At 46.8% G+C, this 57,671-nt stretch carries 48 protein-coding genes and 1 other annotated feature (2 of these 49 only partly in view); of the genes, 7 read left to right on the forward strand and 41 right to left on the reverse strand.

Annotation, left to right across the window (positions count from 1 at the left end):
- Window positions 1-1,128: the start of a transglycosylase domain-containing protein gene (locus ACUUJN_RS16640; protein WP_023989294.1), read on the reverse strand. Its footprint begins 1,398 nt before the window's first position; 1,128 of the gene's 2,526 nt are visible here — the first part of the coding sequence; it begins with the start codon at window positions 1,126-1,128; its stop codon lies beyond the left edge, outside the window.
- Window positions 1,129-1,344: 216 nt separating this feature from the next.
- Between ACUUJN_RS16640 and ACUUJN_RS16645 the strand changes: the two genes are divergently transcribed.
- Window positions 1,345-2,613, forward strand: a complete 1,269-nt coding sequence (locus ACUUJN_RS16645) for a DNA polymerase IV (protein WP_484668718.1) — start codon at window positions 1,345-1,347, stop codon at window positions 2,611-2,613.
- A gap of 149 nt (window positions 2,614-2,762) precedes the next feature.
- On the opposite strand, the gene ACUUJN_RS16650 is transcribed toward ACUUJN_RS16645, so the two are convergent.
- From ACUUJN_RS16650 to ACUUJN_RS16665, 4 genes are all read right to left on the reverse strand, one after another.
- On the reverse strand, window positions 2,763-3,050 hold the full coding sequence (locus ACUUJN_RS16650) for a stage VI sporulation protein F (RefSeq protein ID WP_013310877.1): 288 nt from the start codon (window positions 3,048-3,050) through the stop codon (window positions 2,763-2,765).
- Between the two features lie 110 nt (window positions 3,051-3,160).
- Window positions 3,161-5,209 carry an ATP-dependent DNA helicase RecG gene (gene recG / locus ACUUJN_RS16655; RefSeq protein WP_053325711.1) on the reverse strand — a complete coding sequence of 683 codons (2,049 nt, stop codon included), beginning with the start codon at window positions 5,207-5,209 and terminating at the stop codon, window positions 3,161-3,163.
- A 1-nt stretch (window position 5,210) separates the two neighbouring features.
- Window positions 5,211-6,080 (reverse strand): DegV family protein, encoded by an 870-nt coding sequence (locus ACUUJN_RS16660; RefSeq protein WP_023989297.1) that lies wholly within the window; start codon window positions 6,078-6,080, stop codon window positions 5,211-5,213.
- A 49-nt stretch (window positions 6,081-6,129) separates the two neighbouring features.
- Complete coding sequence (locus ACUUJN_RS16665) at window positions 6,130-7,914, reverse strand: DAK2 domain-containing protein (protein ID WP_076159465.1); 1,785 nt, start codon at window positions 7,912-7,914, stop codon at window positions 6,130-6,132.
- A gap of 509 nt (window positions 7,915-8,423) precedes the next feature.
- Between ACUUJN_RS16665 and rpmB the strand changes: the two genes are divergently transcribed.
- The gene (gene rpmB, locus ACUUJN_RS16670; RefSeq protein ID WP_013310881.1) at window positions 8,424-8,612 is read left to right on the forward strand and encodes a 50S ribosomal protein L28; all 189 of its coding nucleotides are present in this window, start codon (window positions 8,424-8,426) and stop codon (window positions 8,610-8,612) included.
- Between the two features lie 224 nt (window positions 8,613-8,836).
- On the opposite strand, the gene spoVM is transcribed toward rpmB, so the two are convergent.
- The 19 genes from spoVM to ACUUJN_RS16765 form a co-directional block, all read right to left on the reverse strand.
- Window positions 8,837-8,917, reverse strand: a complete 81-nt coding sequence (gene spoVM, locus ACUUJN_RS16675) for a stage V sporulation protein SpoVM (protein ID WP_010345573.1) — start codon at window positions 8,915-8,917, stop codon at window positions 8,837-8,839.
- Window positions 8,918-9,308: 391 nt separating this feature from the next.
- Complete coding sequence (rpe, locus tag ACUUJN_RS16680; RefSeq protein ID WP_023989299.1) at window positions 9,309-9,977, reverse strand: ribulose-phosphate 3-epimerase; 669 nt, start codon at window positions 9,975-9,977, stop codon at window positions 9,309-9,311.
- Between the two features lie 4 nt (window positions 9,978-9,981).
- Window positions 9,982-10,899 carry a ribosome small subunit-dependent GTPase A gene (gene rsgA / locus ACUUJN_RS16685; RefSeq protein WP_023989300.1) on the reverse strand — a complete coding sequence of 306 codons (918 nt, stop codon included), beginning with the start codon at window positions 10,897-10,899 and terminating at the stop codon, window positions 9,982-9,984.
- A 73-nt stretch (window positions 10,900-10,972) separates the two neighbouring features.
- Window positions 10,973-13,243, reverse strand: coding sequence for a Stk1 family PASTA domain-containing Ser/Thr kinase (gene pknB, locus ACUUJN_RS16690; protein WP_023989301.1), 2,271 nt, complete (start codon window positions 13,241-13,243; stop codon window positions 10,973-10,975).
- The gene (locus ACUUJN_RS16695) at window positions 13,240-14,016 is read right to left on the reverse strand and encodes a Stp1/IreP family PP2C-type Ser/Thr phosphatase (RefSeq protein ID WP_484668719.1); all 777 of its coding nucleotides are present in this window, start codon (window positions 14,014-14,016) and stop codon (window positions 13,240-13,242) included. The genes pknB and ACUUJN_RS16695 overlap by 4 nt, the downstream gene beginning before the upstream one ends.
- Before the next feature lie 6 nt (window positions 14,017-14,022).
- Entirely contained in the window at window positions 14,023-15,063 is a 1,041-nt protein-coding gene (gene rlmN, locus ACUUJN_RS16700) for a dual-specificity RNA methyltransferase RlmN (protein ID WP_013310887.1), read from the reverse strand.
- Window positions 15,064-15,250: 187 nt separating this feature from the next.
- Window positions 15,251-16,666: a 16S rRNA (cytosine(967)-C(5))-methyltransferase RsmB gene (gene rsmB, locus ACUUJN_RS16705; protein WP_484668720.1), complete on the reverse strand. Its 1,416-nt coding sequence runs from the start codon at window positions 16,664-16,666 to the stop codon at window positions 15,251-15,253.
- The gene (gene fmt, locus ACUUJN_RS16710) at window positions 16,663-17,622 is read right to left on the reverse strand and encodes a methionyl-tRNA formyltransferase (protein ID WP_339200327.1); all 960 of its coding nucleotides are present in this window, start codon (window positions 17,620-17,622) and stop codon (window positions 16,663-16,665) included. Before fmt ends, rsmB begins: the two co-directional genes overlap by 4 nt.
- 6 nt (window positions 17,623-17,628) lie before the next feature.
- On the reverse strand, window positions 17,629-18,126 hold the full coding sequence (gene def, locus ACUUJN_RS16715; protein ID WP_013310890.1) for a peptide deformylase: 498 nt from the start codon (window positions 18,124-18,126) through the stop codon (window positions 17,629-17,631).
- 132 nt (window positions 18,127-18,258) lie between these two features.
- A complete protein-coding gene (gene priA, locus ACUUJN_RS16720; RefSeq protein ID WP_028540561.1) occupies window positions 18,259-20,835 on the reverse strand; it encodes a primosomal protein N' in 2,577 nt (858 codons plus the stop codon).
- Complete coding sequence (gene coaBC, locus ACUUJN_RS16725) at window positions 20,835-22,139, reverse strand: bifunctional phosphopantothenoylcysteine decarboxylase/phosphopantothenate--cysteine ligase CoaBC (RefSeq protein WP_023989307.1); 1,305 nt, start codon at window positions 22,137-22,139, stop codon at window positions 20,835-20,837. Before coaBC ends, priA begins: the two co-directional genes overlap by 1 nt.
- A gap of 90 nt (window positions 22,140-22,229) precedes the next feature.
- A complete protein-coding gene (rpoZ, locus tag ACUUJN_RS16730) occupies window positions 22,230-22,433 on the reverse strand; it encodes a DNA-directed RNA polymerase subunit omega (RefSeq protein ID WP_013310893.1) in 204 nt (67 codons plus the stop codon).
- A gap of 122 nt (window positions 22,434-22,555) precedes the next feature.
- Window positions 22,556-23,128 carry a guanylate kinase gene (gmk, locus tag ACUUJN_RS16735; RefSeq protein ID WP_013310894.1) on the reverse strand — a complete coding sequence of 191 codons (573 nt, stop codon included), beginning with the start codon at window positions 23,126-23,128 and terminating at the stop codon, window positions 22,556-22,558.
- A gap of 14 nt (window positions 23,129-23,142) precedes the next feature.
- Window positions 23,143-23,403 carry an extracellular matrix/biofilm regulator RemA gene (remA, locus tag ACUUJN_RS16740; protein ID WP_005548256.1) on the reverse strand — a complete coding sequence of 87 codons (261 nt, stop codon included), beginning with the start codon at window positions 23,401-23,403 and terminating at the stop codon, window positions 23,143-23,145.
- A 56-nt stretch (window positions 23,404-23,459) separates the two neighbouring features.
- Entirely contained in the window at window positions 23,460-24,347 is an 888-nt protein-coding gene (locus ACUUJN_RS16745; protein WP_013310895.1) for a YicC/YloC family endoribonuclease, read from the reverse strand.
- A 35-nt stretch (window positions 24,348-24,382) separates the two neighbouring features.
- Window positions 24,383-26,269, reverse strand: coding sequence for a bifunctional homocysteine S-methyltransferase/methylenetetrahydrofolate reductase (locus ACUUJN_RS16750; protein ID WP_023989309.1), 1,887 nt, complete (start codon window positions 26,267-26,269; stop codon window positions 24,383-24,385).
- Between the two features lie 155 nt (window positions 26,270-26,424).
- Window positions 26,425-27,450, reverse strand: a complete 1,026-nt coding sequence (locus ACUUJN_RS16755) for a hypothetical protein (protein WP_023989310.1) — start codon at window positions 27,448-27,450, stop codon at window positions 26,425-26,427.
- 207 nt (window positions 27,451-27,657) lie between these two features.
- A complete protein-coding gene (gene dapF / locus ACUUJN_RS16760) occupies window positions 27,658-28,491 on the reverse strand; it encodes a diaminopimelate epimerase (protein ID WP_023989311.1) in 834 nt (277 codons plus the stop codon).
- A gap of 109 nt (window positions 28,492-28,600) precedes the next feature.
- Window positions 28,601-31,399, reverse strand: a complete 2,799-nt coding sequence (locus tag ACUUJN_RS16765) for a calcium-translocating P-type ATPase, SERCA-type (RefSeq protein ID WP_068941507.1) — start codon at window positions 31,397-31,399, stop codon at window positions 28,601-28,603.
- Between the two features lie 229 nt (window positions 31,400-31,628).
- On the opposite strand from ACUUJN_RS16765, the gene ACUUJN_RS16770 reads away from it, so the two are divergent.
- A complete protein-coding gene (locus ACUUJN_RS16770) occupies window positions 31,629-33,374 on the forward strand; it encodes an Rqc2 family fibronectin-binding protein (protein WP_068941505.1) in 1,746 nt (581 codons plus the stop codon).
- A 93-nt stretch (window positions 33,375-33,467) separates the two neighbouring features.
- Here the strand turns inward: ACUUJN_RS16770 and ACUUJN_RS16775 are convergent, their stop codons facing one another.
- From ACUUJN_RS16775 to ACUUJN_RS16815, 9 genes are all read right to left on the reverse strand, one after another.
- The gene (locus ACUUJN_RS16775) at window positions 33,468-34,337 is read right to left on the reverse strand and encodes a PHP domain-containing protein (RefSeq protein ID WP_053325719.1); all 870 of its coding nucleotides are present in this window, start codon (window positions 34,335-34,337) and stop codon (window positions 33,468-33,470) included.
- On the reverse strand, window positions 34,337-35,293 hold the full coding sequence (locus ACUUJN_RS16780) for a selenium metabolism-associated LysR family transcriptional regulator (RefSeq protein ID WP_049828338.1): 957 nt from the start codon (window positions 35,291-35,293) through the stop codon (window positions 34,337-34,339). The genes ACUUJN_RS16775 and ACUUJN_RS16780 overlap by 1 nt, the downstream gene beginning before the upstream one ends.
- A gap of 210 nt (window positions 35,294-35,503) precedes the next feature.
- Window positions 35,504-35,941: a hypothetical protein gene (locus ACUUJN_RS16785; protein WP_484668721.1), complete on the reverse strand. Its 438-nt coding sequence runs from the start codon at window positions 35,939-35,941 to the stop codon at window positions 35,504-35,506.
- A gap of 230 nt (window positions 35,942-36,171) precedes the next feature.
- Window positions 36,172-36,432: a YlbG family protein gene (locus tag ACUUJN_RS16790; protein WP_023989316.1), complete on the reverse strand. Its 261-nt coding sequence runs from the start codon at window positions 36,430-36,432 to the stop codon at window positions 36,172-36,174.
- A 39-nt stretch (window positions 36,433-36,471) separates the two neighbouring features.
- Complete coding sequence (locus ACUUJN_RS16795) at window positions 36,472-36,912, reverse strand: YlbF/YmcA family competence regulator (RefSeq protein WP_013310906.1); 441 nt, start codon at window positions 36,910-36,912, stop codon at window positions 36,472-36,474.
- Between the two features lie 108 nt (window positions 36,913-37,020).
- On the reverse strand, window positions 37,021-39,045 hold the full coding sequence (locus ACUUJN_RS16800) for a helicase-associated domain-containing protein (RefSeq protein ID WP_484668722.1): 2,025 nt from the start codon (window positions 39,043-39,045) through the stop codon (window positions 37,021-37,023).
- 6 nt (window positions 39,046-39,051) lie between these two features.
- Window positions 39,052-40,875 (reverse strand): DNA repair helicase XPB, encoded by a 1,824-nt coding sequence (locus ACUUJN_RS16805; protein WP_484668723.1) that lies wholly within the window; start codon window positions 40,873-40,875, stop codon window positions 39,052-39,054.
- A 176-nt stretch (window positions 40,876-41,051) separates the two neighbouring features.
- A complete protein-coding gene (locus tag ACUUJN_RS16810) occupies window positions 41,052-41,480 on the reverse strand; it encodes a CBS domain-containing protein (protein WP_023989320.1) in 429 nt (142 codons plus the stop codon).
- 84 nt (window positions 41,481-41,564) lie between these two features.
- The gene (locus ACUUJN_RS16815) at window positions 41,565-42,770 is read right to left on the reverse strand and encodes a M20 metallopeptidase family protein (RefSeq protein WP_340958820.1); all 1,206 of its coding nucleotides are present in this window, start codon (window positions 42,768-42,770) and stop codon (window positions 41,565-41,567) included.
- 251 nt (window positions 42,771-43,021) lie between these two features.
- Between ACUUJN_RS16815 and ftsW the strand changes: the two genes are divergently transcribed.
- A complete protein-coding gene (gene ftsW / locus ACUUJN_RS16820) occupies window positions 43,022-44,281 on the forward strand; it encodes a putative lipid II flippase FtsW (RefSeq protein ID WP_023989322.1) in 1,260 nt (419 codons plus the stop codon).
- A gap of 226 nt (window positions 44,282-44,507) precedes the next feature.
- Here the strand turns inward: ftsW and ACUUJN_RS16825 are convergent, their stop codons facing one another.
- Window positions 44,508-44,873 (reverse strand): Asp23/Gls24 family envelope stress response protein, encoded by a 366-nt coding sequence (locus tag ACUUJN_RS16825; protein ID WP_013310912.1) that lies wholly within the window; start codon window positions 44,871-44,873, stop codon window positions 44,508-44,510.
- Between the two features lie 192 nt (window positions 44,874-45,065).
- On the opposite strand from ACUUJN_RS16825, the gene cax reads away from it, so the two are divergent.
- Window positions 45,066-46,136, forward strand: coding sequence for a calcium/proton exchanger (cax, locus tag ACUUJN_RS16830; protein ID WP_484668724.1), 1,071 nt, complete (start codon window positions 45,066-45,068; stop codon window positions 46,134-46,136).
- Window positions 46,137-46,276: 140 nt separating this feature from the next.
- Here cax and ACUUJN_RS16835 read toward each other — a convergent pair whose 3' ends face one another.
- The 5 genes from ACUUJN_RS16835 to ACUUJN_RS16855 form a co-directional block, all read right to left on the reverse strand.
- Complete coding sequence (locus tag ACUUJN_RS16835) at window positions 46,277-46,567, reverse strand: Fpa/YlaN family protein (protein WP_007431028.1); 291 nt, start codon at window positions 46,565-46,567, stop codon at window positions 46,277-46,279.
- Window positions 46,568-46,708: 141 nt separating this feature from the next.
- A complete protein-coding gene (locus ACUUJN_RS16840; protein ID WP_013310915.1) occupies window positions 46,709-46,951 on the reverse strand; it encodes an HPr family phosphocarrier protein in 243 nt (80 codons plus the stop codon).
- A gap of 89 nt (window positions 46,952-47,040) precedes the next feature.
- Window positions 47,041-48,156, reverse strand: a complete 1,116-nt coding sequence (locus ACUUJN_RS16845) for an aminopeptidase (RefSeq protein ID WP_013310916.1) — start codon at window positions 48,154-48,156, stop codon at window positions 47,041-47,043.
- Between the two features lie 76 nt (window positions 48,157-48,232).
- A complete protein-coding gene (locus ACUUJN_RS16850) occupies window positions 48,233-49,084 on the reverse strand; it encodes a hypothetical protein (protein ID WP_023989325.1) in 852 nt (283 codons plus the stop codon).
- A gap of 195 nt (window positions 49,085-49,279) precedes the next feature.
- A complete protein-coding gene (locus ACUUJN_RS16855; protein WP_028540548.1) occupies window positions 49,280-51,265 on the reverse strand; it encodes a sensor domain-containing diguanylate cyclase in 1,986 nt (661 codons plus the stop codon).
- Between the two features lie 436 nt (window positions 51,266-51,701).
- On the opposite strand from ACUUJN_RS16855, the gene rpsD reads away from it, so the two are divergent.
- Complete coding sequence (gene rpsD, locus ACUUJN_RS16860; RefSeq protein ID WP_025723468.1) at window positions 51,702-52,301, forward strand: 30S ribosomal protein S4; 600 nt, start codon at window positions 51,702-51,704, stop codon at window positions 52,299-52,301.
- Window positions 52,302-52,381: 80 nt separating this feature from the next.
- Here the strand turns inward: rpsD and ACUUJN_RS16865 are convergent, their stop codons facing one another.
- Window positions 52,382-53,251, reverse strand: a complete 870-nt coding sequence (locus ACUUJN_RS16865; protein WP_023989328.1) for an AraC family transcriptional regulator — start codon at window positions 53,249-53,251, stop codon at window positions 52,382-52,384.
- A gap of 201 nt (window positions 53,252-53,452) precedes the next feature.
- Window positions 53,453-54,706, reverse strand: coding sequence for a tyrosine--tRNA ligase (gene tyrS / locus ACUUJN_RS16870; protein ID WP_013310921.1), 1,254 nt, complete (start codon window positions 54,704-54,706; stop codon window positions 53,453-53,455).
- Between the two features lie 66 nt (window positions 54,707-54,772).
- Window positions 54,773-55,039: a binding site (T-box leader), on the reverse strand.
- A 135-nt stretch (window positions 55,040-55,174) separates the two neighbouring features.
- Here tyrS and ACUUJN_RS16875 point away from each other — a divergent pair.
- Window positions 55,175-57,671, forward strand: partial view of a transglycosylase domain-containing protein gene (locus ACUUJN_RS16875; RefSeq protein ID WP_484668725.1) — the 5' portion only. It continues 527 nt past the right edge of the window; 2,497 of the gene's 3,024 nt are visible here — the first part of the coding sequence; its start codon is at window positions 55,175-55,177; the stop codon falls past the right edge of the window.

Here is a 57,671-nt window from a genome sequence, read left to right on the forward strand (position 1 = left end):
TTGTGGATTGGCTGCAATCTGCCGCATATTGTTATAAATTTTCTTATTTATCGTTGTATAAATTCGATAGCCGGACCGTTGCAACTCTTCTCGCGTATTTTGAAGAAGCTCGGCATGCTCAGGCTTGGAAATCTCGGCTGCCGTGATATCGGGATTTTGCTGGAGCGCTAACAATTGGGCTGCTTCCCGCTCTGTCTCCAGCATCAAATAAGGGAATGTGTTATAACTTTTTTCGCGATGTGGCGCAAGAGTGGCTTTCACATCAAATTGAAGCGCCTCGTTATATTCGGATAGCGTAAGTTTACCTGTTGCCAGCATTCTTCCCAACACGACACGTTGGCGCTCCATCGCTTTATTGAAGCCTTCTTCATCGAAGTTCCCTTTACCATCAAAAGCGGAATAAACAGATGGCAGTTGCGGGAGACCTGCCAAATAAGCCGCCTGAGCAATATGAAGCTTATGTAGATCACTTACATTGAAAATCCCTAACGAAGCAGACTTGATTCCATATAAATTGTAACCAGCGGAACCATTACCAAAAGGCATTTTGTTTAAGTAAGCCGTTAATATTTTATCCTTGCCCATAAACCGCTCCATACGCAGTGCCAGCAGCATTTCCTTCACCTTGCGACTGTCCGTCTTATCCAGACTGAGAAAAACCCTTCGGGCTACCTGCTGCGTCAGTGTGCTGCCGCCTGTTTGGCGGTTTTCATTCAAAAGCTTCTGCTTAACGGCACGAGCTGTTCCCTTTAAATCCACACCACGATGCTCATAAAATTGGCTGTCTTCCGTTGAAATGAGGGCGTCCACAATAGACTGAGGAACATCCTTCAGATCAACGAGCTGTCGATCCTCCTCCATGCGCATTCTTCCAACCGGAGTTACCTGATCATTAAAAAATACAAAGCTGGTCAGAGCGTTCTCATTTACCTTTTCATATATCAACTGACGTGATCGTACAGGTTCATCATGAACCAGTGCCGCCACATAACCGGATATAAGTCCTCCAGCAAACAGCACTCCAAGTACACCCGCAAACGAGAACCACTTGATATTAATCAGCAAAACTCTGCCAAAAATACGCCACCTACTGCGTTTTTGAGATGATGGTCGACGTTTTGGGTTCATAAAAATGGTTTTCTCCCCTCAATATTCATTCATTTCCACTTGTTTTTGCTCAAGATATTATGATACGCCATGTTAGGTTTTACGTAAACTGTAACGTTCCAAAAAATACATTTGTATTAGGAACACTTGTTCTGTATATAATACTACTATAAGAGTATACATTCAAGAATATTTTGGAAGGATGACCCACACATATCAGGAGAGGAGGTCGGATTTTTGAAGGAAAGCAGAAATAGAACCATATTCTTATCGGACTGCCAAAGTTTTTATACCAGCATCGAAAAAGCAGATGATCCCAAATACCAACATAAGCCACTCGTTGTGGCCGGTGACCCTGCACTTCGTTCAGGCATTATTTTAGCTGCGTGTCCGCTGGCCAAAAAATACGGTATATCTACAGCAGAACTCCTGGGAGAAGCGGTGAAAAAATGTCCTGACCTTATCATTGTACGCCCACGTATGCAGCATTATATCGATGTCTCATTAAAAATAACAGAAATCTATAATGAATATACGGATTTGGTTGAGGTTTTCAGCATTGATGAACAGTTTCTGGATATGAGCGGAAGCCTCTCCCTGTTCGGGGATCCGGTGAGTATTGCAAGTGAAATTCAGCAAAAGGTACTGGCACAAACAGGAGTATGGATTCGAATTGGCATCAGCTCCAACAAAATGCTGGCTAAAACCGCAACAGATATATGGGCTAAAAAAAATGACAGTGGCATTTTCTTGTTGCCTACATCCGATATTGCAGCGTTGCTGTGGCCTCAGCCAGTACGTCTTATGTTCGGCATCGGTTCGCGCATGGAACGGCATTTGGAGAAGCTTGGACTACACACCATTGGAGATATTGCACGTACTCCCTTACCCCGGCTACAGGACAGATTCCGGTCTCATTTCGGCAAGCAGTCCGATATTCAGGCAGAGGTGATATGGCGAACTGCTAACGGGATCGATCACAGCCCGGTCAAGCCGGAAACATTTAATACACCTCCCAAATCCATCGGTCATATGATGACTCTTCCCCGCGACTATCTCCAGCCTGCGGAAGTGGAAACCATCCTGCTTGAACTAACAGAGGAGGTGTGTCGGGACGCCCGCCGCAAAGGATATATGGGCTCGGTTGTGACTGTTCATTGTATATGCAGTCCCTACGAGGCACCAACCGGATTCTCCCGACAAATGAAGATACCCGATCCTACAAACCATACCCAAAAGGTATATGAAACCGTTAAAAAAATCTTTTATACTTTTTGGAATCATATGCCCGTGAAGCGCGCAGGGGTTACTTTAAGCGGATTGGTGGATGATCAACTGTATCAGCTGGATTTTTTTGAGGATCAGGAGCGATCCCGTGCTTTGGAAAAGGTGACGGACACTTTAAAGGATCGGTACGGTCAGTCCATCATCATGCGCGCATCGTCGTTAACAGATGCCGGACAGGCCATGGAACGGTCTATCAAAATTGGCGGTCATTACAAATAAAAGTCTCATGATAAGCACACACTAGCTATTGCCCGGGGAATGAACTAATACAAACCAAAAAGGATCGCCTGATATCAGGCAATCCTTTTTTCATCTGTGCTTCACAAAAAAACATGGAGAGCGCTTTGAAGCACCTCTTCAAATAGCAATCAACGGAACATTCCCCACAGCTTGATTAGATGGAATGTATTGGACGGATCAATTTTTTGTGCCAATACGAAGGCGGTCAATTGCTCCTCCTGCGCAGCTGTCAAACGCTCGTTTAAAATAGCAGAAGTGGACTTCACAAGATGACGCACCTTAGCTTTATTTTGCAGGTCCGCTTTAGTCACACCTTCAATCTGCTGCTTAACCCGCTCCTTGAGCGCACGATTCTTCATTTTCAACTTAATCCGCTCCACCAGTTGCGGACTGATTCCATATTGCTGATAGCTCAATGTTGCCACACCTCCCATATCATTTGGTCATTCCCAAATATATGACGGCCAGCCTGTCCATTGTGCCTATCTGTTTAAAACGTTTAGAACAACCTCATGATTCATGTGGATTAGTCGATGAGATCCCCCTGGAAAATCTGTTCTTTTTGCAAATAACCGCGCAGTCCTTCATACTGCGGAGATGTCCAAAAGGACGAATCCTTAATCAGATCGGTTGCATCCTCCCGCGCCTTTTCCAGCACCTCAAAATCCGCTACCATATCTGCTAAACGAAACTCGGGTAGCCCACTCTGCTTGGTGCCAAAAAAGTCACCCGGCCCTCTCAAATCCAGATCGCGTCTAGCCACCTCAAAACCATCGTCCGTATCGGTCATAACCTTCATCCGCTCCTGACCAACCTCCGACTTAGGATCAGCGATCAGTACACAATACGAGGCATGTGCTCCCCGTCCGACACGTCCACGTAATTGATGTAACTGGGACAGCCCAAAACGATCCGCGTCCATAATGATCATTAGCGTCGCATTGGGAACGTCTACCCCCACCTCCACAACCGTCGTTGAAACGAGTAACTGAACCTCATTCGCATAGAAAGAACGCATAACTTCTTCCTTTTCTGCGGGAGTCATTCGTCCATGTAATAGCCCAACGCGGTAATGTGGAAAAGCCTGTTGCATTTGAATATGCAAATCGATGGCATTCTGTACGTCCAGCTTCTCCGACTCTTCAATCAACGGGCAAATCAGATAAGCCTGCCGTCCCTGATCTACCTCGCGGGAAATAAAACCAAGTACCCGATCCATCAGTTCGTGCTTCACCCAATAGGTGGAAATTGGAATACGCCCCTTCGGCCGCTCTGACAACGTAGAAACATCCATATCGCCAAACGCAGTGATGGCCAGCGTACGGGGGATCGGTGTGGCCGTCATCGTCAGCACATCGGGATTATAGCCTTTGCGACGCAGTACACTACGCTGATTCACTCCGAATCTATGCTGCTCATCCGTTACAACAAGCCCAAGCTGGCGAAAATATACATCCTCCTGAATGAGAGCATGGGTGCCTACTACAATGTCCAGCAGACCCATTTGGAGAGCAGCTAGGAGCTCCTTACGCTTCTTCCCGGTTGTACTCCCAGTCAATAGGCCCACACTGATTCCAAAGGGCTCAAACAGCTTGTGAAGCGATCGCATATGCTGCTCGGCCAATATTTCGGTTGGCACCATCAGCGCTCCCTGAAAACCGGAACGTACTGTGGCAAATAAACCGATGGCAGCAACAACTGTTTTACCTGACCCAACATCTCCCTGAAGCAGACGGTTCATACAATAAGGTGAGCGTAGATCGTGCAGTATTTCAAGCTCTACCTTCTTCTGTGCATCCGTTAATTCAAAAGGCAAAGCCCTTACAAATTCACGAATCGTGGCGTTATCCACCGTATGTACCACCCCGTCCGCTCGACCACGATTTAACGCCCGGAATGCCTGCATTTTCAGCTGAAATAAAAATAGCTCCTCATACACCATCCGCCGACGAGCCTCTTGCCCCTCGCGGTTGTCCTGAGGCTGGTGTATACCCGCAATAGCCTGCTTGCGCGGCATCATACTATATTTACGCACAAGCAACTCAGGCAATATTTCGGGGATCATTTCACCAAACTGCTGGAGTGTCTGGCTCATTGTTTTTCGCATCCAGCTTTGCGTAATCTTACCGCCTATAGAGTACACCGGTTGAAGTGTCCCCGAGCGGGCTACTCCTTTATCAGGAAACTCAGAATCTGCAACAGTCATCTGCATCCGTTTGAGATCCCATTTACCAGTCACCACAATTTCACGACCTGAGGTTAGCTGCTCCTTCATGAAATGCCGATTAAACCACGTCGCGGTAAACATCCAATCCTCGGCCATCAATTTACAAGTCAACCTTGATTTGCGCCCGTAACGCTGAAGCACCGGAATGCCCATAATTTTGGCCTGTACTGTAATCTTATCTCCATCCTTCACTTCACTTAGCGAGCGCAGTCGGTAATCTTCATACCGAAACGGATAATATTCCAGCATGTCCTGTACGTTAGAAATACCAAAAGCGTGAAGCTCTCCCTCTTTGAGAGCACTCACGCCATGTATTTGTTTTAAAGGTATTTGATCCAATTGCAGCATATTACCTCTCATCTCCGGCCGGCCATACAAAAATGCCAATCGTACCTGGCCCTACATGGGTCCCAATCACAGCGCCAAGTTCAGTATATATTCGATCTCCCAGCTCAAAATGCTCTGCCAGCTGAGCCACGAACGCTTCTGCCGCTGAGCGATCTGCCGTATGACCCACAGCAATATTAATTTTTTGGCCTTTTAAATCCCGCTCCAGTAGTTCAATTATACGTGCTGTCGCTTTTTTATGCCCTCTCGCCTTATCAACCGAATAAATAGTGCCTTCTTTGTCAATCGAAAGAATCGGCTTAATGTTAAGTAACGTACCAACCATTGCCGCTGCCTTGCCAATACGTCCGCCTTTTTGTAAGTATTCCAGGGTATCCACCAGGAAATACAAACGACGGCGCTCCCCACGACGTTCCACAGCCCGAACGATATCAGCCGGGGAATGCCCGGCAGCCGCCAGCTCTGCCGCATAAACCACTAGCATGCCGTATCCGTATGAAGCTGATTTGGAATCCACCACAGTCACTCTATGTTCATGCTTCTCCAGCATGGATTTGCCCAGCAGAGCAGACTGATACGTTCCGCTCACACCCGAGGATAAATGGATAGAGATAACCTGGCTCTCGGGGTATTGCTCCAATAGCGTCGTGTATGTCTCCAAAAAACGGGCTGGTGAAGGCTGTGATGTCGTAGGTAGCTCATCAGCCCGTACTAGTTCGCTGTAAAACTGCGACGCTGACATCTCAATGCCGTCCAGGTAAGCTGTGCTGCCGAACATCACTGTCAATGGTACAACAACTATACCGAGACGGTCTGCTAATTCCGGTGGAATATCAGCCGTGCTATCCGTCAAAATGATGGTACTGCTCATCAGTCAGACCTCCTTTTGTTGTGGACTTCCATGGGCGTGCTAAAGCACATCAGGTTTCCACTGAGAACAAATAAGGATAAATCGGCTGACCACCTTCATGAACTTCCACTTCAGCATCCGCATAATTTTCTTTAAGCCATGCAACAAGCTGATCTGTGTCTTCTTGATTCGCGTCTGAGCCTGTGAGAATCGTAACAATTTCATCGCCATTCACCAGCATTTTCGCTAGCAAAAGACGGGACGTTGCCATTAAGTGTTCCTCGGTCGCTACAATTTTGGAATCCTGAATACCGATGTAATGCCCGGCTGTAATATGCAGGTCATCCAGTGTCGTATCCCGTACCGCGTAGGTCACTTGCCCAGACTTCACCCGGGTGACTGCGTCACGCATATTGTCCTGATTTACCTGAAAAGCCTCTTCCTCCTGGAAGGCAAATGCTGCCGCAATCCCCTGAGGAATTGTTTTGCTCGGAATAACCGACACCATACGTTCCATCTCTAGCAGTTCACGTGCTTGTTCTGCCGCCAAAATAATATTGGAATTATTCGGAAGAATAAAAATATGTTGAGCCGCAATCGAACGCGCCGCATTAACGAAGTCCTCTGTGCTCGGATTCATTGTCTGGCCGCCAGAAAGGACAACATCGACGCCTAAACTTCTGAAAATATCAGCAATTCCTTCACCGGAAGCCACAGCTATAAAACCAAAGGATGCCAGTTCATGAGCGGGGGGCTCAGACGGCTCTTCCTCACGTGCAGGCTCTGTTGGTATTTCAGCAAACCACTCAGGCTCAGGAGCAACATCCATACCCGCAGACAACAAATCACGATGCTGCTCGCGCATATTTAAAATACGAATCTGTGTAATTTCTCCGTAGCGCAGTGCCAAATTCAGCACTTCACCAGGAGCCTTAGAATGCACGTGAACCTTGATGACATCATCGTCCGAAATTACGATAATAGAATCACCATCTACTGCTAACGCTTTCCGGAAGGCTTCCTCATCAAAATCGGTACCTTGCGCTTCGCCCAATTGTCGATTAATAAAAAACTCCATATCATACAAAAATTCAATATTATCCGTTTCGAGCTTCGCTTGCGCAGAAATCGGCGCATCTGGGGAAGGAACAACTGCAGTAGCAGTAGGTCTCTCCGATACGTGAGGAGCAAAAACCGTGCGTACATTATCACTTTTTGCAGTTGAAGACGTCACCAAGCCGCTTCCAAGATGCTGCATAAAACCTTCATAAATGTACACAAGACCTTGCCCACCCGAATCTACAACTCCTACTTGCTTCAATACAGGGAGCATGTCCTGCGTCATGGCAAGCGTTTCCTTCGCTTTGGCAAGCACTTCTTCCATCAGTTCCGTGATGTCGTTCGTCCGGCGCGAGAAAAACACAGCATGCCTGGCCGCTTCCTTCGCCACGGTAAGAATTGTACCCTCCACCGGCTTAACAACCGCCTTGTAGGCCGCATCCACCCCGCTCTGCAATGCCGATGCGAACTGAAGGGTATTCAATTCCTCGTATGGGGCAGCGTAACGGCTGAAGCCACGAAACAACTGAGACAGGATAACCCCTGAATTGCCGCGGGCTCCCATCAGCAAACCTTTGGATAATATGCCGGACATGACACCGATGGAGGAAGAGTCCCCCCTCTTTAATTCCGTTACGCCCGCGCTCATCGTCAAATTCATGTTGGTTCCCGTATCACCGTCTGGCACTGGGAATACATTTAGTGAATTGACATGTTCCGCATGCTGCTGTAATTGTTCCGCCCCGGCTAAAACCATTGCGGTAAAATCTGTTCCATTCAAAGAACGATTACTCAAGAGAATTCCCCTTCCTAGCTTAATACACTTGTTTTACTATCAACCTTCACAACACCTTATTCAACTGTGCGTACAGGTTCAATTGAATTATACTAAAGCCAGACGACGAATACGAATATCACACTTTCGTAAGCTCTTGTACTCACGTCTGGTCGTTCTTCTACAGGTCATATAAAATGAAAAACCAGTCAACTGCCTAACAATAAATCATCGGCTGGAATGATGACTATAGTCCCGCCTCTGAACTGCCGGCATGACTGGAATAAGAATTCACATTCCATTTTAATACAAAATAATCGCAGCAATAACTATCCCATATTGTACTATAATGCGAAAGAGAAATAAATAAAGTTTTTGAATCAGTTGACGGAGCTTTTTTGACTATGATATTATATTTAAGTATTGTTTTGTTCAGGTTAGTGACTTACAAAGTCCGGCTGACCCAGTCGGCCTGAAGAGAGACCCGTTCCGTATGGAATTTGGTTATTTTCAGAATAGGAGGTGGAATCATGTCTCGTAAATGTTCTGTAACAGGCAAAAAGCCTGGCAGCGGTAACCACGTATCTCACGCTAACAACCGTAATCGCCGTACTTGGGGCGTCAACGTACAAAAAGTTCGCATTCTCGTTAACGGTAAACCGAAACGCGTTTATGTCAGCACTCGTGCATTGAAAGCCGGTAAAGTGACTCGCGTGTAGTCGTAAAAAAATATCGTTATAAGCAAAAGGCACCTCGTTTTAAACGGGTGCTTTTTTGGTTATTCGAAAAGTAATATCCATCTGGTTCAGGAGAACAAAATGTCAGGCACCTTCCCGTGCGTTCCTATCTTTTACTGCCGAGCTACCTATCTGTTGTGCCCGGGAAGCGTGCCCTGTGTACCTCCAGTTTTCATCCTACATCCTGTGTTTACATTACGTTGAATTCAGTTTTTCTGGAATGTATTCAAAATGGCTTTAACGAATCCACCCAGAAATTTTGGCAGCTTGATTGTGTAAAACTTCATGCCTCACCCTCCCCATCATCCTCCTGCATCCGTTCTCTGTAGTTTATGCAACCTGTCAAGGGTTGTTGCCCCACAAAAAAAAGGCTACATGAGAATCCCGCTCATGTAACCATATTTATGCACAACCATCCCAGGCTATACCATCAGACAAGTCCGCGAACATAGAGATATGCTGAGAGTATGAAAATAAACAGGATATAATAAAGTACGCTGCACACCACAAAACCTATTCGTAAACCCCGCCGTTCATTTTTTCGAAAATAAAACAGTACAATTAGAACAGCCAAAAGTGAAAGAACAGCATTCCAAGGAGCCTTCACTAGCGAGAAACAGCTAAGGGTCAACCCCGTCGCCATGCTCGCTACAGTCATCCACAATGCTTCAGTCAGCTTCACTTGGACAAACGAGCTGCACTGTCCCGAATCGCAGCAATAGCCGCTGCGCGGTCTGCTCTGCCAAATACCGCACTACCAGCCACTAACACGTCAGCCCCCGCTTCAAATACGGCTGGTGCCGTCTCCTCCGCAATACCTCCGTCTACCTCGATATGTACATCTGGACGGCCCAATTCGTTCAGCCAAGCACGGATTTGTCTGATTTTATTTAACGTCTCTGGAATGAAGGACTGACCTCCAAAGCCAGGATTGACCGTCATCACCAGAATCATATCCACATTTGGCAGCACTTCCTTGATCGCGTATGGTGAAGTACCCGGATTGAGAGCCACTCCAGCCAGAGCGCCTTGCTGCTTGATCAAGTGAAGGACACCATGCAAATGAACACAGGCCTCAGCATGAACAGTGATGATGTTGGCTCCTGCTTTTACGAAATCGCCAATATAGCGTTCAGGATGCTCAATCATCAGATGAACATCCAAGGGAAGAGTCGTATGCGGACGAATAGCCTGAACGATAGGTGGGCCCAGTGTAATATTGGATACAAAATGTCCATCCATTACATCCACATGAATCCAGTCTGCCCCTCCTGCCTCAGCTTCCGCAACTTCACTGCCCAAGCGAGCAAAATCAGCGGATAAAATCGACGGTGCTATTTTTAACATATACTCAGTACCTCCGCTTTTTTTCTTTTAATTCCTGATAGAACTGCAAATAGCTATCATATCGTCCCTGTGAAATATGGCCTTCTTCCAGGGCCTCTCTTACTTTACAGCTAGGCTCGTGAATATGGGTACACCCCCGAAATTTACATCCTTCCGCATACTGCTGGAATTCACGAAAACAGGGAGATAACTCATCCACACCTAGCTCCAGAAAATCTAGCTGGCTAAACCCTGGTGTATCTGCTACAAACCCTCCGTTGTCTAGAGGAATCAGCTCCACATGACGAGTCGTATGTTTTCCTCGGCCCAGCTTATTGCTTATGGCGCTCGTCTCCAGCGTTAACCCAGGCTCCAGAGCATTAAGCATGGAAGACTTTCCTACACCTGACTGCCCGGAAAACACGCTGATTTGACCAGCCAACAGCTTCTTAAGCTCAGCCGTCCCTTCTCCGGTACGGGCACTGGTTACCAGCACCTCATAACCGATCTTCCGGTACATTTCCTGAACGGCCAGCACGGTGTCATCCTCTGAAGGACTGCCTTCATACAAATCGCGCTTAGTCAAACAGATAATCGTATCCAGTCCGGCGTGCTCAATATGGACTAAAAATTTGTCCAGTAAAGGCAGGTTTAAATCCGGCTCACGCAAGGAAAACAGTAGCACGGCTAGCGTGGTATTAGCTACTGGAGGACGAATTAGCTCTGTCGTACGCTTTCTAATCTCCTCGACCATACCTTCCCCGTTCTCAGTCAGTTCGTAAACGACCCGATCACCGACAAGAGGCGTAATCTCTTTTTTCTTAAAAATGCCGCGTGCTCTGCATTGTACCGTAGCTTCGCCAGATACCGGACGCCCATCCTGATCCAGGCTGGAGACATAATAATATCCGCTAAGCGCCTTGACGATCAGACCTTCAGGCATGTGTAAGATGTCCTCCTTCATAATGTTCAAGTTTCATTGCGTATAACAGGTTGAGCATCTTCCTATTGCAAGTTTACTGATGCTGAACAGCCTCAATCACTTTTTCCTTCTTTGCGTGGCCTGGGTTGTTTTTATGACTAACCGCCAACTCACTGCGCGTACTCCCCGTGGAATTCGTTCCAGGAACAAAGGCGGAAGGGTCACCATTACCTCCTGTGCCCTCCTGATTGTTCGAGTCGCCTCCACTATTGCCAGTATCATTAGAAGATCCCCCGCTATCACCTTCCTCGCCGTTTCCACTTCCATTCTGCGAGGAAGTACCATCAGGTGTATCCGTTGGTGAAGTTCCAGCAGGCGGAGCAATTTGGGGCATCGTCACCGTTCCATTTTTCGCCTCAATATAAGAGACTGGATACGTATCAATAAAGTCACCATCTCTAAATACTGAGACAACACTGTCTTTGTTCGGAGCCATTAGCAGATTGATAGTGAACATCTGTGTCGTATTAATCGTACGGCTTCCCCATTCCTGATTTTCTCCACGCGCATCCGTATAAGTGATACGAATTTTGCTGTTTTTGCCCTCTTCCTTCGGCGCAACAGGCACATTAAATGGTAGTGTAATAGCTTCTGGCGGGTAACCCGTGCTTACATAAAACGTAATTTCCGTATTTGGTGGCAACTCACTGCCTGCCTCTGACGGCCACTGTTTGGTTACTCTTCCTTTTTCCTGCTCATAGCTAAATTCTTCTTTAATCGAGCCAACCTTCAGCCCTGCCTTTTTAACCTCATTTTCTGCTTGGTTCTGCGTCTTCCCTACCAGGCTTGGCATTTTCACAGTATCAGCGCCCTTGCTGACTGTGAGCACAACCTGGACTGAGTCCTTATCAAATGGCTCATTTGCAGCGGGTGTCTGACTAAGGACGGTCCCCGCGGCCTGATCACTGAACTGCTCATTTTGCTGAATCTGCGTCTCCTTAATTTGCTGGGCGGTCAGCAGCTTAACAGCATTCTCGTAGCTTTGGCCTTTGACATCCGGCATCGGGGTGAGCGGCTTGGCAATCCCGACTTTCAGACTAATCTTGGTTCCTTCCTTGACTAAAGAATCTGCAGGATAGCTTTGATAAAATACAACTCCAGGCGCGATTCCCTCTTTGTATTCATGCTGGATTGGCTCCTCAATGAGTAATCCCGCTTTACTGAGATTAACCTTCGCTTGGTCTTCTGTTTGTGTCAATACACCTGGTACTTTTACCTCAGGCACGACAAGTACACTTTGCACATAGTACACCACTCCGCCCATGCACAGAAGTAACACCAACACTAGTGTTACCCACAAGATCGCTTTTTTTCTATTTTTTTTGGACGATTGCTTGCTCGAAAGCTGTTCAGACTCACGCGGTTGAGCAGGTACATCATCGCCACTAGAAGACATCCCTAATTGTTGAGGCTTAATAGCCGGAATAACCCGTGTTTGATCCTCATCATCCAAATGTGTAAACTCCAGCTTGGATTCATTACGCCGTCCCGGCAGCAAACAGGTTTCTAGATCTTTTAGCATTTCGTCTGCCGATTGATAACGCTCTTCTGGATTTTTGCGCATGGATTTTAGAATGACATTTTCCACACTTTGCGGAATCAACGGATTAATTTTACGTGGTTCCTCAAATTCCTCTTGCAAGTGCTTGAGCGCTACACTAATTGGACTTTCTCCCAGGAAAGGGAGCTGCGCTGTCAGCATTTGATATAAGACAATACCTAAAGAATATAAGTCCGATTTTTCGCCGGTGACGACACCCTTTGCATGCTCAGGTGAAAAATAATGAACAGAACCCACAACAGAACCCGTCTGGGTAATGGTCGTTGACGTAACAGCTCTAGCAATCCCAAAATCAGTTACCTTAACCCGTCCATTACGTCCAATTAATATATTATGAGGCTTAATGTCTCGGTGAATGATCTGATTTTGGTGGGCATGCTCCAGCGCATCACAAATCTGGGAAGCAATCCGTACTGCTTCATCCACTTGCAATGGTGCACGTTCTTTAATAATCTCATTCAAATTTTTACCTTCTATGCACTCCATTACAATATAATGGATTTCATCCTCTTGGCCGACATCATAAATACTGACCACATTCGAATGCGAAAGCGAGGCCGCAGACTGCGCCTCACGCCGAAATCGGCGAATAAATTCCTCATCATGAACAAATTGCTGGCGCAACACTTTAACTGCGACATTGCGATTCAGCAAAATGTCTTGAGCCTTATACACCAGCGCCATACCGCCGCCACCGATACGCTCAATAATTTCGTATCTTCCCCCTAGCAGGTGCCCGATCATGCGTCACACCCCTTTTCACTCAATGAAACCGTGTCGTCGGGCAATTCAAACAAAGCTACAGTAATGTTATCGTCTCCTCCGGCAAGCAACGCCAGATGTAGCAGACGATCCGCGCGCTCCTCCAAAGGATTCTCTGCGGCACCTACTACTTTGCTGATTTGTTCTTCCGTTACCAAATTGCTTAATCCGTCGCTACACAGTAACAGTATATCGCCTTTTTCCAGCACAATGGAGTCAATATCCACTTTCACCTCGGAATCAGTGCCCAGCGCCCGTGTCAGTACATTGCGACGAGGATGGTTCTCCCGTTCTTCCTTACTGATCTGACCGTTTTTGAACAGCTCATTAACCAAAGTATGGTCTTCTGTAAGCTGACGTACCGCTCCTTTGGAAATGACATAGGCACGACTGTCACCGATATGTCCGATAATTCCGGATGCGTCGTTTAATAAAACCGCAACAACTGTCGTTCCCATATTATGATACTTTTCATCGCGTGCAGCCGTCTGGAAGATGACTTCATTGGCATGCAAAATAGCGTCGCTGAGCGCCGCCGTCAAAGAATGTGCGGATAATCCGCTCTCCAGCGTCGCCAAATCAGCGGCAAGTGTCTCTACCGCAAGGCGGCTGGCCGTATCACCGGCCAAATGCCCCCCCATACCATCGGCAACAATCCCAAGGATATAGCCTTGCTCCAAGTGCCTGATCCAGGCAGAATCCTCATTCACCGAACGTACACGTCCGACATGGCTGACATGAACTGTTTTGATCAAATGGTTTCACCCCAACTCCATATGCTTTGCACGCAACTGACCGCAAGCAGCGGCAATATCGTGACCCTGTTCACGCCGGATCGTCACATTGACGCCTTTTTCGGCAAGAATACGTTGGAAATTAAAAATATCACTGCGTGATGTGCGTACATACTTGCGCTCAGGCACATGATTGACTGGAATCAAATTGACGTGACACAGCATGTCCTTTAACACATCCGCTAGCTCTTCAGCATGTTCTGCCTGATCGTTTACCCCACCAATCAGGGCATATTCAAACGAAATTCTCCGCCCCGTCTTAGCAAGATAGTAACGTAGAGAATCCATAACATCCTTAAAGGGATAACGCCGATTTACAGGCATCAGCTTCGAACGAAGCGCATCATTAGGCGCATGAATGGATATTGCCAGATTAATCTGGGTATCCTCGTCGGCAAATTTATAAATATTCGGTACAATACCGCTGGTCGACACTGTGATATGACGTTGACCAATGTTCAGACCTTTTTCATGAACCATTGTACGTAAAAACGTCATGGTCGCTTCATAGTTTTCAAAAGGCTCGCCCGAGCCCATAATCACGATGCTACTCACTCGTTCATTGGTTTTATCCAAAATTTTCTGAGCCTGCACCACCTGTGCAGTAATTTCACCAGCCGTCAGGTTCCGTTTAAGGCCTCCGAGCGTCGAAGCGCAGAAAGTACAACCAATCCGGCAACCCACTTGAGTCGTTACACAAATGCTGTTTCCGTAATTGTGTCTCATAATGACCGTTTCAATGGCATGATCATCGTGCAAACCGAACAGGAATTTTACTGTACCGTCCTTCGATTCCAACTTTGTAATTTCACTAAGCGTCACAAAACTAAATTGCTCCTCAAGCTTCTCTCTCAGCGCCTTGGACAAATTCGTCATCTCGCTGAAATCATTGACTCGCTTCACATACAGCCAGTCAAAAATTTGTCCTCCACGAAAAGCAGGCTCGCCATTGTTCTTGGCCCAGTCCTGAAGCTCCTCCAGAGTTAAATCATATATAAAAGGTTTCATCAATGTTTGCACCCGTTCCTTCTTCATTAAGTTCTGTTTGATCGCAGATAGTATTTTTCATTCTTCCTATTTTAGCACAAATCCCTGAGGGGGTAAAAATTTTTCGTCTTCATGCAAAAAACCGCCGGAAATGTTCCGGCGGAATGTGGAATTACTGGTGGAAAGCTGTCTGGAATTCTCTTCCGCGCTATTTCACCCGACGCAGGCGTGCGATATAAAATCCGTCGCTGTGGAAATGCTGCGGTAACAGCTGTACCGAGCCTCCCTGTATACTATCCTTTTCGCGGCTCACGTCCGGGAAGGAATGACCCTCTGCCAATTCATACTCTGGATGTTCGCTTAAAAATTGAGTCAATTGTCCTTCATTTTCGCCCGGTTCAATCGTGCATGTGCTGTATACCAGAATACCACCTGGCTTCAACAGTCCCGCCACACTATCCAGCAGCTCATGCTGAAGCTGTGTAATGTCGCGAACATCCTGCGCAGTTTTGCTCCAACGCAGGTCCGGTTTACGACGAATCACTCCAAAGCCAGAGCATGGCGCATCCAGCAAAATACGGTCAAAAGAAGCTGGAGCATATCGTTCCTTCAGTTCTAGCGCATCACCAGTGACTGTTTCCACGGCATCCAGGCCAAGTCGATTAGCCTGTTCACGAATTAATTGATGCTTATGGGCATGCAGATCATTCGCAACTATCCGTCCGTGATCCTTCATCAGCTCAGCCATATGAGCTGTTTTGCCACCTGGAGCGGCACAGCAATCCAGTACCAGCATGCCAGGCTCAGGAGCGACTGCTTCGGCAACGAGCATGGAGCTTTCATCCTGTACGGACAGCAAGCCGTCCGTATACCACGAGGTAAGCGCCATATTTCCACCGCTACGAACAACAATCCCATAGGAACTAACTGCCGAAGGAACAGCATCAAGCCCTTTTGAGCGCATCTCGTCCAGCAGCTGATCACGGCTGGTCATTGTCGTATTCACCCGTACGCTGACCGCAGGGGGTTCATTATTAGCCTGACAGATAGCCTCAGCAGTATCTGCACCGTACTGCTTAATCCAGCGCTTAACCAGCCACTGTGGATGGGAATGTTCTAATGAAATCCGTTCCTCCGGTGATAAATCGTCAGGAATACGCAGCTTGTCCGGCTCACGTAGCATGCTGCGGAGCACGCCGTTGACCATACCGGAAATCCCCTGATGCCCACGCCGCTTGGCAATGGTCACCGCTTCACTAACGACTGCATGATCCGGAACTCGATCCAGATACACCACCTGATACACACTCATCCGCAGCAACGAACGTACCCAAGCCTGAAGCTTGGCCGTTCCTTTTTGAACAAATTTATTCAAAAAATAATCTAGTGTATTTCGGCGTGCGACTGTACCGTATACAAGTTCCGTCGCCAAACCAGCGTCACTTACAGATAAACCTGCCTGCTGAAGCCGACGATTTAGCTCAAGATTGCTATACGCACCCTCTTGCTCCACACCAATCAACACATCAAGTGCAACTTCCCGCGCCGTCTGATTGCGAGTCTTGCCTGTTCTGGCACCCACTCCCTTGCCTTGGCCTCCCTGGCGGGAGTGACTCCCGCTCATCCGAGCACCATGCCCGGCTTCATCTGTCCGCCGCGTGCAAAGGTTCCGGCATCCATAACTTTTTTGCCAGCCGGTTGAACCTGAGTCAGCCAGAGAGTTCCTTCGCCTGTCTGCACCTCAATGCCACGAGCGGTCAATTGAAGAACCGTCCCGGGTGCTGGAGCATTTGAGCCACTCACGTCATTATTTATGAAAGGCTGCTCAGCAGCCCATATTTTAAAAACATTTCCCTCCCAAAGCGTAAACGCGCCGGAAAAGGGAACAAGGCCGCGAATCCGGTTGTATATCTGCTGTGCATTGTCACTCCACGAAATACGCTCATCGTCGCGGTTCAGGTTAGGGGCATAGGTAGCCTCGTCCTCATTTTGCGGCGTACGGTCTGATTGGCCTGCCAGCAACTTAGGCAGCTCGTCCTGCAAAAGCTTTGCTCCAGCTACGCTTAATTTCTCAAAAATCGTACCGGAGGTATCCTCCGGCTCTATAGCAACCTCAACTCGCGATATCATATCGCCAGTATCCAGTCCTTCCGCCATATACATCAGCGTCACACCCGTCACGGTCTCACCGTTAATAATCGCACGCTGGATCGGTGCACCTCCCCGATAGCGGGGAAGTAACGAACCATGCACATTCAGACAGCCGAACCGAGGCAAGTCTAGTACGGACTTAGGCAAAATTTGCCCATAGGCTGCGGTTACGATCAGATCAGGACGCAGCTCTGCCACCTGAGCCACCGCTTCTGGCTGGCGCAGGCGGGTCGGTTGCAGTACAGGTAATCCGCGTTTTTCTGCCGCTTCCTTGACTGGTGTAGGCGTCAATATTTTTTTTCGTCCCTGTGGCTTATCGGGCTGTGTAATCACACCGACCACGTTATAACCGTTGTCCAGTAACATGTTCAGCGATGGCACTGCAAACTCAGGCGTACCCATAAAGATAATACGAATGTCTTGACTCATCGAACCTCACTCTCCTATCTGACGGTTCGGTCCTGGCTGTTCCAGCGCAACCTCATATACTTTTTCTGCAATATCCGTGAATAAAATTCCATTTAAATGGTCAATTTCATGCTGAAAAGCACGAGAAAGCAACCCTGTCGCTGTAACGGTAATGGCCTTACCCTCGCGGTCCAGTCCCTTGACTGTAACCTTCTCGGCACGACGCACATCCCCGTTCAACCCAGGTATACTCAGGCAGCCTTCAGGACCCAATTCCTCCCCTTCTTCGGCCACGATCTCTGGATTGATCATTTTAATCAATCCATGCTCATCTCCAGCATCTACAACGATGAGACGCTTCAAAATACCTACTTGCGGAGCAGCAAGACCTACTCCCTCCGCTTCATACATCGTATCTGCCATATCGTCGAGCAGCTTTTGCACGTTAGGCGTAATTTTAGTGACTTCCTTTGCTACTTTGTGCAATACGTCATCCGGCTCCAACACTATAATTCTAATTGACATGACAACAGAACACCTTCCTCTTTATGTTTCATTTAGGCTTAACTGTATTCATCACACACGCGACTGCTACATTATCCTATGTACGGACGGCTTGTCCGCATTAATTGTGATAATAACTTTTGTGGCAACACTCTACATAAGCATTTGCGGATCAACATCCAGACTAATCAGCAACTTTTGTGCCTGTGCGGATTCGGCCATTTCATCAGCTACTTGCTGAGCCAAACTAATCGCATCGATATTTCCACGCCATTTTATCATACATTGAAATCGGTATCTATTCTTGATTCTCGAAATGGGTGAAGCTACTGGCCCCAAAATGTCGAGTACATCCGATGTAAGACGATCCATATTCCCGAACCAGCCCCGTTGTCTGGCCCGTCCCTGTAGTGTTGCTGAATAATTCTCAGCCAGTCGGACCAGCACCGGGAGTTGTTCATGAGAAAAGGTCACCAAAATAAGACGACAATATGGTGGATAGTGCAAATTGCGGCGGTGTTTCAATTCTTCCCTCACAAAAGAAGCATAATCATGGCGACTTGCGTGAATCACCGAATAATGCTCTGGAGTATAGGATTGTACGAATACTTCCCCCGGCAATTGATGTCTCCCAGCCCGTCCAGCTACTTGTGTTAACAGCTGAAATGTCTTTTCCGCAGCCCGAAAATCCGGTAAATTGAGAGCCGAATCCGCAGTAATGACACCAACCAGTGTCACATCGGGAAAGTCCAGGCCTTTGGCAACCATTTGAGTACCGAGCAGCACGTCCGCTTTTTTATCACGAAATTGCTTGAGAAGCTTTTCGTGGGCATTTTTTTCTGTCGTTGTATCAACATCCATTCGAACAACACGTATACCGGGGAATAGCTTCGCCAGCTCTTCTTCCACTCGCTGGGTACCTGTACCGAAATAACGAATATGCTCACTACCGCACTCAGGGCAAGTCTGAGGCACGGGCTCGGAATAACCACAGTAATGGCAACGTAAATTGTTCGACCGCTGATGATACGTGAGCGAAATATCACAATGCGGACAACCCGCGACATAGCCACAGCTACGGCACATGACGAACGTGGAGTGCCCACGCCGATTCAACAGTAGTACCGTCTGCTCCTTACGCTCTAACCGCTCTGCAATTCCATTATGCAACGCACGGCTGAACATAGAGCGGTTGCCAGCACGCAGTTCCTCACGCATATCCATGATATGTACTTCGGGTAACGTGTTCCCCAATGCGCGAGTTGGCATTTCAAGCAGCAACGGCGCAAACTCGTCGTTGCTTTGTGAGCGAGCCGCATAGTAGCTTTCCAGCGACGGTGTTGCCGAGCCGAGAATAACGACAGCCCCATGCTGATGGGCTCTGCGAATAGCGACATCACGCGCATGGTATTTAGGTGTCTCTTCCTGCTTGTAGGACGTTTCGTGCTCCTCATCCATAATAATAAGACCTAACTCACGAAAAGGCGCAAATACTGCCGAGCGAGCACCAATCGCCACTTTCACACGGCCTTCACGTATTTTGCGCCACTCATCGTATCGTTCCCCCCCGGACAACCTACTGTGCATCACTGCTACCTGATCGCCAAACCGGCCTTTAAAACGCTCAACCATTTGTGGGGTTAATGATATTTCAGGTACCAGCACAATGGCCTGCCGATTCTGCTCGATACAACGCTGAATCGTCTGTAGATAGATTTCCGTCTTACCGCTCCCTGTGACTCCATGCAACAAATAAGCTCCTTGCTCACGCGTGTCCAGCTGGCGAATAATCCGTTCATATACCGATTGCTGCTCTGCCGTGAGAGGGAGTGGCTCTGTAGGCTTGAAGTGTCTGCCCCGGTATGGGTCGCGGAACACTTCGACATCCTCCAGCAACACGTAGCCCTTATCTTCCAGCGCCTTAACCGTTGCTGCCGATACACTCAGTGAGGTCATGACCTCCTTCAGCGACAGAGGCAGAAACTCGCTACGTTCCAGCAAAAAAGCAAGTACCTCCCGCTGACGCTGCGCTTTGGCAGAAAATTGCTCCAGCGCCGTTGATGCCTCGTCTATGCCGATAGCCAGATCAACGGATTTCATGGTCTTTTTGCCGAGTTTGTCTTTAATAACTTGACTTTCCTGAAGCACACCCCGGCGTAACAGTGATTTAATAACCTCTGCTTCCTCAGGGAAACGTCGACTCAGTTGCTGCAATGGGACTTGCTCCTTCTCCTGAATGAAGCTAACAATCCGACGCTCCGTCGGATCACTCATACCATCGTCGGTCAGAAGTGCCCATTCGAGTTCATCGCCCTGATTCGGTTGTATAGTACGCTGTGGATGCGTTAACTCATGCTGTTCGGCAATTGAGATATAACGTTCTGCTTTGCCCTTGAGCGCGGTAGGAATCATCACTTGCAGTGCCATAATTTGATTACAAGCATAACGTTCGCTCATCCATTTGCCCAGTTCGACTAGGTCGGCAGATAAGGGTGGTACCAAATCCAGTAACTCCTGGATCGCTCTCATCCTGTATTTCGGTGGATCATCAGCTGGGACTACCGAGATGACAAAAGCCTGCACCGTCCGTTTGCCAAATGGCACAGCTACCCGGCTACCCGGCTCAATCCAAGGTCTCATTGAGTCTGGTATCAGATAATCGAAGGTGCGGTCCGTATCCTTGGCAGGTACATCGACAATGACCTTGGCAACTAAATTGCCCGTCTCCATTAATGCAGCACCCCACCCATGCGTCCCGCGGCTATAGTAAGCAACTTACGCGCAACTTCTTCCTTTGACTGTACAGGAATACGCTCTACGATCCCGCTTCGGTCATAAATTTGAACAGCATTCGTATCGACGCCAAAACCAGCACCATTCACAGTTACATCGTTTGCCGCGATCAAATCACAATTTTTACGTTCTAATTTATCTATCGCATACGTCTCCAAATGTTCGGTTTCAGCTGCAAAGCCAATTAAAAATTGATGTTTCTTACTCTGTCCGAGTGATTCTAGAATATCGACGTTCTTCACTAGCTCTAGCGTAAATACACTATCTTTTTTCTTGATCTTGGTCTGTGCAATCTCACGTGGTCGATAATCTGCAACTGCAGCAGCCATAACGACCATATCGCTCGTTTCCCATTGCTTTAATACAGCGGCGTACATGTCTTCAGCTGACTGGACTCTTTCAAGCATAATACCAGCAGGCGGTTCCGCGCTGGTATTGGCAGCAATCAAGTGCACCTCTGCACCCATCTCCTGAGCCACTTTTGCAATGGCAAAGCCCATTTTGCCAGATGAATCATTTGTGATATAACGCACTGGATCAATTCGCTCGATCGTGCCTCCAGCCGTTACAATGACTTTTTTGCCTGAAAGCACCGATTCATTCTCATTCACAAGTGACTCAGGCACTTGAGCCTCCATAGATTCGCCACCAAACCATCGTGGTTCAGACTTGATGTTGGTTTTTTGTTCCTGAGCTTGCTGATCAAAAAAGCGCTCTATGGTTTGCACAATTGTGTCCGGCTCTTCCAAACGTCCTTTGCCAACGTAACCGCAAGCCAGTAATCCTTCACCAGGCTCAATCATCTTCACGCCACGTGATACAAGCGTCTCCATATTTTGCATGACTGCCGGATGAGTGTACATATGTACGTTCATCGCAGGGGCCACCATAATAGGCGCTGTTGTAGCCAGCAGCGTTGTAGACAGCATATCATCAGCAAGACCATGCGCCATTTTCCCGATAATATTCGCAGTTGCAGGAGCAACAAGCACCAAATCAGCCGCATCCGCCAGATGAATATGGGATACGACTGACGGCTCTCTTTCATCAAATGTGTCACTGTACACCGGATTACGAGAGAGCGACTGCAACGTAAGTTCGGTAATAAACTCCTTGGCAGAGGCCGTCATAATCACATGAACCTCGGCTCCCTTTTGCGTCAACCTACTGCACAGCGCAGCCCCTTTGTAAGCAGCAATTCCGCCAGTTATACCAAGAATAATAACTTTTCCCTTCAACATCGTTAACTCCCCCTGACCTAAAAAAATAACAACCTTGCGGTTGTCAAAGGAATTGGCATTGCGCCCGGTTATAATAGTTGTGTATAATTCTTACTCGTCTTCGCCGCTTTCAAGACGCAGATGATCCGCGTAAATCTCTTCCAACGCCACTCCAACCTGTTTGTGGGATTTAGGATTCTTGAGAGTCGTCTTTTCACCCTCGCGCAACTGTCTGGCACGACGTGAAGCCGCTACAACCAACGAATACTTACTATCTGCCTTTTTCATCATTTCATCAATGGAAGGATACAGCACGAATAGACACCTCTTCATGTAGTTTTGGGACTGTATAAGCTGAACTCCAGTGTACACCTTCAACCTCAGCTTATACAGTATTATTTCTCTTTAGGTACGCTTGGCATATGTAAAGCCCTCGTTTAAGGATGAACCTTACAATGTTCGGCGATAATAATGGATTCTATTCGTTTACAAGCGAAATCAATCTCATCATTGACGACCGCATAATCATAGTGACGCAACAAATTCATTTCATCCACAGCTACCGACATACGGTGGTCTATGGTCGCTTGAGTTTCTGTGCCCCGTCCCCGGATTCTATCCTTTAATTCGTCTAGCGAAGGCGGAAGCAGAAAGATGAATATGCCTTCTGGAAATTTTTCTTTAACCTTTAGCGCTCCCTGAACTTCAATCTCCAGAAAAATATCTTTTCCCTGCGCAAGCGTCTGATCTACAAAATCACGTGGAGTACCATAATAGTTCCCTACATACTCAGCATACTCCAGCATTTCATCTCGTTCAATCATACCCAAAAATTCTTCACGCGTTTTAAAAAAATAGGTCACTCCATCCTGTTCGCCTGAACGAGGTGTTCGAGTTGTAGCAGAAACGGAGTATGTTATCTCTGGTAGCTTATCACGCAATGCGTTGCCTACCGTCCCTTTACCGACACCCGAAGGTCCGGATATTACAAATAATAATCCCTTAGCCATAGTACACTCCATTTTTATTCGTCATTGTCATCATCTTTAGTGGATAGGCGATGAGCGACCGTCTCCGGCTGCACCGCAGACAGGATTACATGATCACTGTCTGTAATAATAACAGCCCGCGTCCGGCGGCCATAGGTAGCATCAATTAGCATATGACGGTCCCTGGCTTCCTGTATAATCCGCTTGATCGGAGCAGACTCCGGACTGACGATGGAGATAATTCGGTTGGCCGACACGATATTGCCGAAACCAATATTGATCAATTTGATTGCCATATTCAGGTCTTTCCCCCTATACATGTGACTCTTGCAGCCGTGCCGCTACCAGGTAGCTACTCAATATTTGCAGCCTGCTCACGAATTTTCTCGAGCTCTGCTTTCATCTCAACGACCAAATTAACCAATGTGAGATGATTAGCCTTGGAGCCGATCGTGTTGACTTCCCTGTTCATTTCCTGGATTAAAAAATCTAATTTGCGACCGGCCGGCTCGTCTGACAGCAGCAATCCCTTGCACTGTCCAAAGTGACTTTGAAGCCGGGTAAGTTCCTCATCAATATTGCTGCGATCCGCGAATAACGCAATCTCCATTCCGAACTTATGTTCATCAAGCGTAAATGAACCGTCCTGAAGCTCTTTAAGCCTGTGTTTCAGCCTGTTACGGTAGTCGCTCACAACATGAGGAGCCAGCACCGTCATTTCATGATGCAGGGATTCCAGCCGTAAAATACGGGATTCCACATCTTGCGCCAAATGCCCGCCTTCTCGCCTTCTCATCTCCAGTAAACCTTGCAAAGCTTCATTCAAAGCTCGCTGTAGTTGCTCTTCCCAGTCCTCTTCGTCTCCATGGCAAGCCTCTCCAGGCTCACCCAGAACGTCAGGCAAAGCAAGAATATCGCTTATCCCTAACGTTCCTTTCACTCCATAACGATCCGCCAGCTGCTCCGCTGCATGCAGGTAAGCCTGCACCACAGTGTCATTCAACCGCGCGGCGGGCATCTGTTCTTCATCACGTTCTCTGTGGATGAAGACATCGATACGACCGCGTTTAATCTGCTGTTGAACCGTTCTTCTCAAGCCATCTTCGTAACGAGTCCATTCGCGCGGAATTCTCATCATCACTTCGCAATAGCGGTGATTCACCGATTTCAATTCCAAGCGCACTTTATAGCCCTCATAATGAAGGATGGCTTGACCGTATCCGGTCATACTCAATGACATCGGCATCACATCCATTATACTATTGTAATTGATTATTATAGTCGAAACAAGGGGGCCTGTACGCGGCCTGATTTTTGCCATACGTAAGAAGTCAATTCAGCTGTCATTTCATAGAACATAAATGGAGTCATAAAATAGATACCATTAAAATGTTCCATTGCCGTATCGAGTAACTCCTTGGCAATAGACACGCCCATTGCTCGTCCTTCCGGACCCTCAAGACCAGACATACGTGCACGTACCTCATCGGATAACTGAATGCCTGGCACTTCATTGTGCAAGTATTCTGCATTGCGCCCACTAGCCAGCGGCATAATACCGATAAAAATCGGTACTTCCAAATGTCGTGTCGCTTCCGCGATGGCTGCAATGAGCTCGTGGTCGTAAACGGGCTGAGTCATAACATAATCAGCTCCGGAGGCAATTTTCTTCTCTAATCGCTGCACGGCTTTACCCAAATGCTTGACGTTAGGATTAAATGCGGCACCTACCACAAAATTAGCCTTCTGCTTCAGTGGCTTACCGGAAAATGCAACACCATCATTTAATTGCTTGATCATGCGTATGATTTCAAAAGAGGTCATATCATACACCGAACTGGCGCCTGGCAAATCACCAAACCGCGCCGGATCGCCAGTAACCGCCAGTACATGGTCAATACCGAGCGCGTCAAAACCCATCATGTGGGATTGAGTACCAATCAGATTGCGATCACGACAAGCTATATGAATTAATGGGCGCAAACCTGTTTCAATACTGACCAAATGTCCAAGCGCCATGTTGCTCATACGAGTAACTGCAAGCGAGTTGTCAGCCAGTGTAAGTGCGTCGGCCCCGGCTTTCTTCAACGCATGAGCACCTTGCATAAACCTCGTAATGTCCAGATCGCGCGGAGGATCCAGTTCTACAATGACCGTATGTCGTTCCTTAACCAGATCCACAATGTTGGGCTCGCTGGTATGTCTGCCATTTCCTCGTTCCCCTTCATCTGCAATCTGCTCCGCCACTTGAAAGGACTCTTTCGACAGAGCTTCTTTTGAAGCCAGCGGAGGCGGTTGCAAACGGTTCAAAGCTTTTGAGATAGCTGCAATATGGTCCGGTGTAGTTCCGCAGCAACCACCGAGCAGCCTCGTCCCCAGGTCTACAAAGGACTTGGCACATTCCCCAAAATACTCAGGTGATGCACCGTATACATAGTGACCGTCCACATAATCTGCTAGTCCCGCATTCGGATATACGGACAGCGGTACAGACAAAGGGCCATCCAGCTGCTCCATTACACTCATAATTCCCTGCGGACCCGAGTGACAGTTAAATCCAAGGATGTCTGCCCCCTCATTACGCAGCACCGAAAAAGCTTCCGCAACTAAAAAACCATCCTGGGTACGACCAACCTGATCAACTGCAAACTGACAAATTACCGGAATGTCACTGTATTTACGTACACTGTGAAGCGCAATGCGTATTTCATCCAGTGAATAAAACGTTTCGCACAAAATGCCGTCGACTCCTTCGGAGAGAAGGGCATCAATTTGCTGCTCATAGTTTCTTGCCAGCTCCAGCTTGGATATGTTAAGCCGTTTGCCCCCACATATGGAACCCACCGCACCTACCACATAATGTTCAGGTCCGGCCGCAGCTCTGGCAATTCTCACACCGGCACGATTGATCTCTTCTACCTTAGATTCCAGTCCAAACCGGGCTAACTTATAATCATTTGCAGAAAATGTATTAGTCTCCAGCAATCGAGCTCCTGCACTTAAATATTGACTATGCACGTCTGATATAACGTCAGGCGAAGTGATGTTCAGTTCTTCGAAAGACGTATTGACTGGAAATCCTAGCTGATATAAAAAAGTCCCCATTGCGCCGTCTCCGACAATAATTTCACGATTCAGCACAGTACGCAAATCCGGTTTCATGTCCTCTGCTCCACCCCGCTCTTTATTTTCATACTAATGTAACATAAAGAGACTATAAACATAAGCCAAAAACAAAAAAAGCCGCCCCACTCCCCGACAAAATGATCTCAGGAGTGAAACGACTTGATTTATCTTTTCTATTTCCTACTACATTTTCATGGCATTTTCCCATCAGAAGAATGAAGAGAGTAAGCGTAAAAAGTCCCTTTTTTATTCACTTTAGCCACAATAGAATCCGTTCCCTTTTGCTGCTTCGAGAACGTATATTGATTCCCTTGAACTTTCACTTTATAGCCCGACAAATTGATATTAAACAACATTTGAGCCTTGGGCTTGACTAGCTTCAAAGCTTCTGAGGCAGTATATTTCGGGCTTGCAAATGTTTTTTTGAAATCTGCGTCATCATTCCAGTCCACCCCATAGGTGGATACGGCCAGCACTTTACCGGTTACCGCGCTAATTTTGACCTCACTCGCCTCGTTTGCATCCTCGAACGACCAATATGAAAGTCCCTTCGTCTCGTCCTTGTACCGTGAAGCGTGCTGTACCTTGATTCGCTGTCCACTCACACGCTTAAATGTGTTCATTGCACGGTTCAGTAACAAAGGGTCCACCTGCTTCAGCGCATAGTCCGCGTTGATGGTAATAGCGTTACCTCGATCCACATCCACATACAACGAGGAAGCTTGTTCTCCTGCGCCCCAAAATACCCAGTAATTTGAAGGCTTGTTGGACTGATAAGGGGATTTGACCCGCCAGAATGCTTCAAATTGCAAAGGACGCTTGCTGTCAAACGCTTTGGCGCTGTTTAGCACTTTCGTCTTGAGTGGCGCGTTCATCGCCTTTCCTAAGCTGCTTATTTTATATCGTATTGTTGTAGAATCCACTCTGTTTTTTTCTTTATTATATTCTGTCTGCAACGTAGCAGTTCCATCTTCCAGTTCGCCTTCTACAATCCAAGTTTTCCCCATATCTGTCACATCGTCAAATTGAAATGCTGTCTTTGAACCGATGAGTTCTTGCACCGCTTTTTCTAAACGGCTTACCACTGTCGGAGTTAGCGAGCCAACCTGCTTGTCCGTCGTTTCCGCGCCAGCAGGAATGGTCGCCGCCTGAACCGGAAGCGCGGTGGCTACAAATATGAGGACTGCAACTGCTGAAATCCAACGAAATTTCCGCACTATGAACGGCCTCCTTATTGTTTTCTCATTTTCTATATTATACATCGTTCAGGCGCCAAAAAAAGACAGAATGTTGCTTTGTTCATCGTATTCCTTGTATACAGCGGCATGTAAGTCCAAAAAAAGAAGACCTACTAAGGTCTTCTTTTCACTCACTTCTATACGATTCATAGGCCAGTTGCACGCTATTTTTAAAGTTCACATGATTTAGAACAGACGACCTTCGTACACGATCTCAGCCGGGCCCGTCATATATATGTGATTATCGTCCTCGCTCCATTCGATATCCAGGTCGCCGCCCTTCAGGCTTACAATGGCGTGGCGGTCGCTGTACCCGTTTAGTACAGAAGCAACAAGTGTAGCACAGGCTCCGGTTCCACAAGCTAGCGTTGGTCCAGCTCCCCTCTCCCATACTCTCATATCTATATGCTTCCGGCTACGTACCGTGGCGAACTCAACATTTGTCTTTTTAGGGAACAGCGGATGGCATTCCAGCTTCGACCCCCAGGCTTCCAGATCAAAGCTTGGCGCATCCTCCACATAAATGACACAGTGCGGATTCCCCATAGATACAGCCGTAAAACGAAAACCACTTCCGCCAGCTTCAATGGGCTCATTAATTACGCTAGACAGATCCAGTGTAGTTGGAATCTTCAAACCCTCAAGAATCGGCTCTCCCATATCCACCTTCACCATACGAACAAGTCCGTTCTCTACAGTTAGTTCGACCTGCTGTACCCCTGCACCCAGTGTCTCGATCGTGATCTGTTCACGGTTGATGTGCTTACGGTCATATACGTATTTAGCAGCGCAACGGATAGCATTACCGCATTGCTCGGCCTCCGAGCCGTCCGAGTTAATGATACGCATGCAGAAATCCGCTTTTTCTGACGGCAATATATATACTAACCCATCGGCACCAATACCAAAATGTCGATCACATAGCCGAACAGCTAATTCCGAGGCGTCAGACGGCAAATCCTGATGCCCAAACCAAACGATAAAATCATTACCTAGACCGTTCATTTTTGTGAATTCCATAGCTTACCTCCGCCGTTGCTGCTGATATCATGTTCCTCATGAAGCTTTGATCCCATGATATCATACAGGGCAATAGTGGGAAAGCGATGCGGTATACATGACCTGATTTCTAGGCTGAAAACTTCGTACGTCCCGCTGAAAAGTGTGTATTTCCGCCGCGACGACGGTTGCGTCGACCGCCCCATACACTTCCCGCTCCCATAAGAAACGTAGGAATCCCAGCTGCCACAATGGATAGCGCCCACTCACGCAATCCAAGCGGTACCGTTTTGAAAATAGGTTGCAGCACAGGCACATACATAACCAGCAGCATTAACACTACGGAAGAGAGCACGGCAAGCACGAGATAACTATTTTGAAACGGATTACGATGGAAAATAGAACGGGAACTACGGCAATCAAATACATGAATTAACTGTGCCAGAACTAGCGTAGCAAAGGCAACGGACTGTGCTTTGATCAATTGTCCTGCGTCATCCGGTGCAATACGTAATGTCAGCCAGAAGGCCGCTAGCGTACATAAACCAATCAACAAGCCACGACTAATGATTTTCCAGCCCAGTCGACGAGCAAAAATATTTTCCTTTGCGCCACGAGGTTTGTGCTCCATGAGATCCTTTTCTGGCTGGTCCACCCCCAGAGCCATCGCTGGTAGGCCATCTGTCACCAGATTCACCCATAAAATCTGGATCGGTAACAAAGGTAATGGCAGCCCGGCCATCATGGCAAAGAACATCGTCAAAATCTCACCAACATTGGAGGCGAGTAGATAACGGATAAATTTACGGATATTCTCGTAAATATTCCGTCCTTCCTCAATTGCGGCTACAATCGTTGAGAAATTATCATCACTCAGTACAAGCGCAGCCGCTTCTTTGGTCACGTCCGTCCCGGTAATGCCCATCGCAATACCGATGTCCGACGCCTTTATCGCCGGAGCGTCATTGACGCCATCACCGGTCATGGCTACGACATGTCCGCGTCTTTGAAGTGACTTGACGATCCGTAGCTTGTGCTCCGGCGAAACCCGTGCATACACAGAGACGGTATCAACAGCTTTGTCCAGCGCCGCATCATCCATCACAGACAATTCCTGTCCTGTCAACACATGGGATCCGCGCTGAAGAATGCCCAACTGCTGTGCTATGGCTTCTGCAGTTGTACCGTGATCTCCGGTAATCATCACAGTGCGAATGCCAGCACGACGGCACTTGCCAATGGCTTCGCGAACCTCGCGACGTGGCGGATCAATCATGCCTGTCAGCCCGATAAAGATCAGCTGTGCTTCAGCCTCCTCAACCGTGGAGACACGCTCATGCGAGCGGATATCACGGTAAGCGACACCAAGTACACGCAGCGCCTCTGAGGCCATTCCTTCGTTAGCTGCCAGTACCTTTTGGCGCAGCGTGCCCGTTAACGGAACGACATTTCCTTCCCATAAAATGTAGGAGCACTGACCCAGCAGCACATCCGGCGCACCTTTGGCAAAGACGATGTGTCCTCCCTGGTGGCGTACGAGTACCGACATTCGCTTCCGATCCGAGTCAAAAGGGAATTCTCGCTCCCTTGTGTACAGCTCATATAGCCCTTGTCTCGTGACCCCGCCCTTGGCAGCTAACGTGACCAGTGCTCCTTCCGTCGGGTCACCCTTCAGCTCCCAAACGGCGGACGGCGTCGGCTCTTTGGTCTTCTTTTTCGAACGCAACTCCTCTGTATCAGCTTGAACAATTTCAGCATTGTTGCAAAGTACACTGGCTTGTAGCAGTCTACGCAGAGATTGTCCGTTTTTAAGATCAGCAGGAAGGTCTCTATCCATAATATGCCCGTGTGGGTCGTAGCCCTCTCCCGTAACTACCCAGAAGCGACCGTCCAGCCATAGCTTGGTGACTGTCATTTTATTTTGGGTCAGGGTGCCCGTTTTGTCGGAACAAATGATAGATGCACAGCCGAGCGTTTCAACAGAAGGCAGCTTACGCACAATCGCCTTTCGTTTAATCATACGCTGCACACCCAATGCGAGCGCAATCGTCACAATAGCCGGCAATCCTTCCGGTATAGCCGCCACAGCCAAGCTCACTCCGGCCAAGAACATGCTCATGGCTGGCTGTCCATGTAAAATGCCTGCTACGACAACGAGCACCGTTAGCGCCAACGCTACGATAATCAAGATTTTGCCCAATTGCTCCAATCTGTGCTGCAACGGTGTCTCCTGCGACTCCGTATTTTCAATCAAGTCTGCGATCTTACCCATTTCGGTACTCATACCTGTACGTATAACCATTCCTTGTGCGGTTCCTCTGGTCATCATCGTGCCCATAAAACCGATGTTTTTTTGATCCCCGAGTGGTACTTCGGCGGCATGAATAGGGCGGCAATGCTTACTCACCGGAACTGATTCCCCCGTCAGGGCAGACTCCTCTACATCACAGCCGTTCGTACTCAACCACCTTACATCTGCAGGAATGCGATCACCACTTTCCAGCAGCACAATATCACCCGGAACCAGCTCTCTGGCCTGAACTTGAATTCGTTTGCCGCCCCGCAACACTTTGGCGGTTGGAGCCGACAGTTGTCTCAAAGCTCGCAATGAACGCTCAGCTCTGAATTCCTGTACAAAGCCGAGAATTCCATTCAGTACAACAATAGCAATAATGGTAATCGCGTCCAAATATTCGCCAAGCAGGCCGGATATCAGGGTCGCTCCCATCAATACGAGCATCATAAAATCCTTGAACTGGTTGAGCAGCAGCAAGATTGCCGAAACTCGCTTCCCCTCGCTCAGCTCATTCCATCCTGACCTTTCTCTTCGTTCCGCAAGCTGTTCCTCCGAAAGACCCTGCTTCGGGTCGACTTCCAGACTTGTTGAAAGCTGTTCATTGCTTAATTGGTGCCAGTGTGCTTGTTCCATTCTCCCCAATTCCCTCCCGGTCAGATAGTCCGTTTCCGTCGGTTGTGCGTAGGATGGCTGCCCGTTATTATATTTTTGTGCCGCGATTGCTGATAAGCTGGACAGACTTTCTAGATTCAATCTATTCGGACAGGACCTGAAATATCACAAAGCCGCTTAAGTTTTGTCCCAAAGTTATGTATCATAGAAGGAAGGCGAAAATACATTTGCTTCAAAGGAGAACTTAATTATGGCATTGGACGGAATCGTAACCCGCGCTATCGTACACGAACTGCAAGGCATCCGGGGCGGGCGCATTAATAAGATACATCAGCCAAATGATCGCGATATCGTGCTGAATCTGCGGGCACAAGGCGGAAGCGTAAAGCTGCTGCTGTCGGCTAATCCGACCTTCCCGCGTGTACATTTTACAGAACAAAGCTTTCTTAATCCGACAGAAGCCCCTATGTTTTGTATGCTCCTTCGCAAGCATTGCGAAGGAGGCGTTATTGAGAAAATCACGCAGGTGGGCATGGAGCGTATTATTCACATGGATATACGTCAACGTGATGAACTGGGAGATATTTCACTCAAACGAATTATCATTGAACTGATGGGTAGACACAGCAACATTATTTTGCTTGACCCGGAAACAGGCGTGATGCTGGATGGCATTCATCATGTCACACCGTCTATCAGCAGCTATCGGGTCATTATGCCTGGCTTTCAATACACGGAGCCTCCTGAACAAAACAAGCTGAATCCACTAGAAACGGAAGAGGCAGCCTTCATATCCTCGTATCAAACAGCGATCGAGGCCGAAGAAGCTCCCAAACGCTGGATCGTGAACACTTTTACTGGACTCAGTCCCCTCATTGCTGAAGAGATACTAGCTCGAGTAACTAATGAAGTATCTGGTGATAGTGATCGTTCACTATGGAGGACATTCAGTCACATCATGGATGACGTGCGGAATCATCGTTTTCAGCCGGTATCTGGACTAAACGCACAAGATAAAGTGATATTCTCAGCCATTCCACTGACGTTGATCCAAGAAGGACGTAAGGAGTACGCTACTATTAGTGAGTGTATGGAGGACTTCTTCGGTGAAAAAGCAGAAAGGGATACGGTTAAGCAAAAGGTCAGTGACCTACTGCGGTTTCTGCAAAACGAGCGGAGTAAAAACCTAAAAAAACTCGACTATCTCCATCAGGATTTGGCCGAGGCGGAAGATGCCGATCAATTTCGCATTTATGGAGAGTTGCTGTTCGCTTCGCTGCATGAGGTGAAAAAAGGGGACAAAGAAGTGACGCTCACTAACTTTTATGATGAGGAACAGCGTCCAATGACCATCCCACTGGACCCACTACTCAACCCGTCGGATAATGCACAACGGTATTTTAAAAAATACAACAAATATAAAAACAGCTTGGCTGTCATTGATGAACAACTGGAGAAAACGCACGAAGAAATCCGTTATATGGACAATCTTCTTCAGCAGCTAGCCCATGCCTCTATGAATGACATTGAGGAAATACGTGAAGAACTGGTTCAGCAGGGCTATCTCAGAGATCGGGTCAAAAAAGGAAAGAAAAAGAAGAAAAACGACCGTCCAACCCTGCACGTCTATACATCATCCGAAGGTATCGAGTTACTGGTCGGCAAAAACAACTTGCAAAATGAATATGTGACAAATCGACTGGCCGGACCAAATGACACCTGGTTGCACACAAAGGATATTCCGGGGTCACACGTCGTTATACGTGCTGAGCAATTCGGGGATACGACGCTAGAGGAAGCAGCTCAACTCGCTGCCTATTTTAGCCAGGCCAAGCAATCCAGCAGTGTACCTGTGGACGCCACCCTGATTCGGCATGTACGTAAGCCCAGCGGAGCCAAACCCGGCTTTGTCATCTACGACCATCAGCGTACGCTCTTCATTACACCCGACGAGGAGCTGATCAAAAAGCTGCCGAATCGCATCAAAAACGGCTAAGTATCACTAGCCTATTGAATCCACAAAAAAAGCCCTTTGTTCTTTGCACGGTACACTTCTTGTGTTCCATGCATAAGGCAAGGGGCTTTTTATTTACTTTTGTCCAACAGCAGCCTTCCTCAATTCCTCGACAACCTGACCTTCCACACTACGGCTACCCAGATCACCGTGGAAAATAACACCTTGGCGTGCGCCGTGAAAATCCGAGCCGCCAGTTGCAATAAGCCCATATTGCGCCGCCATCACAGTATATCGGCTCTCAGCCTCAGCATCATGGTCCGAATGTCGCACCTCCAAGCCCACAGGCTTCGCCTCCTCTATAATTGAGCGAACCAGCTCATCATTTCCGTACAAGCCAGGGTGGGCCACCACAGGTACCCCTCCTGCTTCACGAATCCAGTTTATGGCCTCCGCAGGCTCTACACGGGGTACAGACACATATCCGGGCGCTCCTTCCGCCAAGTAACGGTCAAACGCGTCTCGCATATCCTTCGCATATCCCTTTTGAACCAGCGTATCCGCCATATGCGGACGTCCAATGCTTTCATCTGGTGCCAGCGGTCTGCCCATCGTAGCCACCACTTCATCCAGTGTGATTTCCACGCCCAGACTACGCAATTGACTTAAAATCAAATCATTACGGGTATCCCGCGCCTGGCGAAGCTTTTCCAACCGCTCCAAAAACACTTTATTGCGGTAATCCATAAAATAACCGAGTATATGAATATCCTTACCGCCAGCTCGAGTACTAATTTCCACTCCTGGCACCACAGTAATTCCTATGCGTTTTCCCTCCTCCAGGGCTTCTTCCAGGCCAGCTACCGTATCATGATCTGTAATGGCCACACCTGCCAGTCCTTTTTCCTTGGCCCAGCGCACATTATCTACAGGTGGCTGCATACCGTCAGATGCTAGGGTGTGTGTATGTAAATCATATCGTTTTACGCTAATCTGCTCCTTCATTATGCATCCTCCTTCTCTTTCAGCTTTGCAAGCTCGTCCTGCGAGTCCCTCTGCACGTCCGTTCCCTGATCATGACGACGCAAGTAAGACAGGAAGGTTACTACCGGAATCGGCAACAACGCCGACTTCAAATGAATTGCATAAAATTCTCGTTTGAACGTGATATCTGAAATGTTTACAATTTTCAACAATCCGAGCGCAACTTCATGCTTCACCGAAGAAGGTGATAGCATGGTAATACCCAGTCCAGCCTCTACCGCCGATTTGACCGCTCCAGTGCTCCCCATCTCCATTACAATACCAAGTCGGGAGGCATCCACACCACGACTTTTCAGCTCATCTTCTATCACTTGACGTGTACCAGATCCCTTTTCTCTGGCTACAAAAGGATGCTTAAACACATCTTCCAGAACCACTTTTTTAGCCTTGGCCAGCGCATGTCCTGAAGGCACAATCAGTTTCAGTTCGTCCTGCATCACAGGTTCCACCACGATATCTGGATGCTGGACTGGGGCCTCAATCAGTCCTAAATTCAACTGATGTTTTAGTATATCATCCATAATTTGAGTCGTATTCATCACATTCATCGCCATACGTATATGAGGGTATTCCTGGCCAAACGGCCCCAACATTCTTGGTACAATATACTCACCAATCGTTAGGCTAGCGCCAATATGCAATCTTCCCTCCAGCATGTGAGTAAAAGCAGACATCGCCTCGTCAGCTTCCCTGATCAGTTGCATGCTTTTTTTCGCAAAAGGCAATAGTGTCGCTCCCGCCTCTGAAAGCTCGATTTTTTTAGTCGAACGTTGCAGCAGCTTCGTGCCGAAATAATCTTCTAAAGACTGAATTTGCATCGTCACCGCAGGTTGTGTCATATGCAGCGCTTGTGCCGCCGCCGAGAAGCTTCCGCGCTCCGCTACGGTATAAAAAATGTGCAACTGATGAAAGTTCATACTGACAGCCCTCTCCCCTCTGATCTCCCTATTTTAACATAAGAAAAACATCTGTCGAAGCATTTCCAAGTAAACTTACCGAATTGGAGAGTTATATTGTTGGAAATAAAAAAAAGCATGCAGCTAATAACTGCATACTTTCTACTTAAAGTTGACGGTAATCATAAGTTCGGAGATTTTTTCGCCTAGGGCCGACCGCCCAATCACCGTCTATTTTTGCTTACGAGTGCTTTTCATCAGTGTCATGCGCCGCGAATGGCGTAGCCATGAATAGTATGACTTCAAATCCCTTAATTCAATGGTCTCAGACATCCGGCCCAAAAAGGTAATGACAATCATCTTGTGCAGCGGATTCCCCGCAATATCCATCTCACCGGGCAACTCTCCAAATTCGGCCACGACGACCAGATCACCATCAATTAAATATACATCCTCTTCGTTATGATAGTAGGACTCCATCCTGTTTTGCTTCAGGCATTCCCAAAGCCAGGCGGCGATATGATTCGTCTCGGACTGTTTCTGCTCTATCCGATCTAAGTAGCGAGTTTTCGCATGATTTGTAATCACGATATCGGCGACTTTTTTACCGCCCATCTCCACGTAGAACGGTTCGTATGTACTCCATCGCTGCATTGCTTTGTCACGCACGGGATCACTCTCCCCACCAGATAGGTCTTTATATCTACCAATATATTCATATGTTACCTCAACAGACCCGGGACTACAAGTTACAAAATTGAAGTTTATGGGTGATTTTTAAAGATTTTTTAGGTCTAACAGCATTAAGACCATTATGCAAAAGTCCTGGCTTTACAAAAAAAAGCCAGCCCGTAGGCTGACCTTTTAAGAATATTTTACAATTTATATACATTAGAAGCTTATATTTCATATTCTTTCATCTTTTCCTTATCGTCGTTGTACTCCGTCCTAATCTCATTTCGAAAAGAGCGCTCGACCTTACGCACATAGGAAAGTCTGCGAATATTTTTAACGGTGTCTTCTGCCCGATCCGCATTCATATATATAACTACATAATGCATACGCTTTGAAATAAAGTGGACATTTCCGTATTTCTCCAGATTGCGGGCAGCCTTGATATCGCTTACCCAAATGATGTACCCTGTCCGCTCGGCAAACATTCGCTTCATCTCCCCTCCACTCGGTATCATTCCTATGACCTATCCACAGGAGCATTTCCCTCCGCTGCCACATCCGCCCTTTTTCACATTCGGATCATTGCTCGGCACCTTAATGGTCTCGGACACGGAATATGCAATCGTTTCAGACATGGCATGAAGCATATCATCCAGCGCCTTTTCGGCTCGTTTGAACTCCTTAACATCCACGAATTGTTCCAGTTCCAGCTCAACGACCTGCACTGCATCCTTCGCTTCATGATAGTTCGGATGAAAATGCCCAAAACGCTCCGTTTCCGCGAATAGCTCCTTTTTGGCATCCAGCTTGCGTACACACGCCTGAATAGACGGGTTCAATTCCACACGCTGTTTCCAATATAAATAATCCGATACTTCAAAGGATCGGTTGACCATATCGCCCAATTCATAGGCGTTAATAAGCACTTCTGCCATATTGACCGTATTCAATTCGGCTACGCTCATGAATGTTCATCTCACTTTATATAAAGTTCTACCCTGTAAAAGTAGACTCATTTATCATACCACATCCTTCTTTTGAGAAGAAGGAGTTTCATGCACTTCCTGGCTCTACTATGTAAAAGGAACCAGCAGCCGCATGTCTGACCATTCACTTGGCTGTAAAGTCGCAGGAGAAGGTGCTTCGTCATCCATTCCTGAGGCGTACCAGCCTGTGACACTCCATGGTGCACCGGGAACCACCGCCTCCGGTATCCATTTAACCTCTTTCCCACCGATTCGCAGTCCCACAGCAGCCTGCCAACGAATCGCTTGCTCGATCAACTGCCGGGCAGTGGAAGTATGGTAACTCCCCCATTCTTTTGTCCATGAGGAGGGGACTGTAGATCTTTCTGGAAAATAGTCAGACGGATCAGGCAGCGTGTGCTCTTGTTCGTAAAAATGCAGCGTGCGCCCAGTATAAACAAAACCTGCTCTTCCCTCTTGGGAAAATATAGAACGGGCTTGAGTAGGGTCGGACTCCATTTCACTGTTGGGACTGCCTGAACTTATGTTCTCTGGTTCCAAAATCAATGGATAATGATGAGTCGGATCGTCCAAACCTTCCAGTTCACGACGTGGACCTAATCCAACTGCAGCAAGCGTTTTTCGTATTTTGACAGCAGAGCTCGCCGGAATAATAAAGTCCCTGTCACCGAGCCGTTCCAGCAATCCTTCCAACGCGGGATGACGTGCAACCATGTCTGCATCCTCCTGTGTGCCACATCGCAAAAGTGTTACCGTTGCAAAAGCCGTCCGTCCGACATCGCCTGCCCACTGTTCTACCGTCATACGTACATGATCAGGCACACCTGTCCGGCTGAACTTGTCCAGAAGAGCAGGAATTGCTTCGGCTTCCATTCCTAACTCGATTGCCTCTGTAACACTTTCTCTGGTGATCCGGTATACTACCATCCGATCTCCTGTCACACGTTCACAGCAGCATTCCAGTCGCCAGCGCACATCATATGCCACATCTGGTGGAACCAATATTTCAAAATCAGGTTGTACATAAAAAGTACCTTGTTCTTGATGTGTATCCTCGTAATTATTGGGACGAAGCATATCTATCACAGATACATCCCAGCGAAAACACAGTTCGCCCGATGCAGTCTGGCCCCAATCGCCCATTCCAAAAGCAGTCAGTGCCTTCAGCCAACCCTTCAATTCCTCCATGAAAGGTCCATTGAAATTAAAATCAGATACCGTTTCTCCCGCAAACCCTTCCGTATTTGAGATTGTAGGAACAAGGTCTAAAAGGGCACCGTTCTTGGGATCAGCTCCGTTCGTACTCTCCTGCTGGATCAGACCTACCTGAAGCATCCATTGCAGCAAACACTTGATAGATATCCACCCTTCTGATCCTACATACTGGGAGACGGCACACAGCATATAGCGAAAATGCTGCATAGACGCTTCGGCCTTGCCGTATCTTTCCATGAGTGTAGCAAAAATATGCTTGCGCATTTGCCAAGCAGACAAACGAATCCAAGTCTCCAGTTCCGTTTCCTGAACGCGAAAAGACACAGTTTCCTTCACTAACAGACCCAAACTGAGTAGCAAATCCATCATTACCACCGTTTGCACTGGATACAGCTCTGCATGCGCATAATGCAACCCAAGACCTATCAGGTCCTCTGGGCGAAAGGGGGTCAGTTCATTCAATTTTTGCAATGACCGCTTATGTATGGTTCCTTTGGCCGTCAAAGGAACGCCCTGTACCGCAATACGTGACAACGCATGCAGCAAATCCGACTCCAGGCCTGTCATTGATTCATGTACCATTATCGGATGATCCGAATGCATCATGTTCATTGGATTTTGCTCTAACAACATATCGTACAGATCCGGTAGCCGATGAACCGGAATATATAAAATTCGTTCGCCCCACGATTTGGTAACAGCCTCCAGCCAGCCCCGGGCACGTAATCCACGCAGTGCCAGTTTCGTTTCGACTCCGCTTAACGCTCCCCGGGTAAGCTGTATAGGTTCTTCTTCCTTCATGGGCTGTCCCGCGTACCGGATAAAGCATTGTCTAAGCACCAGCAGCTCATCTGATGAAAGCTCATTCCAGCTGTCTTGCGTGTTCGTTACGCCCATTCTTGATTAGGCCTCCTTTTTCTTTCCACGATCTCCAGGCTTATCATCCCGGCCTACGATAGCCTCTGTCACACTAAATCTGCGAACCGCATATTCATAGCCTTGCTCAATCAGAAACAGCTGACGACGAGCTGCAAAATCCGTCTCCTTGCTATTCTCCGTCACTAGCGCATAAAAATAAGCTTTATTCTCGCCCGACTTTGGTCGCAAAATGCGGCCCAGTCGCTGCGCTTCTTCCTGACGAGAGCCAAAGCTACCCGATACCTCTATGGCTACTGCCGCATCCGGCAGATCCACCGCAAAGTTTGCAACCTTGGATACCAATAGGGTCCGAATTGTACCCTTGCGGAACGCATCAAACCAACGCACCCGCTCCGTCTGGCTCATTGAACCCGTAATCAGTGGGACACCGAGCTCCTGAGCCAATATACGCAATTGGTCCAAATATTGACCAATAATAAGCGTGGGCAAGCCGCTGTGCTGCTGCATCAGGCTACGTACCGCCTCCAGTTTGACCGGATTTTCGGCTGCAATTCGGTACTGCTGTCTACCCTCGGCACGCATACTGCGCTCCAAAAGTTCAGCTGTCATTGGAAGCCGTAGCTCCACACAATCGACCTGAGCGATCCAGCCCTGTCGCTCCAGTTCCTTCCACGGCATATCATACCGTTTGGGTCCAATTAAAGAGAACACATCGCGTTCACAACCATCCTCTCGAACCAGCGTGGCTGTTAACCCCAAACGACGGGTAGCCTGAATGTCAGCCGTCGCCCGGAATACTGGCGCGGGCAGCAAATGAACCTCATCATATATAATGAGTCCCCACTTCCGCTCACTCAGCAGTTTCATATGCTCAAAATCCCCATCTTTGGTGCGACGGTGTGTCAATATTTGGTAGGTCGCCACCGTAATCGGACGCACCTCTTTTTTCTGACCACTATATTCCCCAATGGAATCGGGAGGAATATCCGTCTTTCGTTTTAACTCTTCTACCCATTGCCGTACAGAAGTAGTATTAGATGTTAGAATAAGCACCTCGCACTGAAACCGATTCATTACCGCCATACCTATCACTGTTTTTCCGGCTCCGCATGGAAGTACCAGTACACCACTCCCCCCTAAGCCGTTCGCTCCTTCAAACGCATCAGCGGCCTTTACTTGATAATCACGAAGCTGCAACTTCGTTTGTCCCTTTCCCAAGGTAAAACTAAGCTGATTCCCTTCAAGATAGCCTGCCGTATCCACAACGGGATATCCCAAGCGCGTTAATTCCTGCTTGAGCAAGCCCCGATTTTCGGGCGGGACCGATGCGCTTACCTCATCAACGCGAAGTAAACCAAGCTGTTTGAACTCTTGCTTGGTCAGTAGCTCACCCAGTAAAGCGGGGGTCTCTGCTGCCAAGATCAAGCGATCACCCATTGTATAGCTGTTGGCTTTCCCTGTCTTTATACCTCCGTCTGGCTCATGCTCAGCACGGTATGCGCCAATCGTATCTGTGCTATAAGTTCGCTTTTCTTCCGTACCCTCCCGTGAAAGCGTCAACGTCCCATAACGAGAAACGAGCTGTTCAATATCCTTCAACAAATCACGTGGAATATCCCAACGGGACATGGAGTGCAAACTATTTTGAATGTCCTCAGCACTCCATCCGAGGGCAGCTGCGTTCCACAAAGACAATGGAGTGATGTGGTATGTATGAAAAGCGGACGGGCTTTTAACCAGCTCCGCATAAATCTGCAACTGTGAACGAGCCCATTCTGAACCGGGCAAGCCCATTTCCAGCAGAACGGTAAAATCACGTTGTACAATACAAGGATGATCTGGATTCATAACTACCTCCTGATAATCTAACAATACATCATTTTAAACTTATATAATAAATAGCTTATCCGTTTATTGGCATATCAACCAGAATAGCAAGGAGCCCAACCCATATTCGGGTTGAACTCCTGATTAGAAGCTCGGGGTAAAGATCTCCCCAAACTAATGCTACCTTAATTATTCTTCTAGTGGACCTGCTCGGAAATATGACTAAGCGCCTCTCCAGCGTTGTCTGCAAAAATATTACGAACAGCCAAATCACCGATCGAGACAATCCCGATCAGACGGTCTCCTTCCGTTACGGGCAAACGACGGATTTGCTGTTCTGCCATCAGTTCAGCTGCTTGGTCCACCGACATGTCCGCACTGGCTGTACGAATACCTGTCGTCATGACGGTATCGACCGAACCCGAACCCGAATTTTTAGCCGCATAACCGCGAACGACAAGATCACGGTCCGTTACTACACCGATCAACTTATCACTGCCTTCGCTTTCCACAACCGGAATAAAACCAGTATCATTGTCCTTCATTTTGACCGCAATTTCATAAATATTGTCCTGCGGGGTAACCGTTACGCATTTTTTAGTCATAACTTCCTGAACCTTTTTCATGGGTACTCCCTCCTTTTCAACAGTAGGGTACCCCATTTCATTAACCTCATACTCCAGATTGAACCGTTCCCAATTCAACTCATTTCAGCCCATAATTGCCCCTGCGTTTCGTTCCGCAGCGTATCCCGTAGACATCGCAATAAACAAACGAACCGCGTTAATCATAGCATCCTCATCAAAATCAAATTTTGGATGATGGTGTGGATAAACTGCTCCTTTAACTGGGTTACCCGCTCCTACGAACATGAAGCAACCTGGCACACGTTCCAAATAATACGCAAAATCTTCAGCAGGCATCAGCTTCGACGCTTTCTGCACATTCTCCTCGCCGAAAACAGATTTTGCTTCATTAAAGAAACGAGATGCTTCATGTGTGTCATTGACAACTGGTGGGTACCCCATAATATAGCGAACCTGTGCTGTTGTACCGTATGTTGCGGCTGTAAGCTCGGTCACCTCATGCAGTCGCTCCTTCATTACCGTTCGTGTCTCCTCATCAAACGTACGAATCGTTCCACTCAAGCGACACGTTTCTGCGATCACATTTTGCGCAGAGCCCCCTTGGATGGTTCCCACCGTCAGCACGGCAGGTCGTAATGGGTCGACTGAACGGCTTACAACACTTTGCAGTTGCATAACAAGAGCTGAACCCGCCACGACACTATCATTAGTGGACTGGGGCATCCCACCATGCCCACCCTTACCTGTGATTTCAATATAAAAATCGTCTGCCGCCGCCATCAACGGCCCTGCGCAACTCGCGGCCGTCCCGACCGGAAAAGGTGTCCATAAATGGATGCCATAAATGACATCCACACCTTCCAATATACCATCCTTTATTACACTGACCGCTCCGCCAGGCAGCAATTCCTCCGCAGGTTGGAACAACAACCGAATTTCTCCTTGCAGCTCGTCCCGATTCAGACTGAAATAGTAAGCCGTTCCAAGCAACGCGGATGTATGTCCGTCATGGCCGCAAGCATGCATGGCTCCGTCCACGCTGGAGCGATATTCACATTCCTTTTCATCCTGAATAGGAAGAGCATCCATATCGGCGCGCAGCAAGACGACAGGCCCAGGTTTAGCACCACGAATGGTGCCTACAACACCGTGTCCCCCTACCTGACGGCGAATCTCGATTCCCCAACTCTCCAACTTATCCGCCACAAAAGCTGCGGTTTTGCTTTCTTGAAAGGAAATTTCGGGATTCTTATGTAAATGTCTACGCCACTCCACCATGTTTTCTTGCAAACGATCAAACCAGATCTTATCTATCGCATGTTGTGTCAATTCTGCTCCACCTCTCCTTTTAAAGCACCGGGCAAGTTCCCGAATTAATCATGCAGCGTCATCACGTATGCACCGCTGCTCTCAAGTCTTCATTTTCATCCTATTGTAGCAGATATGGAATTGTTGCGATATCTGTTGCTTCAGGGAGGTTGCAGAAGCCCAACAAACATAATATGATAAAATGGATAAACGATAAAATGATAACCGTCTGCGAGGAATATACCTTGTGGCGAATACCGGGGGAAGCTGATATGAGAAATACGAAGCCGGAGACTCGAAGAAGAGGCACACCGGATTTTCAATTGCTGATCCTCACTTTGTTATTGGTTGGATTCGGTGTAATTATGGTATTTAGCTCCAGCTCCAGCGTAGCTCTGCTGAATAAAGAATACAATTTTGACTCTTTATATTTTGTGAAGCGCCAATCTGCTTTTGCTGTACTTGGACTTTTTATTATGTTGGTAGCTATGAATATTAAGATGGAAAAATATAAAAAGCTTTTTGTACCTTTATTTTTCATAACTATATTACTGCTAATCATCGTTCTTTTTACAGGCTCACTTAACGGCGCAAAAAGCTGGCTCAGGTTTGGTAGTGTTGGCTTCCAACCAACGGAGCTTGCAAAAATTTCCATCATTCTTTACTTATCCGCACTAATCGTCAAAAAAGGAGATCGCTTTAGAGATCTGCGGACTGGCTACATACCTGTAACAGTCATTGTAGGCTGTGTTGCAGGACTCATCATGCTTCAACCTGATTTAGGCTCCTGCTTCATTTTGGTTGCTACCAGTGGTCTGATTATTTATGCCGGTGGAGCCAGTGTCAAGCATATTACAGCATCAATTGTTCTGCTCGTGCTAGGCGCTTCCATCGTATTTGGCATTGGGTCGTTGTTTGGAGGAGATTCTGGAACCACAGATGGACAAGCTGCTGCCAAGCAAGATTATAAAATCGGACGCTTTCAAGCCTTTCTTAATCCCGAGAAATATAGACAAGGAACAGGATACAATCTGGTACAGTCCTTGCAAGCTATAGGTGAAGGCGGTTTAAACGGGGCAGGATTTGGTAAAGGTATTATCAAGCTTCACTATCTTCCTAATTCATTTAATGATTTTATCTTTTCTGTAATTGGTGAAGAATTCGGATTTGTCGGAACAGCCATATTCCTGATGCTATATTTGTATTTCATTTGGCGAGGCATGATCATTGCTCTGCGTTGCCATGATCCGTTCGGAACGTTGGTAGGCACTGGCATCATGGGTTTGATCGCTATTCAGGCCTTCATTAATATCGGCGGTGTAACCCAAACGATTCCAATCACTGGCGTAACGCTTCCATTTATCAGCTTTGGTGGCTCCTCCCTACTTGTCATGATGTTTTCCATGGGCATTATGCTCAGTATTTCTCGTGAGAACACCAAACAAGCGGTGCAGGAACGCACCACAGGGGTAGCTGTCCGTAATGAAGTACCCAATCGCTTTCAAACGCGTAGAACCAACCGTTTTCGTTAAAAAAAGAACTTCCATGGACCACTTACAACGGTGGCTTTGGAAGTTCTTTTGGTTATGTATAAAAATACGGGAATCCTCTGCAAAAATGGCTATACTGTTGACTCACAAAACGAAAACTGGCGATTCTATAACCACCAGTTTTCGTGTTTTTATTCGGGTTATCCCACGGAATTCCCGGCATGTATACAATTGGTGAAAAACGTCAATTTATCGGTTCCTAATTCTTTTACACTGCGTCGTCCTTGAACGCGACACCTTCCACTTTTACGTTCACTTCCACGACCCGCAAACCCGTCATACTTTCGACGGCTTCTCGCACATTTTGCTGAAGAATTCGGGACACCTCATGAATAGGTGTTTCGTAGAGCACGATAATACGTAGATCAATGGCAGCTTCCAGCTGTCCAACCTCCACTGATACGCCTTTTTGCACATTTTTACCACTCAGCCTTTTGGCCCAGCCTTCCGATAAACCGCCTGACATTGCAGCAATGCCCGGTGTCTCTAATGCGGCCATCCCGGCAATTTTACCTACGACATCGTTGGAAATCTTGATGTTTCCTGCTTCCAGTTGTTGAATTTGCTCTGCCATGACCTATGTCCCCCTTCATCCATCCTTTATTTGTATTGTAAAGCCTCAGCCACTCCAAATGCAAACCCTACGTATGAAAAACAACTTTCGTTTACAACCTATATCATTTTGGGTATATTAATTTAGAAAATCCATACAAGTGACAGCTTTCACCAAACTTGTACACATCTATTGATATCGAGGTGCTCTTCATTGAAAAAATGGTTATCTCCCGCTTTGCTTATAGTGACATTTGCTCTTAGCGCAGTCGCTCATTACACGCATTGGAACGCTATAGCCCAATTTGTCATTTGCGCAATTTCTGTTGTATTCGTAGCCGGTTTTCTCGGCAGGGCGACCGAAAGTGTCGCGCATTATGCTGGCCAACGTTTAGGCGGATTCTTAAATGCCACCTTTGGTAACGCAGCCGAACTGATCATCGCCATCTTTCTTGTTAAAGAAGGTCTTTACGATATGGTAAAGGCCAGTCTTACCGGTTCCATCATCGGTAATCTGCTGCTGGTGCTCGGAGCAAGTCTGTTCGCTGGCGGTTTAAAGTACAAAGTGCAAAATTTCAATATATCGCTGGCTGGATTAAGTGGTTCTCTGATGATTGTGGCTGTTATTGCCTTGTTCGTTCCAGCTGTCTTTCTGAACACACACGTTATCACGGATAACGAATCAGATACGCTCAGCCTCATTGTCGCAGGCACGCTCATTGTCGCGTATATTGCGTGGCTTATTTTTTCTATGATTACGCATAAGGACTATTTAGCTGATGTGACCGAACAAAAAGATGAAGAATTGCCACATGAGCATGCCCCTGTGTGGTCCAGAAACAAATCCATTGCCTATTTGGTACTCGCTACTGTCATGGTCGCTTTTGTCAGCGAATGGCTGGTAGGTACACTGGAGGTATTTACGACCCAATTTGGGCTCAGCGAATTGTTTGTAGGTGCCTTCCTCGTCGCTATTATTGGTAATGCAGCCGAACACAGCGCTGCTATTTTACTGGCGATGAAAAACAAAATCGGTGCATCTGTCGAAATAGCTGTCGGCAGCAGTTTACAAATTGCACTATTTGTTGCCCCTGTGCTGATTTTTATCAGTTACATTATGGGAAACACGATGAATATTGTTTTCACCACAATTGAGCTGGTCGCCATTGCTGTCGCTGTATTTATCGCCAAATCCATCACCCAGGATGGCTCAACCAACTGGTATGAGGGACTCATGCTACTGGTAGTGTATGTATTGTTAGGTGTATCCTTCTTCCTTGTGTAGCTTTTAAGGTTTTAAAATGTGCATTAGGATGGTGGAAGGGCGATGCGCTTTTACCATCCTTAAAGAACATTTTTTAAAAAAAGGCATCAAAAAAAGCATGCTCTCAAACTCCGCATGCTCTCATCAATTCAACCGTCTTCCTAATTGGCCTTATTATTCATGGCCTCATATAGAATAGCCAGATTGCGTTCCAGCTCACTGACCAGCTGTTTACCTACCATTTCCGGAAGAAGTCCAGCGCGAACCGCAAAATCCACTTCCTTGGAAAATCCGTACATCTGAGTATCCAGCACTTCCTCATAGAGAGGGCAATAACGGGTTGCCAGATTCTCCATCTGTACTTCAATAAGCTTCTTTATTTTATCTGCATCTTCCTGAAGCAGATTAATAGCCTTGATATTCAATTGTTCCTGCAAATCAGATGAAGTCATGGATTCTTCCCCCCTATGTCTCAATGTCGCACAAGACGTCCTATCCTTAATATTAGACCAAATTGCAGGCTAATACAAGAACCTGACAAAAAAAGCATCCCTACAGTTACAGGTAGGGATGCTTTTGCTTCAAGAATAAAGTTAGCTGGCTACTGAAATATGAAGTCCGTGCTTCTCGAACACCTCGATGATCGCTTTCTTAGCTTCCTCCGCATCTGGTCCATGAACGTGTAGTTCATAGCTATGGCTGCTGACTAGGGTCGTAAACAAGCCCAGTATACTTTTCACATCAATATACTTATTTTCGGAATGAAGGACGATAGAAGAGGTGAACTTGCTCGCCGTCTGTGCAATTTCAACAACAGCCGCGTTATTATTGGACATAGAGATCCCTCGCTTTACTGAATTGTCATGTATCGTTACTCATCCATAATAATACATTGAAATCGCTTTCTCAGCAAGAACGGATATCGTTATTTTAAATTTTCAGGGTTTAATGGCTCCAGCTCAGGCAGTACAAAGATGCCGTCTTTACGAATCAAAACATCGTCAAAATAAATTTCACCACCGCCATATTCTGGACGCTGAATCAACACCAAATCCCAGTGGATGGATGAACGATTACCGTTATCCGCTGTTTCATAAGCTTGACCTGGTGTAAAATGCAAGCTGCCAGCGATTTTCTCGTCAAACAAAATATCCTTCATTGGATGTAAAATGTGCGGATTAAACCCGATGGCAAACTCGCCAATATAACGTGCTCCCTCGTCAGAATCAAGAATATCATTCAGCCGCTTTGTATCGTTACTCGTCGCTTCCACGATCTTACCATTTTCAAAACGGAATTTAACATTTTCAAAAGTAATACCATTATACAGGGTTTGTGCATTGTAGCTGATAGTTCCGTTAACGGAATCACGTACAGGTGCGCTGTATACTTCGCCATCCGGGATATTGCATTGACCTGAACACTTGATAGCTCCGATTTGCTTAATAGAGAAATTCAAATCCGTACCCGGTCCGCTGATCCGTACCTTGTCCGTCCGATTCATCAGGTCTGCCAATGCATCTTGAGCTTTGTCCATTTTTGCATAATCCAGATTACACACATCGAAATAAAAATCTTCGAATGCTTCTGTGCTGATATTCGCCAATTGAGCCATGCTGTCATTCGGATAACGCAGCACTACCCATTTGGTGTGTTTCACCCGTTGTTCGCTATGTACCGCATGCTGATAAATGGAATTATACATTTTCATTTTATCTTCCGGCACATCTGACAGATCATTTACATTTTCCCCTGCACGAATTCCGATGTAGCAGTGCATTTGCTTCATCCGGTTAAGATCAATCTCAGCCCAGGTCTCCAGCATTTCCTTTGTCGCGTGACGAAGCATGGCGCTCTGTACCTTACGGTCTGTAAGTTGTACAAAAACATTTCCACCTTTTTTACCAACTTCATGAATGATGGCGTTAAGCAAGTCACGCTCTGTACCAATCATTTCGATCAATACATTTTCTCCAGGCTGCACCTCAACAGAGTAACCTACCAAATTTTCCGCCAGCTTAAGTATTCTAGGATCTTTCATGTAGTGTCTCTCCTTCTCTATTTCATTCTTTTTGAACAATGGTTAATTCAAAATTCATTGTATCACGCCCGCTCCGTTACTTGTAGTCCTCAAAAGTAACTCTGGTTATCAAAGCCTCTTGATGCAGCTCTTCATTCACTCCCTGTCGGGAAATCCTGCATTCCGATGAAAGCTTTAAGGGTAAACCTGTTTGGCGATCTATGGTCAGATGATACACAGTACGCACAATGGATTGCTCCAACTGGTTGCTCATATCCTCACAACTTTGTGACCATACTTGAGTCAGCTTCTTTTGCAGTTCTCGATTCGTTCCTGTATGCTGCGTTTTTAATATCCCGATTTGAGGGTTTAACGTATTCATTTCTTTTATTAAACGATCTTTCAACCAGCGCTTTGCCGAAGCAGATTCCGGTTCAATCCTCAACATCCAAGTTCCCCGGGCAGCTCCCGTTTCCATACGAATGCTCTTATTCAGTGTATTTAATTCCTCAAGCTCCTGAATCGGATTGAAGCGATTTAACATACCATTTCCACCCAGAGGGGGATAACCGGATGTCAGCGCAACCCATTTTCCACTCTGACGAAGAAAATGTTCTTGTGTAACATCATGCTCGGACTTACCTTGTTGCAGGGCTACGTAGCCACCTTGCTTACGAAAAGCTTCTGTAGAGCCCCAATGCATGATCAATTCATCGTGATTTCTTAGCCTACCGCGATATTCAAACTGCTTATTCGTTGGCAGACCACTGTCAGCTCTAATTGCAGTCCGTCCAGTAAACGTTACCATCTCTTTGCCAGCCATTCCTGCAACAGATCTCTTAAAAATCTGCTCAGGAGTATATTGTCGATCCAGTGCACAACCACTTAACACACCTATCACAAGGAACACACCACAAACCTGCATCACCCATTGCTTTCTCCAATGCATCCCATCATCCATCCTATCCTGAACATAACTGTACTCATGAGCAATAATCCTGCTTCAAGGCAGTTATGCTACCTGGTTCACTTTATCGTGTTTTCCCTATAGTTCAAACATACACACGATAAAGCTACGTTTAGGATTACCTGTCTGCAATGGGTTATGCAAGACAAAAAGAGAACATTCCCTAAGGAATATTCTCTACACATTGGCTACATGATCAACAACTATTCGATTGCGTCCTTCATTTTTCGCTTCGTACAAGGCCATATCAGCGCTATAAAATAAAGATTCAATACTGATCTGCTCGTCCAGCCAGTTCCATTCAGCAATCCCGCAAGAAACAGTCACCTGAGGCTCGGTTTCATGCTGTACACGGTAACGTATTTTTTCTGCATATCCGAGCGCCTGCTGTACCCCCAGCTGCGGTAAATAAATGGCAAGCTCCTCGCCGCCCCATCTGGCACATACATCCTCATCGCGAGTCGCCGAACGAACGATATTGCTGACGCTTTTCAGAATTTCGTCACCCGTCTGATGCCCATACGTATCGTTCACCTGTTTGAATTGATCAATATCTACCAAAATAAGAGATCCACAGAAATCCTTTTCCTGATGTTGCTGAATGATTTGGTCCACATAATGACGTACATACAGACCTGTTAACATATCCATATTAGCCAAACGTCGCACCTCAGCGTGCAGCATAGCATTGGTTACCGCCAACCCGATGTGAGGGGCTAGCATTTGCAGCATTTTGTAATTATCATAAGAGAAAAAGTGTGGAAGCTTGCTGGACAATAGTATAACCCCTCTAGGAGTACCGCTGGTCTTCATAGGTACAGCCATCAAAGACTGGGAGTCCGTCGCATCCATAAAATGAGAGGTTATCTTCCCATCCTTTCTATAGTCCGACACAATCACTGGTTCTCCTGTTTTGCGTATCAGTCCAGCAAATCCCTCTTCATGAGGGTAACTTTCTAATTTTAAGCTTTCCACATTACTCGACATGACCTTAAAACAGCTTCCATCCTGATCAAGCTGTACAATACAACAAAAGTCAGCCATGAACATTTTTAATAACTCCTGCACGGCAAATTCAAATATTTCATTTAACTTCAGGCTCTGATTCAAGCGCTGAACCAGTTCATTAATGAGACGCAATTCATGAATAAGTACATTAGACTGCTCAAGCAGCTTCGCATTTTCAAATGCAGTGCCAGCCGTATCCGCCATCATGGCAATCAGCTCTACATCCACTTTTTTCATACTATCCGCACCCGATGGAAGGATCATATGGAAAACACCGTATACACCCTGCTTGCCACGTAATGGGATGCCGATTTCAGTCATTTCATCTTGTGTACCGACAGGCTCATTCACAGCCATTTGCCCTTTCATAAATGCACGGACGCATACATCTTCGTCCCGTTCATGCAGCAGCAAAGGTTTGACCTGCGGATTGCGACTGTGTCGATCCTGACTCATATACAAGGTGATATCTACATGGGGAAACAAATAGGCGATGCTCCCGAATACCTCATCCAGCACGCCTTCCACGTCAATTTTGTCATGCATCCGTTTTACAATCTGAAATAAAATAGAACGGCGTCTACCTTCACGATCGCTTCGATTCTGCATCCCAAGGATATCTTCCATAAATATATACTCAAACTTCGAGTAAAAGCAGGATTTAAAATGTAAAGCAGCTGCTAACAATGTGTCCTGATTTGAGACAGAATGTTGAGCAGGCCGTGTAAAACGAAGAGCGGCAAAGGGCTCCCTCTTGTAATTACGGCATAGTATGGGAACCATATACACAAACGCAAGGCTTCCATCACGAAGTTTGCGCTGACTCACTTCCATCTCTCTAGATATGCAACAACGTTCGACCAAATCCAAATCCTCGTCATCATCTTCTTCCCTACCAGCAACACGAACACCTATAAAATTAAAAACAGCAGTATATTCTTCGTTAATCCAGGATATACCATTGCTCTGCTGTAACCAACTCCGATATCCTTGGACAAGCAGCTGGTTAATATAGGGGAAATCATAGGGTGTCATATCCATGTTCTGGAGCCAGGCAAAAGACGTATATCCTTTATCATCAAACAGCGGAGCACCGCCAGCCTGGACTGTTTTACTGTCAAGCATTTGCTGATCCGTTGTTGAAAATTCCGACATATTAAGGCGCTCCTTCACAGCAAAATTAGCTGTACCAAGACAGCGGCTATACACCACTATAGCTCATAATATGATCTATTTTACTCTCAACTCTAGAAATTTGCATCCATTTTTCAGAAATTCGTCCCACTTTTTTAGTTCTTAAGCCCTATCGACAAATTCTGACGTTTTCATTCTTTTTCTTTTCTTGACATTGACCCACTCTTACATATAGTATATATTAATGAAAAAGACTGTACGGCAGAACTATCTACTGTGCGGATCTTAAATTTTGGGCGTAACAGTTTGTGTCACCCTCATCTTTTTTGTTGCTGACAGGACAGCGGCTGAACTTTTCTGTCAGTAGTGCGTCTTACCTTAATTGGTAGCGCCGAACAAATTGGAGCGCAAAGAGAGCCCCAACTCAAATTTTAATTATGAAGGAGTTAACTCTATAATGGCACGTTACACTGGTCCTAAATTTAAATTGAGCCGTCGTCTCGGTATTTCCCTGAGCGGCACAGGTAAAGAATTGAAACGCCCTTTCCCTCCGGGACAACATGGTGCAAACCAACGGAGAAAAATCAGCAACTACGGTATGCAGCTTCAAGAGAAACAAAAGCTGCGTCACATGTACGGCTTGGGTGAAAAACAATTCCGTACCCTGTTCAACAAAGCTCAACACATGCACGGTATCGCTGGTGAAAACTTTATGTTCTTGCTGGAAAGCCGCCTGGACAACCTTGTGTTCCGTCTTGGCTTTGCTAATTCCCGTGCAGGCGCACGTCAATTGGTAGCTCACGGTCACGTTACTGTGAACGGTAAAAAAGTTGACATCGCTTCTTACCAAGTAAGTCTTGGCGACGTGATCGGTCTTCGTGAAAGAAGTCGTTCCCTGTCTTCCATTAAAGAAGCTTTGGAAAACCGCAACCACTTGGCAGCTTACCTGGAGTACAATGACGCAGCTCTGGAAGGTAAATTCATTCGTTTGCCTGAGCGTGGCGAATTGTCCCAAGATATCGATGAAAAACAAATCGTCGAATTCTACAACCGCTAATCCTTGCATTAGCACCAAAAAGCACCCGAATTTATTCGGGTGCTTTTTTTTATATTCCCTATGCATCGAGCCTGAGGGTTTTATTCAATGGGGATGTATACCTTCATACTCAAGTGATCTGGATAGGAGGAATTCAACACGTCCGTAATTTCAAAATCAGGCCCCTCCCTCCGTTCAAAATTAGAATTAGGAAGCCATGTGCCATAGATAAAGTCTCGTATATTCTGAACCCGTCCATCTGAACCCGAAGCGTCAAACTCAGCATACTTCCCTGCTGGAATCTCCATATATACGAAACCCTCTGCCAGTTCTTTTGACTCTTCTTCAACTGCCTCGCCCACCACAAATGAAAATGCACCGTTGTCTTCAAATCGACAGGCAACCCCATATGACATTCCTGGTGCAATTTTGTTCGGGATAAACATAAAATATTCATTTGCTCCAAAGTGCCCATAAAACCCTGGAATTTCTTTATAGTGCTGCTCATTATTCAAATTTGTTTTATATTCATATCCTACAATTTTAACTGTTTCGAGCTGCAATATCACCGGCTTATTCACATCCAAATCCCCCATCGTATTTTTTTGGTAATCCAGAAAATTGATTTTACTTTGCGCAGGAAACTCGATATCACCGTTACGATACTTCCCAGGGGTGATCCCAAAATTCTTTTCAAAAGCGCGGGTAAAAGCTTCTTGTGAGTTGTACTGATACTCAATAGCAATGTCCAACACTTTTTGATTGGATTGTTTTAGCTGTTCAGCCGCCTCGGACAATCTTCTCCTTCTTATATACTGTTGAACCGTAAAACCCGAAATGGCCTGAAAAACCCGTTGGAAATGAAAAGCTGAAAAACAGGCCTGTGAAGCAATCTCGGCAATTTTTAAATCCTCCCGGAGATTCAATTCAATAAACTCAATCGCACACTGAATTCGTTTAAAATAGTCCATATAATCCTTCCCCGCACTTGTAATTGTTTTGGTTATCTATCCTACACCCAAATTGTGCAACCCACGTTTTCATTATGTATAACTCTTTACCTACATGTTTGATTATTTGTGCTAAGTTTACCATGACTTTTCACTTGTCAGAAATAAAAAAGCAGCGCTGAGATCGATACAATCTCAGCGCTGCTTTTGAAAATATTTTCATTATCCAAGCTTGATTTTAGCAAATTTCCGTTTACCTACCTGCACAATGTCGCCTTCCTTCGGCGTGTATGCTTCGTTCACATCGGTCCATTTCTCTTCGTTAATTTTGACCGAACCCTGCTGAATACTGCGCTTGGCTTCACCATTAGATGCTGCAAAGCCCAGATGAGTCAGCAACTGGATTACACGAATGCCACCTTCTTCTAACTGATCAGCCGTCAAGGTGAACTCTTCAATATCGTCAGGCAGCGCACGTTGCTGGAATACGGTCACAAAATGCTGCTTTGCTGCTTCCTCTGCTTCTTCACCGTGGTACATGCGCACTAACGTTCCAGCCAGCTTCATTTTGGCATCACGTGGATGTACTGAGCCGTCCTTAACACCTTTCGCCAGCTCTGCCAGCTCCTCGTTGTTGATATCCGTTGCAAGCTCAAAATATTTCAGCATCAGCTCGTCAGGAACGGACATGGATTTCCCGTATATTTCGTTCGGCTCCTCATCAACACCAATGTAGTTCCCCAAACTTTTGCTCATCTTCTGGACGCCATCCAGCCCTTCAAGCAATGGTAATGTAATAGTAGCCTGCGGCTCAACTCCGTATTCTTTTTGCAGGGTTCTGCCCATCAGCAGATTAAACTTCTGATCCGTCCCCCCCAATTCAATATCGCTTTGGAGAGCCACGGAATCCATGCCCTGCATCAGCGGGTAAAAGAACTCATGGATGCTGATCGGCAATCCATTTTGGTACCTTTTTGTAAAATCATCTCGTTCCAACATACGGGCAACCGTTACTTTGGCCGACAGGGTTACTACATCAGCAAAAGACATTGGCCCTAACCATTCGGAATTGTAGAATACCTTTGTTTTTTCAGGATCGAGAATTTTAAAAATTTGTTCCTTGTACGTTTGTGCATTACGCTGTACATCTTCCTCAGTCAGTTGCTTACGAGTCTCCGATTTACCTGTCGGATCACCAATTCTGCCTGTAAAATCTCCGATAATCAGTTGCACTTGATGGCCTAATTCCTGGAACTGGCGCAGTTTGTGCATAACAACCGTATGTCCGATGTGAATGTCGGGCGCAGATGGATCAAGACCCAGCTTAATTTTGAGCGGCTCGCCGCTAACGACCGATTTGATTACCTTACGCTTCAGCTCATCCTCCGGTACAATTTCCGCCACACCCCGCTGTATCACCTCTAGCTGTCGCTCGACCTCTACCTGTTGCTCCGGCTTCAATTCTTCCCACTTCATCCTGTATACCTCCTATTTTTCATCCAAAATATTACATATTAGACAAACCAAAAAGCCCCTTTCATCCCAAGGGACGAGAAGGAGCTACTCGCGTTACCACCCTAATTAAAGAAACGCATGTCAAAGACAGACATTTCTTTCACTTCATTCCTATAACGGGCCTACACCCGGTACTGGATTACTATGGTAGCTTCGCAAACCTGCAAATGCTTTCCATTCATCCAGACAGCTCCAGACGGTAATTCAAAGGAGGGACGCTACCGATTCACACCACCCATCGGCTCTCTGTACAACGTGAATCCGCCTTCTACTGAAGTCTTTCTCTGCTTTTCACGATATTTACTTTGACCTATTTATAACACACTGCTTTTATGTAGTCAACGACACCAAAAGACAGGCTTTTTAGCATATGGGTTCATTTTGTAATTTTATGCTATAATAATGGCTGTTATAAAGGAGGAAGACTTAATGGTTGAAGAAAAAAACAATGTATCAGCGCCAAAGCCTTCCCGCTTGAGGACAACCATGCGAAGGCTCGGCCGTGTCATAAAGTGGGTCATCATCATCGGTTTTATGGGGGCACTATTTGCAGGGGGGGCCGCCGCTGGCTATGTTGCTTCTATTGTAAAAAGCGAACCCGTGCGTTCCAGATCCATGATCCTACAGGAAGTAGATAAGAATGCAATTACAGGCTTCGCTTATTTCAATGATGGCTCTCCCATCGGACAACTTCGGACAGAAGAAGATCGAAGACCTGTCACGTTTAAGGAGATTCCACAACTCGTCATTGACGCAGTCATTGCCATTGAAGATAATCATTTTTATGAGCATAAAGGTGTCGATTTGTCGGGAACGCTGCGTGCTGTGAAGCAAAAGGCGCTGCATGAATCCGTACAAACCGGGGGTAGTACCCTCACCCAGCAGCTTGCGCGTCGTGTCTTTCTAAATCTCGATCGCACGGATGACCGCAAGGTCAAAGAAATTTTGCTGTCTCTGCGCCTTGAGCGCTTCCTGAGCAAGCAGCAAATTATTACGGCCTATCTCAATAAAGTACCTTTTGGTAACGGTTCAAGCGGTTACAACGTCTTTGGCATTAAAGCAGCGGCCAAAGGTATTTTTAATGAGAATGATCTGAACGAGATTAATGTAGCCCAGGCCGCCTATCTGGCAGGTTTGCCACAGCTTCCTTCTTCTTATTCTGCTTACAACGGTAAGGGCGAGTTTAATGAAGCTGGCTTTAAAAGAGCCATCAACCGCCAGCACCTGGTGCTCAGTCGAATGCTGGAGGAGAACAAAATCAATAAAGCACAGTATGATGAAGCGATGGCTTTTGATATCAAAAAATCTCTCGCACCACGCACTGTTAAAGCTTATAACACCTATCCATACCTTATGATGGAAACAGAACGACAGGCTGCGCAGGCACTCATGTCTGTTACCAATCCGGGTCAAGCAGCTAATGCCAGTGCAGATGCCAAGACCAAGGACGATAACGATTTACTCAAAGAAGCCGAACAGCAGCTTCGCACAGGCGGTTATATGGTGTACACCACCATTGATAAGAGCGTCTACAAATCTATGCGTCAAATTGCAGAAAATAAAAACAACTTCTCTGCCACTAGTAAAACCAAGGGTGACGAACAAGCAGCGGCTATTCTGATTCAGCATAAAACAGGCGCCATTCTTGGAATGATGGAAGGTCGGGACTTCCAAAAGGAGCAGATGAATTATGCCACGCAGATGGTACGTCAGCCAGGTTCGGCAATGAAGCCGATTGCTGCCTATCTCCCTGCATTGGACAGCGGTCTTGTGCAGCCTGGTAGTATCGTGGATGATGCCCCTATTATTTTGAAAGATGGCAGTAATGGATATCACATTCCAAAAAATGCTAACAACCGCTATCAAGGATTGGTTACGGCGCGTTATGCACTGAATCAATCGCTAAATACGATAGCACTCAAGCTGTTTAACGAAAAAGTAGGGATTAGCAATGCTTGGGCTTTTGCTAAAAAACTGGGTATCACCACCTTGGAATCCAGTGATAACAACGCCCAAACGGGTGTACTTGGCGGCTTGGCCCATGGGGTGACCGTCGAGGAACTCACGAATGCATATGGAGCCATTCCAAATGGCGGTGTGTTTAATGACGCCTATATGATCGAAAAGATTGTGGATTCGCAAGGCAATATTGTATATAAGCATCAGGCTAATCCTGTGCAGGCCTTCTCACCGCAAACCGCCTACCTGATGACAGATATGTTGCGTACAGCCGTGTCGGAAGGCACAGGCAGACTGGTGAAGCGGAACTTTGATCAATCCGGCAAGATTCCGATTGCCGGCAAGACAGGCACTACGCAATCCTACACTGATGTTTGGTTCGAGGGCTTTACGCCTGACGTCACGCTGGGTGTATGGGTTGGTTACAAGCAGCCTGTCAATAAGCTTGAAACGAAAGTCCAAAAAGAGCGGGCTCGTCGCCTATGGGCTCTAATCATGAATGAAGTAACAGCTAAAGATGCTCAGCTGTTCCAAACGGACAGTTTCAAGAGACCTGACGGCATTGTAAGCCGTACAGCATCCGCGTATGGTTCGGACATTTATAACAGTAAGTATCCACCTAAAAACAGTGAAAATGGTGTGAGCCGTGCGAAATATATTACCTACCAAGGTGTGAATTATATTCCACGCGATGGTACACCGGATGATATGTTATATGAACGGACCGTTAGGAAACGGGAAAAGCCCATCTCAGAATTGATTAAAGAGCTTCAGCAAGCCTTTAAGGTGATGAGACGACATAATTCGTTGTCCTACTATCTGCCTCAGGATGCAGATAAGGAAGCTCCTACTCAGATTGATCCACGCAAGGACGATGGAGCAGCCCCTAACGCTCCATCTAGCATCAACGTAAGCTATAGTGACGGCAAAGCCATAATCAGCTTTAGCCCAAGCGGAAACAGCGACG

The sequence above is a fragment of the Paenibacillus sp. LRG-1 genome (assembly GCF_057220305.1).

Coding starts and splice junctions, on each gene's coding strand:
- dapF (WP_023989311.1), bottom strand. CDS start 28,491: ATGGAATTCACAAAAATGAACGGTCTAGGTAATGATTTTATCGTTTGG.
- ACUUJN_RS16770 (WP_068941505.1), top strand. CDS start 31,629: ATGGCATTGGACGGAATCGTAACCCGCGCTATCGTACACGAACTGCAA.
- ACUUJN_RS16765 (WP_068941507.1), bottom strand. CDS start 31,399: ATGGAACAAGCACACTGGCACCAATTAAGCAATGAACAGCTTTCAACA.
- ACUUJN_RS16835 (WP_007431028.1), bottom strand. CDS start 46,567: ATGACTTCATCTGATTTGCAGGAACAATTGAATATCAAGGCTATTAAT.
- ACUUJN_RS16745 (WP_013310895.1), bottom strand. CDS start 24,347: ATGTCATTGAGTATGACCGGATACGGTCAAGCCATCCTTCATTATGAG.
- ACUUJN_RS16790 (WP_023989316.1), bottom strand. CDS start 36,432: ATGTTTGCCGAGCGGACAGGGTACATCATTTGGGTAAGCGATATCAAG.
- ACUUJN_RS16805 (WP_484668723.1), bottom strand. CDS start 40,875: ATGAATCCAGATCATCCTTGTATTGTACAACGTGATTTTACCGTTCTG.
- ACUUJN_RS16845 (WP_013310916.1), bottom strand. CDS start 48,156: ATGAAAGATCCTAGAATACTTAAGCTGGCGGAAAATTTGGTAGGTTAC.
- coaBC (WP_023989307.1), bottom strand. CDS start 22,139: ATGTTGAAGGGAAAAGTTATTATTCTTGGTATAACTGGCGGAATTGCT.
- ACUUJN_RS16750 (WP_023989309.1), bottom strand. CDS start 26,269: ATGAAACCGGATTTGCGTACTGTGCTGAATCGTGAAATTATTGTCGGA.
- rlmN (WP_013310887.1), bottom strand. CDS start 15,063: ATGAAACCTTTTATATATGATTTAACTCTGGAGGAGCTTCAGGACTGG.
- ACUUJN_RS16865 (WP_023989328.1), bottom strand. CDS start 53,251: ATGGACTATTTTAAACGAATTCAGTGTGCGATTGAGTTTATTGAATTG.
- rsmB (WP_484668720.1), bottom strand. CDS start 16,666: ATGAGCGGGAGTCACTCCCGCCAGGGAGGCCAAGGCAAGGGAGTGGGT.
- rpsD (WP_025723468.1), top strand. CDS start 51,702: ATGGCACGTTACACTGGTCCTAAATTTAAATTGAGCCGTCGTCTCGGT.
- ACUUJN_RS16855 (WP_028540548.1), bottom strand. CDS start 51,265: ATGTCGGAATTTTCAACAACGGATCAGCAAATGCTTGACAGTAAAACA.
- ACUUJN_RS16850 (WP_023989325.1), bottom strand. CDS start 49,084: ATGCATTGGAGAAAGCAATGGGTGATGCAGGTTTGTGGTGTGTTCCTT.
- rpe (WP_023989299.1), bottom strand. CDS start 9,977: ATGTTAAAAATAGCACCGTCGATTTTATCCGCTGATTTTGCTCGCTTG.
- ACUUJN_RS16775 (WP_053325719.1), bottom strand. CDS start 34,337: ATGAAGGAGCAGATTAGCGTAAAACGATATGATTTACATACACACACC.
- pknB (WP_023989301.1), bottom strand. CDS start 13,243: ATGATCGGGCACCTGCTAGGGGGAAGATACGAAATTATTGAGCGTATC.
- tyrS (WP_013310921.1), bottom strand. CDS start 54,706: ATGAAGTGGGAAGAATTGAAGCCGGAGCAACAGGTAGAGGTCGAGCGA.
- recG (WP_053325711.1), bottom strand. CDS start 5,209: ATGCTGCAATTGGATCAAATACCTTTAAAACAAATACATGGCGTGAGT.
- ACUUJN_RS16840 (WP_013310915.1), bottom strand. CDS start 46,951: ATGTCCAATAATAACGCGGCTGTTGTTGAAATTGCACAGACGGCGAGC.
- spoVM (WP_010345573.1), bottom strand. CDS start 8,917: ATGAAGTTTTACACAATCAAGCTGCCAAAATTTCTGGGTGGATTCGTT.
- remA (WP_005548256.1), bottom strand. CDS start 23,403: ATGGCAATCAAATTGATCAATATTGGTTTCGGCAATATCGTGTCGGCC.
- def (WP_013310890.1), bottom strand. CDS start 18,126: ATGTCAATTAGAATTATAGTGTTGGAGCCGGATGACGTATTGCACAAA.
- gmk (WP_013310894.1), bottom strand. CDS start 23,128: ATGGCTAAGGGATTATTATTTGTAATATCCGGACCTTCGGGTGTCGGT.
- priA (WP_028540561.1), bottom strand. CDS start 20,835: ATGGAGACGGGCAATTTAGTTGCCAAGGTCATTGTCGATGTACCTGCC.
- ACUUJN_RS16810 (WP_023989320.1), bottom strand. CDS start 41,480: ATGAAAAAGGTTCAGGAAGTTATGACTAAAAAATGCGTAACGGTTACC.
- ACUUJN_RS16795 (WP_013310906.1), bottom strand. CDS start 36,912: ATGAGCGTAGCCGAATTGAATACGGTCAATATGGCAGAAGTGCTTATT.
- fmt (WP_339200327.1), bottom strand. CDS start 17,622: ATGAGTCAAGACATTCGTATTATCTTTATGGGTACGCCTGAGTTTGCA.
- ACUUJN_RS16800 (WP_484668722.1), bottom strand. CDS start 39,045: ATGGGCGTAACGAACACGCAAGACAGCTGGAATGAGCTTTCATCAGAT.
- rsgA (WP_023989300.1), bottom strand. CDS start 10,899: ATGCCTGAAGGTCTGATCGTCAAGGCGCTTAGCGGATATTATTATGTC.
- rpmB (WP_013310881.1), top strand. CDS start 8,424: ATGTCTCGTAAATGTTCTGTAACAGGCAAAAAGCCTGGCAGCGGTAAC.
- ACUUJN_RS16780 (WP_049828338.1), bottom strand. CDS start 35,293: ATGAACTTTCATCAGTTGCACATTTTTTATACCGTAGCGGAGCGCGGA.
- ACUUJN_RS16825 (WP_013310912.1), bottom strand. CDS start 44,873: ATGGCAGAGCAAATTCAACAACTGGAAGCAGGAAACATCAAGATTTCC.
- ACUUJN_RS16660 (WP_023989297.1), bottom strand. CDS start 6,080: ATGAGCAGTACCATCATTTTGACGGATAGCACGGCTGATATTCCACCG.
- ftsW (WP_023989322.1), top strand. CDS start 43,022: ATGAGAAATACGAAGCCGGAGACTCGAAGAAGAGGCACACCGGATTTT.